The 57,671-nt window shown below is 56.6% G+C and carries 48 protein-coding genes and 1 tRNA gene (2 of these 49 cut by a window edge); 22 read left to right on the top strand and 27 right to left on the bottom strand.

The window, feature by feature from the left end:
• From G5332_RS05460 to G5332_RS05445, 4 genes are all read right to left on the bottom strand, one after another.
• Positions 1–557: the 5' portion of a DNA repair protein gene (locus G5332_RS05460; RefSeq protein ID WP_216953387.1), read on the bottom strand. The gene continues 208 nt to the left of window position 1, outside the view; 557 of the gene's 765 nt are visible here — the first part of the coding sequence; the start codon lies at positions 555–557; the stop codon falls past the left edge of the window.
• Between the two features lie 192 nt (positions 558–749).
• Positions 750–1,475: an oxygen-insensitive NADPH nitroreductase gene (nfsA, locus tag G5332_RS05455; protein WP_216978983.1), complete on the bottom strand. Its 726-nt coding sequence runs from the start codon at positions 1,473–1,475 to the stop codon at positions 750–752.
• Between the two features lie 71 nt (positions 1,476–1,546).
• Positions 1,547–3,112: an AbgT family transporter gene (locus G5332_RS05450; RefSeq protein ID WP_216978984.1), complete on the bottom strand. Its 1,566-nt coding sequence runs from the start codon at positions 3,110–3,112 to the stop codon at positions 1,547–1,549.
• Positions 3,113–3,255: 143 nt separating this feature from the next.
• On the bottom strand, positions 3,256–5,208 hold the full coding sequence (locus tag G5332_RS05445) for a putative bifunctional diguanylate cyclase/phosphodiesterase (RefSeq protein WP_216978985.1): 1,953 nt from the start codon (positions 5,206–5,208) through the stop codon (positions 3,256–3,258).
• Between the two features lie 833 nt (positions 5,209–6,041).
• Between G5332_RS05445 and G5332_RS05440 the strand changes: the two genes are divergently transcribed.
• Genes G5332_RS05440 through G5332_RS05430 form a run of 3 tightly spaced genes read left to right on the top strand, consistent with a single transcriptional unit; the run spans position 6,042 to position 8,497 of the window.
• Positions 6,042–6,980: a LysR family transcriptional regulator gene (locus tag G5332_RS05440; protein ID WP_216978986.1), complete on the top strand. Its 939-nt coding sequence runs from the start codon at positions 6,042–6,044 to the stop codon at positions 6,978–6,980.
• A 54-nt stretch (positions 6,981–7,034) separates the two neighbouring features.
• Positions 7,035–8,057 carry a response regulator gene (locus tag G5332_RS05435; RefSeq protein WP_043823589.1) on the top strand — a complete coding sequence of 341 codons (1,023 nt, stop codon included), beginning with the start codon at positions 7,035–7,037 and terminating at the stop codon, positions 8,055–8,057.
• A gap of 8 nt (positions 8,058–8,065) precedes the next feature.
• The gene (locus tag G5332_RS05430; protein ID WP_005337175.1) at positions 8,066–8,497 is read left to right on the top strand and encodes a PAS domain-containing protein; all 432 of its coding nucleotides are present in this window, start codon (positions 8,066–8,068) and stop codon (positions 8,495–8,497) included.
• Positions 8,498–8,586: 89 nt separating this feature from the next.
• Here the strand turns inward: G5332_RS05430 and ltaE are convergent, their stop codons facing one another.
• The 3 genes from ltaE to G5332_RS05415 form a co-directional block, all read right to left on the bottom strand.
• Positions 8,587–9,606 (bottom strand): low-specificity L-threonine aldolase, encoded by a 1,020-nt coding sequence (ltaE, locus tag G5332_RS05425; RefSeq protein ID WP_216953383.1) that lies wholly within the window; start codon positions 9,604–9,606, stop codon positions 8,587–8,589.
• Positions 9,607–9,718: 112 nt separating this feature from the next.
• Positions 9,719–10,420: a short-chain dehydrogenase gene (locus G5332_RS05420; protein WP_216953382.1), complete on the bottom strand. Its 702-nt coding sequence runs from the start codon at positions 10,418–10,420 to the stop codon at positions 9,719–9,721.
• Between the two features lie 87 nt (positions 10,421–10,507).
• Complete coding sequence (locus G5332_RS05415; protein WP_033137628.1) at positions 10,508–10,915, bottom strand: helix-turn-helix domain-containing protein; 408 nt, start codon at positions 10,913–10,915, stop codon at positions 10,508–10,510.
• 149 nt (positions 10,916–11,064) lie between these two features.
• Here G5332_RS05415 and G5332_RS05410 point away from each other — a divergent pair, with 149 nt between their 5' ends.
• Positions 11,065–11,964 (top strand): aldo/keto reductase, encoded by a 900-nt coding sequence (locus tag G5332_RS05410; RefSeq protein WP_227342566.1) that lies wholly within the window; start codon positions 11,065–11,067, stop codon positions 11,962–11,964.
• Positions 11,965–12,035: 71 nt separating this feature from the next.
• Here the strand turns inward: G5332_RS05410 and G5332_RS05405 are convergent, their stop codons facing one another.
• Positions 12,036–12,317, bottom strand: a complete 282-nt coding sequence (locus tag G5332_RS05405; protein ID WP_005337180.1) for an RNA recognition motif domain-containing protein — start codon at positions 12,315–12,317, stop codon at positions 12,036–12,038.
• A gap of 216 nt (positions 12,318–12,533) precedes the next feature.
• Positions 12,534–13,076 carry a hypothetical protein gene (locus G5332_RS05400; RefSeq protein ID WP_227342565.1) on the bottom strand — a complete coding sequence of 181 codons (543 nt, stop codon included), beginning with the start codon at positions 13,074–13,076 and terminating at the stop codon, positions 12,534–12,536.
• A 106-nt stretch (positions 13,077–13,182) separates the two neighbouring features.
• Here G5332_RS05400 and G5332_RS05395 point away from each other — a divergent pair, with 106 nt between their 5' ends.
• The 10 genes from G5332_RS05395 (at position 13,183) to G5332_RS05350 (ending at position 21,137) form a co-directional block, all read left to right on the top strand.
• Positions 13,183–13,953 carry an amino acid ABC transporter ATP-binding protein gene (locus G5332_RS05395; RefSeq protein ID WP_266135538.1) on the top strand — a complete coding sequence of 257 codons (771 nt, stop codon included), beginning with the start codon at positions 13,183–13,185 and terminating at the stop codon, positions 13,951–13,953.
• Positions 13,946–14,743: an amino acid ABC transporter permease gene (locus G5332_RS05390; protein WP_159157068.1), complete on the top strand. Its 798-nt coding sequence runs from the start codon at positions 13,946–13,948 to the stop codon at positions 14,741–14,743. The genes G5332_RS05395 and G5332_RS05390 overlap by 8 nt, the downstream gene beginning before the upstream one ends.
• 2 nt (positions 14,744–14,745) lie before the next feature.
• Positions 14,746–15,567: a transporter substrate-binding domain-containing protein gene (locus tag G5332_RS05385; RefSeq protein WP_159157069.1), complete on the top strand. Its 822-nt coding sequence runs from the start codon at positions 14,746–14,748 to the stop codon at positions 15,565–15,567.
• Entirely contained in the window at positions 15,567–16,472 is a 906-nt protein-coding gene (locus G5332_RS05380) for an amino acid ABC transporter permease (protein ID WP_158110721.1), read from the top strand. The genes G5332_RS05385 and G5332_RS05380 overlap by 1 nt, the downstream gene beginning before the upstream one ends.
• Positions 16,466–17,203: a penicillin-insensitive murein endopeptidase gene (gene mepA, locus G5332_RS05375; protein ID WP_005359850.1), complete on the top strand. Its 738-nt coding sequence runs from the start codon at positions 16,466–16,468 to the stop codon at positions 17,201–17,203. The genes G5332_RS05380 and mepA overlap by 7 nt, the downstream gene beginning before the upstream one ends.
• Before the next feature lie 85 nt (positions 17,204–17,288).
• Positions 17,289–17,879 (top strand): LemA family protein, encoded by a 591-nt coding sequence (locus tag G5332_RS05370; protein ID WP_005346564.1) that lies wholly within the window; start codon positions 17,289–17,291, stop codon positions 17,877–17,879.
• A complete protein-coding gene (locus G5332_RS05365) occupies positions 17,876–18,601 on the top strand; it encodes a TPM domain-containing protein (RefSeq protein ID WP_005346567.1) in 726 nt (241 codons plus the stop codon). The genes G5332_RS05370 and G5332_RS05365 overlap by 4 nt, the downstream gene beginning before the upstream one ends.
• A 20-nt stretch (positions 18,602–18,621) precedes the next feature.
• On the top strand, positions 18,622–19,239 hold the full coding sequence (locus tag G5332_RS05360; protein WP_005337196.1) for a TPM domain-containing protein: 618 nt from the start codon (positions 18,622–18,624) through the stop codon (positions 19,237–19,239).
• A gap of 145 nt (positions 19,240–19,384) precedes the next feature.
• A tRNA-Ser gene (locus tag G5332_RS05355) sits at positions 19,385–19,472 on the top strand.
• Between the two features lie 451 nt (positions 19,473–19,923).
• Positions 19,924–21,137 (top strand): IS3 family transposase gene (locus tag G5332_RS05350; RefSeq protein WP_421259272.1). Its coding sequence is split into 2 segments (ribosomal slippage): positions 19,924–20,272 and positions 20,272–21,137, totalling 1,215 coding nucleotides; the frame shifts between segments, so codons are not numbered across the junction.
• Positions 21,138–21,241: 104 nt separating this feature from the next.
• Here G5332_RS05350 and G5332_RS05345 read toward each other — a convergent pair.
• The 4 genes from G5332_RS05345 to G5332_RS05330 form a co-directional block, all read right to left on the bottom strand.
• Positions 21,242–23,137, bottom strand: coding sequence for a DEAD/DEAH box helicase (locus tag G5332_RS05345; protein ID WP_199258754.1), 1,896 nt, complete (start codon positions 23,135–23,137; stop codon positions 21,242–21,244).
• Positions 23,138–23,317: 180 nt separating this feature from the next.
• Complete coding sequence (locus G5332_RS05340) at positions 23,318–23,779, bottom strand: hotdog fold thioesterase (RefSeq protein WP_064336666.1); 462 nt, start codon at positions 23,777–23,779, stop codon at positions 23,318–23,320.
• Between the two features lie 167 nt (positions 23,780–23,946).
• Positions 23,947–24,435 (bottom strand): hypothetical protein, encoded by a 489-nt coding sequence (locus tag G5332_RS05335; RefSeq protein ID WP_368208376.1) that lies wholly within the window; start codon positions 24,433–24,435, stop codon positions 23,947–23,949.
• Complete coding sequence (locus G5332_RS05330) at positions 24,435–27,506, bottom strand: FAD-binding and (Fe-S)-binding domain-containing protein (protein WP_421231784.1); 3,072 nt, start codon at positions 27,504–27,506, stop codon at positions 24,435–24,437. Before G5332_RS05330 ends, G5332_RS05335 begins: the two co-directional genes overlap by 1 nt.
• Before the next feature lie 167 nt (positions 27,507–27,673).
• On the opposite strand from G5332_RS05330, the gene G5332_RS05325 reads away from it, so the two are divergent.
• The 4 genes from G5332_RS05325 to G5332_RS05310 all read left to right on the top strand — a co-directional run bounded on the left by G5332_RS05325 (position 27,674) and on the right by G5332_RS05310 (position 32,898).
• Positions 27,674–28,600: a cation diffusion facilitator family transporter gene (locus G5332_RS05325; protein ID WP_005361338.1), complete on the top strand. Its 927-nt coding sequence runs from the start codon at positions 27,674–27,676 to the stop codon at positions 28,598–28,600.
• Between the two features lie 299 nt (positions 28,601–28,899).
• A complete protein-coding gene (locus G5332_RS05320; protein ID WP_421255213.1) occupies positions 28,900–30,435 on the top strand; it encodes a TerC family protein in 1,536 nt (511 codons plus the stop codon).
• 207 nt (positions 30,436–30,642) lie between these two features.
• Entirely contained in the window at positions 30,643–31,764 is a 1,122-nt protein-coding gene (locus G5332_RS05315; protein WP_421209150.1) for an alkene reductase, read from the top strand.
• Between the two features lie 147 nt (positions 31,765–31,911).
• Complete coding sequence (locus tag G5332_RS05310; RefSeq protein WP_421209149.1) at positions 31,912–32,898, top strand: zinc-binding dehydrogenase; 987 nt, start codon at positions 31,912–31,914, stop codon at positions 32,896–32,898.
• Between the two features lie 111 nt (positions 32,899–33,009).
• On the opposite strand, the gene G5332_RS05305 is transcribed toward G5332_RS05310, so the two are convergent.
• Complete coding sequence (locus G5332_RS05305; protein ID WP_421255212.1) at positions 33,010–34,074, bottom strand: adenosine deaminase; 1,065 nt, start codon at positions 34,072–34,074, stop codon at positions 33,010–33,012.
• Between the two features lie 197 nt (positions 34,075–34,271).
• Between G5332_RS05305 and G5332_RS05300 the strand changes: the two genes are divergently transcribed.
• The 4 genes from G5332_RS05300 (at position 34,272) to asnB (ending at position 39,019) form a co-directional block, all read left to right on the top strand.
• On the top strand, positions 34,272–35,021 hold the full coding sequence (locus G5332_RS05300; RefSeq protein ID WP_005337281.1) for an HAD-IIA family hydrolase: 750 nt from the start codon (positions 34,272–34,274) through the stop codon (positions 35,019–35,021).
• Positions 35,022–35,075: 54 nt separating this feature from the next.
• Complete coding sequence (locus tag G5332_RS05295; protein ID WP_041209381.1) at positions 35,076–36,650, top strand: cation:proton antiporter family protein; 1,575 nt, start codon at positions 35,076–35,078, stop codon at positions 36,648–36,650.
• Between the two features lie 143 nt (positions 36,651–36,793).
• Positions 36,794–37,162 (top strand): cupin domain-containing protein, encoded by a 369-nt coding sequence (locus G5332_RS05290; protein ID WP_213387010.1) that lies wholly within the window; start codon positions 36,794–36,796, stop codon positions 37,160–37,162.
• A 192-nt stretch (positions 37,163–37,354) separates the two neighbouring features.
• Positions 37,355–39,019, top strand: a complete 1,665-nt coding sequence (gene asnB / locus G5332_RS05285) for an asparagine synthase B (RefSeq protein WP_421311166.1) — start codon at positions 37,355–37,357, stop codon at positions 39,017–39,019.
• 316 nt (positions 39,020–39,335) lie between these two features.
• On the opposite strand, the gene G5332_RS05280 is transcribed toward asnB, so the two are convergent.
• The 13 genes from G5332_RS05280 to G5332_RS05220 form a co-directional block, all read right to left on the bottom strand.
• Positions 39,336–39,842 carry a hypothetical protein gene (locus G5332_RS05280; protein ID WP_227342501.1) on the bottom strand — a complete coding sequence of 169 codons (507 nt, stop codon included), beginning with the start codon at positions 39,840–39,842 and terminating at the stop codon, positions 39,336–39,338.
• Between the two features lie 60 nt (positions 39,843–39,902).
• The gene (locus G5332_RS05275; protein WP_216953368.1) at positions 39,903–41,237 is read right to left on the bottom strand and encodes a capsule biosynthesis protein; all 1,335 of its coding nucleotides are present in this window, start codon (positions 41,235–41,237) and stop codon (positions 39,903–39,905) included.
• A gap of 7 nt (positions 41,238–41,244) precedes the next feature.
• Entirely contained in the window at positions 41,245–43,335 is a 2,091-nt protein-coding gene (locus G5332_RS05270) for a capsular polysaccharide biosynthesis protein (protein ID WP_421311165.1), read from the bottom strand.
• A gap of 22 nt (positions 43,336–43,357) precedes the next feature.
• Positions 43,358–44,398, bottom strand: coding sequence for a galactosyltransferase-related protein (locus G5332_RS05265; protein WP_421254608.1), 1,041 nt, complete (start codon positions 44,396–44,398; stop codon positions 43,358–43,360).
• Positions 44,399–45,406, bottom strand: coding sequence for a DUF6270 domain-containing protein (locus tag G5332_RS05260; RefSeq protein ID WP_421254609.1), 1,008 nt, complete (start codon positions 45,404–45,406; stop codon positions 44,399–44,401).
• Positions 45,407–45,421: 15 nt separating this feature from the next.
• Complete coding sequence (locus G5332_RS05255; protein ID WP_421254610.1) at positions 45,422–49,387, bottom strand: glycosyltransferase family protein; 3,966 nt, start codon at positions 49,385–49,387, stop codon at positions 45,422–45,424.
• A gap of 22 nt (positions 49,388–49,409) precedes the next feature.
• Entirely contained in the window at positions 49,410–50,666 is a 1,257-nt protein-coding gene (wecC, locus tag G5332_RS05250; protein ID WP_421254611.1) for a UDP-N-acetyl-D-mannosamine dehydrogenase, read from the bottom strand.
• 68 nt (positions 50,667–50,734) lie between these two features.
• The gene (wecB, locus tag G5332_RS05245; RefSeq protein WP_227342487.1) at positions 50,735–51,910 is read right to left on the bottom strand and encodes a non-hydrolyzing UDP-N-acetylglucosamine 2-epimerase; all 1,176 of its coding nucleotides are present in this window, start codon (positions 51,908–51,910) and stop codon (positions 50,735–50,737) included.
• Between the two features lie 48 nt (positions 51,911–51,958).
• A complete protein-coding gene (locus G5332_RS05240) occupies positions 51,959–52,951 on the bottom strand; it encodes a CgeB family protein (protein ID WP_421297211.1) in 993 nt (330 codons plus the stop codon).
• A gap of 226 nt (positions 52,952–53,177) precedes the next feature.
• A complete protein-coding gene (locus G5332_RS05235) occupies positions 53,178–54,404 on the bottom strand; it encodes a sugar transporter (protein WP_421311164.1) in 1,227 nt (408 codons plus the stop codon).
• Positions 54,405–54,419: 15 nt separating this feature from the next.
• A complete protein-coding gene (locus G5332_RS05230; protein ID WP_201989227.1) occupies positions 54,420–55,070 on the bottom strand; it encodes an ABC transporter ATP-binding protein in 651 nt (216 codons plus the stop codon).
• An 11-nt stretch (positions 55,071–55,081) separates the two neighbouring features.
• Positions 55,082–55,882 (bottom strand): ABC transporter permease, encoded by an 801-nt coding sequence (locus G5332_RS05225; RefSeq protein ID WP_216953358.1) that lies wholly within the window; start codon positions 55,880–55,882, stop codon positions 55,082–55,084.
• Positions 55,883–55,947: 65 nt separating this feature from the next.
• Positions 55,948–57,671: the 3' portion of a polysaccharide biosynthesis/export family protein gene (locus G5332_RS05220; protein WP_421311163.1), read on the bottom strand. 70 nt of this gene lie beyond the right edge of the window; only the last 1,724 of its 1,794 coding nucleotides appear in the window; its start codon lies off the right edge, out of view; the stop codon is at positions 55,948–55,950.

Raw genomic sequence — 57,671 nt, 5'->3', positions numbered from 1 at the left:
CAAGTACCATATTGGCCCTGAATGCGGGCATCCATCGCCCGCTTGACCAGATTCGAGATGTTGATTTTGAGCTGCATCAGCTCGAGACGACGATCTTCCTGAGCAAACCCCTGCGGATCAATTTTGCCCTTGTTGTGCTCGACACGCAGTACGGCACGTAGCTTTTTTACCAGCTGCAACATCTGGATCGCCTGACGATCAGACTCGGGGGTTTTGAAGTGCCCCTCATCCTGCGCACTGTAATTTTCCTGCACGTTCTTGATCTGGATCTGCACATCGGCGATGCGCTGCTTGATCTGGTTGTTGGGCATCACCTGGGCGATGGCGCGATAGGCATCAAGGATCCGGTGCTGCAACAGCAACACCATGTTTTTGGAGAAAGGCACCAGATTGACGTTCAGCAGTACCTCTTCGGTCTCGTCGGCTACCGTCTTGTGTCTGGCAACGGCGTGACGCTTTTCAGCCTCCGCCTTCTGCTTATATTGCTGTACCACGTTATAGGCGATAACCAAAAACAGGAGCGCGCCGATAGACAGCAATACCAAAGTTAAAATCATAGGATGTCCAAACCCCTGTCCCAATCCAATTGCGTGATCCTACAACAGCTTATCTACTTAAGGTAGCCTGTAGATCCCCCCTTGCCCACGATTTGTCGCCAAGCTGTATACCCGGTCTCAGGGAAAGATTTCAGGATCACGGGAAAATGACCATGGTGGTCATCACTCCCATAGTATCGCCCATCAGCGCCATTACTTGAGGTTAAAGCCCTGCGATTGCAGGAATCCCAGCATGAAAGGGCGGGACTCCTTGCCCAGAATGGCGCGGATCTGGCTACTCCAGGTCTGCTGTTTGTTGTTGCTGCTGCGGGCCTGATAGTAGTCCGCGATCTGCTGATCGTACCGGGCCAGCAGGTCGCGATCCAGCTCGTGCTGGTAGCGCTCCTGATGCACCACCAATCCCCTGGGCAGGCGGGGTTTCTGCTCCGGCTGCTGAGCAGGGTGGCCAAGGCAGAGGCCAAACAGCGGGATCACCTGATGGGGCAAGCCCAGTAGCTCGCTCACCTCGGCAGGATGGTTGCGAATGCCGCCGATATAGACCCCGCCCAGTCCCAACGACTGCGCCGCCAGCAGGGCATTTTGCGCCATCAGGGCGCCGTCAATGGCACCGATCAACAACTGCTCCGCATAACCGGTCTGGGCCTCGGGCACGATCTGGCTGTGACGATGGTAATCGGCGCAGAACACCAGAAACTCGGCCGCCTGCACCACATAGGGTTGATTGCCCGCCAGCATGGCCAGCTGCTGACGCGCCTCGGGTTCACTGACTCGCACAATACTGGTCACCTGCAAAAAGCTCGAGGTCGAGGCGGACTGGGCGGCGGCGAGAATGACATCCAGCTGCTGCGGGGCGATCGGCTCGGCAGTGAACTGACGAATGGAGCGATGGGAAAGGATAAGATCGATGGTCTGATTCATGGCACCTCCAAAATGAGGTAACACCATAGCGAAAAAAACGAGGGAGCCCAAGGCTCCCTCGCACACCCAGCTTAAGGGGCCGGATAGACGTAAGGGGCTTGCAACCCGAGCGGGAAGCCGAGCGCCCAGTAGAGCAGCAGGAAAATCGTCCAGCTCACCAGGAAGGCCAGCGAGTAGGGCAGCATCATGGAGACCAGAGTGCCAATCCCGGTGCTCTTCACATACTGCTGGCAATAGACCACCACCAGCGGGAAGAAGACCATCAGCGGGGTGATGATATTGGAAGCAGAATCCCCGACCCGATAGGCCGCCTGGGTCAGCTCGGGGGAGATCCCCACCGCCATCAACATGGGTACCAAGATCGGGCTGATCAGCGCCCACTTGGCGGAGGCCGAGCCGACTACCAGATTGACGCTGGCTGTGAGCAGGATCATCCCGACGATAGTCACCTCACCGGGCAGCGCCAGCGCATGGAGCACTTCGGCACCGGAAAGGGCCAGCAGGGTGCCCAGATTGGAGTCACCAAACGCCTTGATGAAGAGCGCGCAGAAGAAAGCCATCACCATGTAGGAGCCCATCTTGTTCATGGTGGCCGACATGGCATCGATCACATCCTTGCCGCTCTTGAAGCTGCCTGCGACAAAGCCGTAGACAATCCCGGGCAGGATAAAGAGCAGGAAGATGAGCGGCACTATGGACTTCATCACGGGGGCAGCGAAGGTGGTCAGGGAGCCATCGGCAGCACGCAGCGGGGAATCGTTCGGGGAGAGCGCCAGCGCCAGCAGCACGATAGCCGCCAGCATGGCAAACCCGGCCCAGTTGAAGGCTCGGCTCTCTTGCGCGCTGTAGCGCCCCATCTCGTCGGCACTCTCCAGATCCTCGTTAAGCGCCACATGCTTGAGGCGCGGCTCCACCACCTTTTCGGTAATGAACCAGCCGACGCAGATGATCAGCAGCGAAGAGGCTCCGGTAAAGATGATGTTGCAAAGGGTGTTGACCATGTAGTCAGGATCGAGCAACTGAGCGGCGGACTGGGTAAAGCCCTGCAGCAAGGCATCACCACCGGATGGCAGGAAGTTGGCGGCAAAACCGCCTGAAACACCGGCAAACGCGGCAGCGATACCCGCCAGCGGATGGCGCCCCGCGGCGTGGAAGATGATGCCGCCAATCGGGATCACCAGCACATACCCCGCATCTGCTGCGGTATGACTGACGATGGCCACCAGGATCAACATGGGGGTGAGGAAACGGGCCGGGGTCACTTTCAGCAGCTTTTTCAGGCCGGTATTGATGAAACCGGACTGCTCGGCCACCCCTACCCCCAGCATGGCCACCAGCACGATGCCTAACGGGGCAAAGCCGGTAAAGGTCGTGACCATGGTGGAGAGAAACTCGGCAAGACCGGCGCCGGTCAGCAGGTTGTTCACCACTACCGCTTCGCCAGTACGGGGATTGACCAGATCAAACTGGAATTGGGACAACACCCAGGAGCCGACCCAGACGATCAGCAAGGCGTAGAGGAACAGCATGGCGGGGTCGGGTAATTTGTTCCCGGCTTTCTCGACGCCATTGAGGAAACGGTTCAGCCAACCTTTGGGAGGGCTGGCCGGACGGTCATTGACAGCAGCATGACTCATTATTGCGATACTCCTTTCCCTAGAAACGAGGTCGCATGCTAGCAATTCCAGCCAATCCGTCTCATGACCGATCGCAAAAGAATGATTAATTTTGATTAAATATTGCGGAATAAAATTCCAAGTTGTGGCCTAACGCACACTTGTTACTCTGCCATCACGGCATCTAACAGTGGATAACGCCCAACCTGACACTCCACCACGAAACCGCTTGCCTCGACTTGTGCCACCGTCAGCGGCTTGCTGAACAGATATCCCTGGAACACATGGCACCCCTGGGTCTGCAGTGCGGCCAGTTCGTGAGGCTCCTCCACCCCTTCCGCCATGATCCCCAACCCCAGATTGGTGGCCATGGCGGCGGTCGCCCGGATCACCGGCAGGTTGAGGCCGACCACGAAAGAGCGATCCAGCTTGATCGTATCGATGGGCAGGCGATTGAGATAGGCAAGGGATGAGTAGCCGGTACCAAAATCGTCGATGGCAATCTTGATCCCCAGTTCACTCAAGTCATCGAGAATATCGAGGCACCCCTTCATATCCAGCATAAGCACGGTTTCGGTCAGTTCCAGCGTCAACAGGGAAGCATCCACTCCGTGCAGAGCCAGCTGCTGGCGCACTTGCCCGGGCAGTGCCGACGAGAGCTGGAAACCGGAGAGGTTGACGGAGACTGGCACCCGGTGATGGAGGCGCTTCTTCCAACTGGCCATCTGGGCAAGTGCGGTAGAGAGCACCCAGCTGCCGATCTCGCGGATCAGCCCCATCTCTTCGGCCAATGGGATAAATTCCACTGGCGAGACATGGCCAAGCACCGGGTTATACCAACGCAGCAGCGCCTCGTAACCGATCAGACGCCGTTTGGCGACATCGACCTGTGGCTGGTAACAGAGGCTCAGCTCCTGACGACCGATAGCCTTGGCCAGAAACTGCTTGAGATTGAGCTTGCGCTGCAGGGTCTGCTGCATGCTGGGGGTAAAACGCTGCCAGCGCAGCCGCCCCATCTGCTTGGCCTGATACATGGCCATATCGGCGCGGGTGATGAGGTTATCACCATCGTCCGCATCATCGGGATAGATGGCAATGCCGATACTGCCGCCGATGGTTACCTCCGGCAGACCGCTCAGTTGCAGCGGCTTGGTCATCTGGGAGAGCATCTGATCGGCCACATCCTGGGCTCGTTCGCTCTGGTTTCCCAAGGGAACCAACGCGGTAAACTCGTCCCCGCCAAGACGGGCCAGCTCAACATCGCGGGGGCAAATCTGTTTGAGGCGACCGGCAACCCGCTCCAGCAGGCGATCTCCCGCCTTATGGCCGTAGTTGTCGTTGACCAGCTTGAAGTTGTCCAGATCCATGAATACCAGCGCGAAACGCTCCCCCAACCCGCAATAGGCCTCGAGAGATTTCATCAAGCCATAACGGTTGAGCAGGCCGGTGAGGGAGTCATGCCAGGCGAGGTGGCGATGCTCCAGCTCCTCGAGTTTGCGATCGGTAATATCGCGCATGGTGAGCAGGATCCGTGCTCCTTGCTGGATATAGCGGAACTGATACTGGAACCAGCGCATCCCCTTGAGGGTTCGGCACTCCCCTTCGGTCACTACTTCATCGAGTCGGGAGAGCTTCTGGTAAAAACTGTCGTCACTACCGGAAAAAACTTGGGAGAGCGTGGCGATCCGATGACCGAAACACATCTCGAAGTGATAGTTGCCGCTTTCGAACGCGCCATTGCTATCGAACAGGCAGGCCAGGGTATCACCGGTTGCCAGCGAGGACTCCTGATAGAGGGTATCGGAGTCGAGCACCGCCTCGGTCATCATCATCAGACGGCCAGCCAGCTGAATGCCGGAGAGGCGTAGATAGATCTGCTTCTTGACCCCCTTTGGGGAGATAGTCCACCACTCGTTGTAACTTCGCCCCTGCTGAAAATCACCGAGGTAGCGTTGCAACAACAGCGCTATGGCTGTGGCCATATCAGCCGAAAAATCCCTGGAACAGAGCTCGTCAAGGGAGGTGGCCTCCCAGAGAGGAAGTGCTGCGCGGTTTGCCCAGAAAATATGGTGATGTTCGATGTCATAGACCCAGATAGGGGTATGCAGAACATCCATTGTCTTCAGTAACCGTTCGTCAAGCGTATTCATCTGGTTAAAGTCATTCATGCTGGATGGTCACTGGTGAACCGGAAAACAAATGGGCAAACCGCCGTATGCAGAATGCAAGGTGAAAACACCTCTCGGCCACTATTTCTCGCGATGGCCAAAAGCAGATAACTGATTTCAGAAATCAACAACAGGAGAGCCAATCCAGCCACAGAAAAAAGGACTCAGCCAATACTCCTGTCAATCAGAACAAATCCCTCGTTCGTTTTTAACTTTTTTTCCCAGCAAAAACAAGCACTAAGAATTGCACTCTGGATACTTCAAAAAACATTTTTACGATTCACAACAAACACTTATTTACTGACAAAAAAGTCAACTAAAAAAAGTGCCGGCATTTCCCTCGTAAAACTTTCATTTATTAACCAGCGCGTTGAATAAACAGACAAAAAAGAGCAAAACCGGCCCCAAATAGCGACTTAACAAGGAACTTAAATACCTCAAAACCGAATATCTACCTTCACCAGACCGGCATGATGAATATGCGACTGTCATCACATTCACATCGCCGAAAAAAAGAACTGCTCTTGACCAGCGCGATCCTCTTTTTTCCTGAGGATGGGTCGTATTGTAGTCATACCATGTCGCCTCTCTCTCTTGAGCTAACGGGTGACATCTCGCAACAATGACTGTGGCGCAGAAAATAATCCTCATTCGAGAATAATTGAAAATTTAAACTGGTATCAGTAGAAATCGAATCCAGATCAATTAAACGCTGAATTACCCTTGCCAAGCGATAAGGCTCTTTTTATGGTTGCCCCCTTGTTACACCCAGAACAGCGTTTATGAAGCACATCGAAGAGTTCTACCTGTTCGTCAAGGTGGTGCAAGAGGGAGGATTCTCCCATGCTGCAGCCGCACTGGGCATGCCAACAGGCACCATCAGTCGACGCATTTCCCAGCTGGAAGAGCAACTGGGTTGCTCCCTGCTACATCGCTCTACCCGTAAACTCCGTCTTACCGATGAAGGGCTCAGATACTACGAGCGTCTCTGCACACCGCTTGCACAAATCGAGCAGGCCACCAGCGAGATCCGGGGTAAAGAAGCAGACATCACCGGGCTTATCCGGATAGCCGCGCCGATCGCGCTCTCCAACACCATCCTCATCGATATGCTGGCCGAATTCGGGCTGCACTATCCCGAGGTACAGTTCGATATCACCCAGACCAATGATCACCAGCACCTGTTCGACAATGATCGGGATCTGGTGTTCTTCAACGGTGAGCTGCCCCAGTCGCTGCCCAATGCGATCTGTCTCGGTCATATCGAGTACGGCCTGTTTGCCTCGCCACTCTATCTGACCAAGAAGGGAACCCCCTCCCACCCCAGCCAGCTGGAAGAACATGATCTAATCTACTGCTGGCCACACCAGCACTGGCAACTGACCGACAAGGATGGCCAGAACATCTGCATCAAACGCAGCGCCAAACTGACCGTCAACCAGACTCAGGCCGCCGTGCGCGCAGCCCGGCGTCATCTGGGGATAGTCAACGCCCCGCTGCACTATCTGAGCAGCTTCCTCCATGACGAGCAGCTGGTACCGGTACTGACCGACTGGCAGACCGGCAATCGCCCCTTCTACATGTTGTGTTGCCAGCACCAGTTCGCCCCGTTGCGTGTTAAGATGTTCGCTGAATTTGTTGAGAAATACTCCGCACGCTATCGTAACCGGCAATGGGATAACCAATTTTCACAGGGTGACAACCTCCCACATTGCATCTGACTGTTAGCGGGCCACACTTATAGCAATCCTTGCCAACAGAGCCTGCCTAACGCCATGAATGTATTGATATGTGATGACTCCGGGTTCGCCCGCAAACAGCTGGCACGAGCGCTACCGGCTGACTGGAAAGTCGATTTGCACTATGCGGCGAATGGCCTTGAAGGGATCGAACAGGTGCTGATGGGCCATGGGGATCTCATCTTTCTCGATCTGACCATGCCGGAAATGGACGGTTACGGCGTGCTGGAGACCCTCCAACGGGAGGGTCTACGCAACAAGGTGATCGTGGTCTCCGGGGATATCCAACCAGAGGCCTATCAACGGGTCATGGGGCTAGGGGCGCTCGATTTCATCAAGAAACCTGCCGCCCCAGAAACCCTGCTCGCCCTGCTCAAAAAGCATGATTTCTGGAGTGCCACCCCGAGCGGTCAACCAAGCGCCCCCGAGCAGCAGCCAAACGGAGTGGTAGCCGATGCAGGCGTCAAGATCACCCCCGAAATCCGCGATGTCTATCAGGAGCTGGCCAACGTCTCCATGGGTCAGGCCGCCGACTTGCTGGCTCGTCTGCTCAACGCCTTCGTGGTACTGCCCATCCCCAACGTCAACGTGCTGGAAGTATCAGAGTTGCATATGGCCCTCTCGGCCGCTGCGGATTCAGATACCCTCTCCGCCGTCTGTCAGGGGTTTATCGGAGCTGGGATCGCCGGTGAAGCGCTGATCCTGTTCCATGACTCCAGCTTCAAAGATTTGGCCAAGCTGATGAACCATCAGGGGACGCTGGATCGCACCGCCGAACTGGAGCTGTTGATGGATACCGCCAACGTGCTGATCGGCGCCTTCCTACGCGGCTACGCCAACCAGCTCGACACCCCCTTCAGTCAGGGGCACCCGGTGGTGCTCGGCCAGCACAGACCCATCAACGAGCTGATCAACACCAACAAGAGTCGCTGGCGCCGCACGCTCGCCATCGAGATCAACTACCGGATCCAGGATTACGCGGTGCAGTGTGATCTGCTGCTGCTGTTTACCGAAGATTCCATCGCCACCATGAACAACAAAATCATGCACATGCTCTAGGAGTGACTATGGAAATCCGTGAATTTCATTGGCTGATGAACATAGTCCAGAACCTGGACGTAGGCCTGGTAGTGCTCGACAAGGAGTACAAGGTACAGGTGTGGAACGGCTTTATGGAGAGCCACAGCGGCCGACTGGCCAGTGACGTGCGCGATGGCGTACTGTTCGAGCTCTTCCCCGATGTGGACAGAGCCTGGTTCGAGCGCAAGGCCAACATGGTCTTCAAGCTCAACAACCGCGCCTTCAGCACCTGGGAGCAGAAGCCCTATCTGCTACGTTTCTCCAACTATCGCCCCATTACCGGCTCGGCCCCCCATATGTTCCAGAACCTGACGCTGGTGCCACTGGCCGATTTCGGCGGTCAGGTGACCCATATCGCGGTGATGATCTACGACGCTACCGATGAGGCCATGCTGATGAGCGGCCAGCGGCAGGCTTGAGCTTGCAGCAAATAACAGAGGGCGCCGCGGCGCCCTCTTTTATTTCGGTATGAACAGGTCTCGGTATAACCTCTACCTCACCAGCCGTCTCAACGCGCCCCGAGATACTCGGTGAAGGCGTCGATCACCTCTTCAATATCGTCATCGTTGATTTGCAGATGGGTCACCAACCGCAGCTCGCCGTAACCGGAGAAGAGGATCCCCCTCTCCTTCATAAAAGCGAGCAGAGGGGCTGATTCCCCCTCACGCAGCCGCAGGAACACCATATTGCTCTGCACCAGCGAGAGGTCGAGCTCGATGCCCGGCAGTGCAGCCAACCCTTCGGCCAGCCGTTTGGCACGGCGGTGATCATCGGCCAGGCGGGTCACGTGCTGCTCGAGGGCAAACAGACCGGCTTGCGCCAGAATCCCCGCCTGACGCATGCCGCCCCCCAGCATCTTGCGCAGTCGGCGCGCACGGGCGATGAAGTCGTGTCTGCCCACCAGCAGCGAGCCCACCGGTGCGCCCAACCCCTTGGAGAGACAAATCGAGATGCTATCAAATGGAGCGGCGATCACCTCGACCGGGGTCTCGCTGGCCACGGCGGCGTTAAAAAGCCGGGCGCCATCGAGATGAAGCTTCAAGCCGCGCTCGGCAACGAATGCCCCCATCTCCTGCAGATAGGAGAGCGGCAGCACCTTGCCGTTGTGGGTGTTCTCAAGGCAGATCAGGCGAGTCTGGACGAAGTGGGCATCATCAGGGGCCAGCGCAGCCCTGATATCATCGAATGCCAGTGTGCCATCGCGCTGCATCGGCAAGGGTTGCAGGGCTACGGAGCCCAGCACGGCACTCCCCTGCGCTTCATAGCGATAGATGTGAGCGGCGTTGCCGAGGATGGCCCCCTCACCGCGCTGACAGTGGCTCATCACCGCCAACAGATTGGACATGGTGCCGGACGGCACAAACAGCGCCGCCTGTTTGCCCAGCAATCTGGCCCCAAAGGCCTCCAGCGCGTTGACGCCCGGATCTTCACCATAGACATCGTCACCGACTTCGGCGTGGAGCATGGCTTGACGCATGGCGTCAGTAGGCTGGGTGACGGTGTCACTTCGTAAATCGATATAGCGCATGAGATCCCTCCTGAAACAGGAGAGTGACGTTAGCCATGCGCCCCTCGCTTGGCAAGGGGCGCATGAGCAGAATGTGAAGCCAATAGACGTCCGTAGAACCCGCAGGCGGGATTTACCAAGGCAGCGGCTGACCGTTCAGATCCAGTAGCTGGCCCGATTGAGTCAATGATAACCCCTTGATGAGATTGAGCAGTTTCACCGCCACCTCGGCAGGATCCAGCAATTGATCCGCGGGCAACTCGCTCAGAAAGGGGGTATTCATCGGGGAGTCCATCAAGCCGGGCGCAACGGCCACCACCCCTGCTTGCGGGAAACGCTGCGTCCACTCAAGGGCCAGGGTTTTCACCCCCATGTCGAGGGCCGCTTTGCTCATCCGGTAGCTGTAACGTCCCCCCTCCAGATTGGCGGTGATGGAGCCCGCCAGATCGGAGATGGCGCAGAGCCACAGCGGATGGTCATTGCCCATCAACCGGCTGAAACGGGCAGCCAGCGCCAGTGTTGGCCAGGCATTGGCCAGCAGGCTGTCGCACAGCCACTTGGGGTGCACCTCTTCGACCCGCCGCTCCGGCATAAAGCTGACATCGTGCAACACGCCGATGGTATTGATCACAACGGTGGGAAGCGGATCGCAATCGTAGAGGGTAAACAAGGCATCGAACGAGATGGCATCGACATCTGGCAGCGGGAAGAAGTCCTCCATCTCGATCCCTTTGGGATAGTTGCGCCCGGCCAGCAGGAATGACTCCCCCCTTGCCATCAGCTCTCTTGCCAGCGCCGAGCCCAGCGCACCACTTCCGAGGATCAAGTAGCTCATCGCCCATTCCATGGAGACTTATCTTGCTTAGAGCGTATCAGAATAATCAACCGGCCGTGACACGACCAAAGGGTAATATGCTCCTCATCACGCTTCCCCCAGATGGCGGCCAAACTCCCGCGCCAGCGCCAAGTCGAGAAAACCGTCCGCTTTCTTGTGGGTGCGCAAAAACTGGTAGTAGGCGAGCAGGGTGACCAGCGCCTCCTCATCGGGCAGCCCCACCCCGGGTTGCTGCTCGCCCAGCAGTTGCTGCGCCGCAGCCAGCGCCTCCCTGTCCACCACTTCCGCCTGACGGTAGAGATAACCGCATCCGGTCGCCAGCCACTCCAGCGAGCAGTTGGCCCCCATGGCGATCTGGTTGGCCCGCGCCAGGCCAGGCTCGGCCCCCTTCAAATATTTGCGGATCAGCGCTTCACTGAGCCCCACCTTGCGGGCAAAGGCGCTCACGCTCATCTCCCCGATCAGGCTCTGCAAGCGCTCGGCAAATCCTTCCATCCAATTATCTCCCCAACTCTCTTCGGTCAGAACCAAAGTTCGAATCATGCCACTGTCCATTATTGCTTTGCCAGCCACATGGGGCCAAGATGCCCGCAGTCATCCATGTTGCACATCGTTTTCGCATCGCGTTTTTAAAGGAGTCAACCATGTCTGTATCCCGTGTCGCCCTGCATCCGCAAGGCCCCACCTTCTCTCGCCTCATCATGGGTTACTGGCGCCTGATGGAGTGGCAGCTCTCTCCGGCCGCTCTGCTCGATCTGATGAAATATCATCTGGATCTGGGGGTCACCACCATCGATCACGCCGATATCTATGGTGGCTACCAGTGCGAAGAGGCCTTTGGTCACGCCCTACGCCTCGAGCCTTCCCTGCGCAGCCGGATGGAGATCGTCACCAAGTGCGGTATCGCCCTCACCGCCAAGCCGGAGCATGCTCTCAACCACTACAACACCGGCAAGGACCATATCATCGCCAGCGCCGAGGCCTCGCTGCGCAAGCTCGGCACCGACCATCTGGACCTGCTGCTGATCCACCGCCCGGATCCCCTGATGAACGCCGATGATGTGGCCGACGCCTTTATCACCCTGAAACAGGCGGGTAAGATCAAGCACGCCGGGGTATCCAACTTCACCGCCCGTCAGTTCGAGCTACTGCAATCGCGCCTCCCCTTCCCGCTAGTCACCAACCAGCTGGAGATCTCGCCGCTTCATCAGGAAGGGACCCTCGATGGTACCCTGGATCAGTGCCAGCAGCTTGGCATCAAGCCGATGGCCTGGTCATGTCTCGGCGGCGGCCGACTGTTCAGCGATGAGGCCTATGCCCCGCTGCGTGCCGAACTGGAGCAGATCCGTCAGGAAGTGGGCGCCCAGACTATCGAGCAGGTGGTCTACGCTTGGGTAATGATGCTGCCAAGCCAGCCGCTGCCATTGATTGGCTCCGGCAAGCGGGAGCGGATTGCCGCCGCCGTGGCCGCCGAATCCATCGAGCTTAACCGCCAGCAGTGGTTCCGCATCCGCAAGGCGGCACTCGGTTACGACGTCCCCTGATCACAGCAAAACATTCAGAAACAAAAACGGCATGGGGGAAACCCATGCCGTTTTTTTATTGCCGAGGTACCTTAGCGGTGGCGCTGTTGCGGGCGACCACGGGGAGCATCTGTCTTCGGTTTGGCCTGGTTGACGGTGATGGTACGGCCACCGACTTCTGTGCCATGCAGACCAGCGATGGCCTTTTCGGCATCACCATTGACCGGCATTTCAATAAAACCAAACCCCTTTGACTGGCCGGTATCGCGGTCGATGATGATATCAACCTTGTCGACCTGTCCAAACTGGCTGAACAGGGTTTTCAGTTCGTCGGCCGTCATCCGGTACGACAGATTTCCTACGTAAATCTTCATGCCATCCACTCTCGATTCAAGGTGCCTTCTCTATGCAATTCCCAGCATAACGGTAAGGGCACAACCCCTATGCCGGACCTGCCATGGCTTCATGCCGTGGCCTTCTCCACACTGTCGTCAAGTGATTGATCTCTTGGGTTAACAGTGCAGACAAGATCAATTCGAGTCACTGGCAGTATCTGAGCTTTGCCGGGAATTGTCGAGAAAATAGTCGACTCAGGCCGATTGCAGATCTGACAACCGTTGCGCCAGCCTCCGGCGACCGTGCCAGGCCCGTTTAAAGCCGAAGCGATAGACAGACGGGCTCACCAGATGGAGCTCCCCCGCCTTGAGATCCAGTAAGGCCATGGCCGCCGCCAGCTCCTCTTCACTCAGTTGCAGATCGAGGCTGAAGTCGAGCCACTGGCCGTCGTGGCCCACTCGCCGCTCCCGTTCAAGCGCCACCAGCGTGCTGCGGGGCAGTGCCAGCGCCTCATCCTTGTTGCCATTGAGCAGATAGATATGCTGTTCATCCCACCCCAGCTCCGCCAGGCGCCAGGGCTGCCAGCTGCGGGGCAGCGACACCATGATCCCGGTGATGCCACCAAAGACCACACCCACCCAGTTGAGCAGCGCCATGGCGCCCCAGCCATCCCACAAGGAGGCCACCACCACGCTCCAACTCACCAGCAACAGCAGAAAAATGACGCAGCGATAGCGAACCGCTGGCGGCATCAACAGCTGCACCTGCGAACCGGCAAGCAAGGATGTAATACGCATGAAAAGCTCCTGTCATCACGAAATGGCGCCATTGTGAATAGCCATCAGGATGCTGACAAGGGGGTTTTCTTTGTCATCCCCCTATAAAATCAATACCATGGCGTAAATGATTCTCAGTGGAACCCGCTTCTTGACCAGCTCGCAATCCTGTGTGCGCTTTTGTGGCGTCGACAAATTCTATGGCGATTTTCAGGCGCTTCATCACATCGATCTCACCATTGAACGGGGAGAGAAGTGGGTCATCTGTGGCCCGTCAGGCTCGGGAAAATCGACCCTGATCCGCACCATCAACGGGCTGGAGGGGATCGACGACGGCCAGCTGTTCCTGTTTGGCGAGCCGGTGACCCCTTCCTACCTGCGCCGCCTGCAAGGTCGGGTTGGCATGGTGTTTCAGCAGTTCAACCTCTTCCCCCATATGACGGTGCTGGAAAACCTGATGGTGGCGCCGGTGCATACCCTGGGGTTACGCCCTCAGGAGGCCAAAGCCCGGGCGCTCGGGCTGCTCGAGCGGGTGCGCATTCAGGCGCAGGCCGACAAGTACCCCCACCAGCTCTCCGGCGGCCAGCAGCAGCGGGTCGCCATCGCCCGCTCCCTCTGCATGCAACCCGAGCTAATGCTGTTTGACGAGCCCACCTCCGCCCTCGACCCCGAGATGATCCGCGAAGTGCTCGATGTGATCCGCGAGCTGGCTGACGAGGGGATGACCCTGATCTGCGTCACTCACGAGATGGGCTTTGCCCGTCAGGTGGCGGATCGGGTGCTCTTTATGGACGAGGGCAAGATCATCGAGTCGGCCCCGCCCGCCCAGCTGTTCAACGCCCCCCGGCACCCGCGCACCCGGGCCTTCCTCGAACAGGTGCTCAGCTATCATGGCTAGGCTCAATCTTCCCCGCCTGCTCGGCTGGTTGTCGGGCACTGTGATGCTCTCTGTGTTGCTCGGCTGGGCGCTCTATAGCGGCGCTCGCCAGATGGGCTATGAGTGGCAGTGGCCGCGAGTGTTGCCCTTTCTCGGCGAGTGGGATGAGGGAACCTTTTATGCCGGCCCCTTACTAAACGGCCTGCTGGTCACTTTGCAGGTGGCGCTGCTCAGTCTGTTGGGCACGATGGCGGTCGGGGTGTGCGTGGTCAGCCTGCGGCTGCTTCCCTCCCGGCTCGGCCCCTGGCTCGCTATCACCTATCTGGCGCTGGTGCGCACCACGCCCCAGTTGGTGCAGCTCTATATTCTCTATTTCTTGCTGGGCCCCATGCTGGGATTGGCCCCCCTTGCCTGCGCCGTGTTGAGCCTCTCCCTCTATCAGGGGGCCTTCACCGCCGAAGTGCTGCGTGCAGGTGTACAGGCCATTCCCAAAGGACAGTGGGAGGCAGCCCAGTCGCTTGGCTTGTCACGGGCCATCACCCTGCGCAAGGTGATCCTGCCCCAGCTGGTGCGCATCACCTTGCCGCCGCTGACCAACGAGCTGGTCTCCCTTATCAAACATTCGGCTCTGGTGAGTGTGATCGCCATCTTCGATCTGACCAACGAAGGGCGTACTCTGGTTGCCGATACGTTTCTGACCTTTGAGGTGTGGTTTACCGTAGCTGCCCTCTATTTGCTGTTAACCCTGACGCTGTCAGCCTGTTCGCGGGCACTGGCCCGTAACCTGAATCCGGATCAACAAGGACGCTAACCATGAATCTGTCATTCAAGACCACCCTGTCGGGCGCAGCCCTGCTGCTGGCAAGCCTGCTCACTCCGGCACTGGCACAAACTGCCCCCTCCGACACCCAGGCGCAGATCGAGCAGAGCGGTACCCTGCGGGTCGGCATGTCCACCTTCGCCCCATGGGCTATGCGCGACAAGCAGGGGGCCCTGATCGGTTTCGAGATTGACGTGGCCCGTCGCCTCGCCACAGATAACGGCTGGCAGGTAGAGTTCGTGCCTACCGCCTGGGATGGCATCATCCCCTCCCTGTTGGCGAAAAAGTATGACGTCATCATCGGCGGCCTCACCATCACCCCCGAGCGGGAGAAGAGCGTGCGTTTCACCCAGGCCTACTCCCACTCGGGGGTGCAGCTGGCCGCCTCCAGCGCCATGGCCAAAGAGAAGAAAACCGTGGCGGACTTCAACCAGCGCGGGGTGATCCTGGCGGTACGTCGTGGCGCCTCACCGGTACAGGTGGCAAAAGAACACTTCCCCAAGGCCACCCTGCGCCAGTTTGATGACGAGTCACAGGTATTTCAGGAGGTGCTGAACGGCCGCGCCCACGGCGCCCTCTCCTCTTCCCCGAAACCCGAGCAAGAGGCGCTGCGCCACCCGGATGCCCTCTTTATGCCGTTTGCCAAACCGCTGGCAGAAGGGAGTGAAGGCTTTGCCCTGCGCAAGGGGGATGATGCCCTGGCTGAGCAGTTCAACGAGTGGATCGCCGCACGTCAGGCCGATGGCTGGCTCAAGGCGCGCCATGACTACTGGTTCAAGTCCCTGGCCTGGGAAGCGCAGGTCGCCAACCCCTGATGCTGATTGCTCTAAAAGAGACCATCCGGCGCATCGTCCGTGGGGCATGTCGGAACATCAACTGGCTGGATGGGGCGATCGCCCTGATCCTGCTGCTGGCTGGCCTCTGGCTGGCCAGCCGCTTGCACATCGGGGTAGCCTATCAGTGGCGCTGGCATGAGGCCTTCGATCTGCTGTTCACCCCTGGCCCTCACGGCGAGTTGCCCTACTTTTTCAGCGGTCTGCTCACCACCTGGCGCATCGCCCTGCTCGGCATGGTGCTGGCGCTACTGCTCGGCACTGCGCTGGGGGTAGCCGCCTTCAGCCGCCGCCCCTGGCTGGTGATGCCCGCGACCCTGTTTATCCAGCTGATCCGCAATCTGCCGCCGCTGGTCTTTATCTTCATCTTCTACTTCTTTATCGCCAACCAGCTGCTGCCTGCGAGCGGCCTCTCCCGCTGGCTCGGCACCGTATCACTCTCCCCGTGGCAAGAGGCGCTGTTTGGCCCACCAGCCCGCTGGGAAAACCTCATCTCAGGCACCCTCTGCGTTGGCATGATCAGCGCAGCCTTCGTCGCCGAGATCGTCCGTGCCGGGCTTGCCGCCATCCCCCGTGGCCAGTGGGAGGCGGCGCAGAGCCTCGGACTCTCCCCCTGGGTGCGGCTGCGCCATGTGATCCTGCCGCAGGGCATGCTGCTGATGTTGCCCCCCCTCACCGGTCAGCTCATCGCGCTGGTGAAGGATACCGCCATTGTTTCCCTTATCTCGGTGCAGGAGCTCACCTTCGTCGGTACCGAGATGGCCAACTCCAGCGGACTGGTCTACGAGATCTGGCTGCTGGTAGCCGCGGCCTATTTATTTATATGTTTGAGTCTGTTCGTATTGCTGAGCCGACTCGAAGCAAGACAAGGAGCACGCACATGCTGACGTCCCTGTTGCTGGCGACTGTATTGCAAGCGGAAGCCATCGGTGGTTATGCCGCCGGTTGCCTGAAAAACGGCGTATCCCTGCCCCTCGAAGGGCCGGGTTATCAGGTGATCCGCACCAAACGGCTGCGCTACTACGGCCACCCCGACCTCATCCACTATCTGCAAGCGCTGGCCAACCAGACCCGCATGGCCGGGCTGCCGGATCTCTATATCGCCGATCTGGCGATGGCCCGTGGCGGCCCCTTTACCTCCGGTCATCGCAGCCACCAGACTGGCCTTGATGCCGATATCTGGTTTCGCATGGCCAACCGCCCCATCAGCAAATGGGAGCAGGATGCCCCCAAGGAGTGGGCACTGATCGACGAACCCAGCTACAAAATGTTACCGGGCCGCTTTGGCCCACAGCAGCTCACCCTGCTGCGGCTGGCGGCCAGCAAACCCGAGGTGGCCCGCATCTTCGTCAATCCGGTGATCAAATCCGCGGTCTGCCAACAAGCTGGTAACGAACCCTGGGTCGCCAAGCTACGCCCCTGGGTGGGCCACTTCAGCCACTTCCACGTGCGGCTGCGCTGCCCGGTGGGCAGCCCCGATTGTGAACCCCAGGCTCCCATTCCGCCCGGCAATGGCTGCGGGGAAGAGCTGGCATCCTGGCTAAAAGACAAGCCCCAGCTGCCCAAGGTCTCCGGCATCAACAAGCGACCCGAACTACCTGCGCGTTGTGGCAACTGACCCCAAGCTGGTATGGTGATGCACGCTTGGTCGTACACCATCCATGGCGCACTATCGACTTGAAATATCAAAGGAGAACAACAAGATGGCCACATCACTCTGGCGCAGAACCACGCAGAGCCTGTTGACCCTGACCCTGCTGCTCGGCCTGACCGGCTGCGGCATGAACAACATTCCGACCCTGGATGAGCAGGTTAAAGCAAGCTGGGGGCAGGTGGAGAACCAGTATCAGCGCCGCGCCGACCTCATTCCCAATCTGGTCGCCACCGTCAAGGGCTACGCCAGCCATGAGCAGGAGACCCTAAAGGCGGTCACCGATGCCCGTGCCCGGGTCGGCAGCGTGCAGGTGAGCGATCCTGCCCAGCTCAAGGAGTTTGAAGCGGCGCAGAACCAGCTCTCCAGCGCCCTCTCCCGCCTGATGGTGGTGGTAGAACGCTACCCCGAGCTGAAAGCGGATCAGCAGTTCCTTGCCCTGCAGGCCCAACTGGAAGGAACCGAGAACCGCATCTCGGTGGCTCGCCGCGACTATATCGAGGCGGTGCGCCAGTTCAATACCGAGATCCGCACTTTCCCCGGCGTTATCTGGTCCAAGTTGCTCTACTCGGATCTGGAGGCCAAACCCAGTTTCAGTGCCAAACCCGGTGCCGATGAGGCGCCCAAGGTCAGCTTCCAATGAAGATGATGCTGCGCTGGTTTCTTCCCTGTCTGCTGCTCTGGGCCAGTGCCCTGCAAGCAGCACCGGACTTCCCGACGCTGAGCGGACGGGTGGTGGATGAAGCCAGTCTGATGTCCCGCAAACAGGCCCATCAACTGACCCAACAGCTGGCCGCCTTTGAAAAGCGCAGTGGTATCCAGCTGGTGGTGGTCTCCGTCGACAGCCTCGATGGGGAGACTATCGAGGAGTACGGCTACCAGCTCGGTCGCCACTGGGGGATCGGCCAGAAAGGTAAAAACAATGGCGTGCTGTTGCTGATCGCCCAGGATGAGCGCAAGGTGCGGATCGAGGTAGGCTATGGATTGGAAGGCGCCCTGCCCGACGCCATCGCAGCCAACATCATCCATGGCCGCATCCTGCCCGCCTTCAAGCGCGGCGATATGGTGGCCGGGATCATGGCGGGCAGCCAGAGCATCATGAAGGCACTCGCCGGGGAATATCAGCCGGTCGAGCAGCCGAAGAGTGACAACGGTGGCGGCCCCTGGCTGTTTATTCTGGTGGTGATTGCGATGATCGTGCTCCACAACCTGCGCGGCGGTGGTGGCGGTGGGCCAGGAGGACGACGTCGGTCGGCCTACATGGCTGGTGGATTGGGTGCCGGCTCCTTTGGTGGTCGCTCCGGCGGCGGATTCAGCGGTGGCGGCGGCAGCTTTGGCGGCGGCGGAGCCTCCGGTGGCTGGTAACAGGAGTAAAGAGACAAATCATGATTTCTAAACAGTTCTTCCACACGCTTCAGGCCAAGGTGCGCGAAGCGGAGCTAGAGACTGATGCTGAACTGGTCACCGTGCTGGCCCCGGCCAGCGATGGCTATCGCTACATTCCCACCCTCTGGGCGGCGCTACTGGCGATGCTCACCCCGCTGCTGGTGTTCCAGCTCGGCTTCTGGCTCGGCTGGTACGAAATCCTGCTGGTGCAGTGGTCGGTCTGGCTGCTGCTGAGCCTGCTGTTCCACTGGACCCCAATAAAAATGCGGCTCATCCCGAAGAAGGTTCGCCAGCACCGGGCGGCCCTGATGGCTCGCCTGCAATTTGTCGAGCAGGGGCTGCACCGCACCCGCGACCGGCTCGGGGTGCTGATCTTCGTCTCGGCCGCCGAGCACTATGTAGAAATACTGGTGGATGACGGCATCGCCCAGCATATCGACAACGGCCAGTGGCAGGAGATCATCGACGACTTCGTGGCGCGAGTGCGCAACAAGGAGATCGAACAAGGTTTTCTGGAGTGCGTTGAGCGCGTTAGCGCCATTCTGACCGATGCCTTCCCGGCCACCCGGGATCAAAACGAGCTGCCGGACAGCCTGATCATCCTCGACAAGCCCTGATCCGGTTTAAAAAACCAGCATTCTGCACAAGGGTTAGGCATTCGGAAAAGATTATGAAAAATAAGGGGAAAAGAGGTTGACCCACACAGCCCTTTCCCCTAAATTACGCCCCGTTCCAGCGCAACAGCGCAGCGAACGAAAAATTGGTGAGGTGTCCGAGTGGCTGAAGGAGCACGCCTGGAAAGTGTGTATACGGCAACGTATCGAGGGTTCGAATCCCTCCCTCACCGCCAAATTAAAAAAACCGACCTCAGGGTCGGTTTTTTGCTTTCCGGAAAACACAAACATCGGTGCCGACAACGGCAACAACGACAAAAACAGGTGAGCACTCTCGCCAGACCATCGCCTGTATGAGCAACACCTCCCCGGCACTTCCCATGGAGCAGCTGGTTGGGCATGGGCTTGCTCATCGCCGTTGTGTCATTAGCCGGCATGCCCCCCTTTTCTAACGCTCAGCGACGGGTACCCAGCAAACCACCCTCAGGGCGATGGTGAGGCATGCCACGTCGGCGTCATCTATCTCCTCAGCATGACAGCTTTATGGCAGCCTGAGCGCTCACCACAAGGCTCTGAGCACAGTTTTCCTGTTATCCTCGGCGCACCAGCACCTTACCGCCTCGCGAGAGGCTGTGTCCCGTCCTGAATATGGTTTACACCTTTCCCCCCCAATAAATGGAGAACCCGATGGGACAAGGTGTGAAACGGACACAGCGCGATTACTCACTGACTTTTAAACTGGCACTGGTCGAGCAGATTGAAAAAGGCGAGCTCAGTTGCCAGCAAGCACAAGCCCGATATGGCATTCAGGGCAATTCGACCATTCTGGTATGGTTACGTAAACATGGTCGGCAAGATTGGAGCCAGGGGGCTTCTGTACGTGCCGGCAGGAGCATCACCATGCCTGACCCCGACAACCAGACGCCCGAACAGCGTATCAAGGAGCTCGAGCAACAGCTGGCGCTGATGAGTCAGAAAGCCCAGTTCTTCGAGGCCGTCGTCGATGTACTGAAGAATGACTACGGCGTCTCCATCGTAAAAAAGCGACCCGGCAAGTCCTCTCGCAGCGGCAAGTCGAGAGGCTGACCATTGTCAGGGCTTGCCTGTTTCTGGGAATAAGCCGGCAGGCTTACTACAAGCGCAATCGGGTCGCCGACGAGCGCCATGCACAGGGCTTGCAGGTGGCGCGCTTTGTGCGTCAGGTTCGACTGCGACAACCGCGGGTGGGCACTCGCAAGCTGCATTATCTGCTCCAGGGTCAGGATGATGGCGGGCTCAAGGTCGGGCGGGACAGGCTGTTTCGGATATTGGCCGAGCACCGCCTGCTGGTGCTGCCTAAGCGGGCGTATCACAAGACCATCCACAGTTTTCACCGTTTCTACCGTCATCCCAACTTGCTCAAGGCGGGGCCAGGGCAGGTCACACTGGTGGCCCCGGAGCAGGTCTGGGTCGCTGATATCACCTATCTGCCAGCCAGGACGCTGTACCTGAGCCTGGTGACGGATGCCTACTCACGCAAGATAGTGGGCCATCACGTGCACGAAGGGATGCACGCGGAGTCGGTGGCGATGGCGTTCAAGAAAGCACTGAAGCAACGACGTGGCGGCGGTGAACTTATCCATCACTCGGACCGCGGCGTGCAGTATTGCTCGGGGCTGTATCAGTCATTACATGAACGGTACGGGGTGAAATGCTCGATGACGGATGGGTATGACTGTTACCAGAATGCGTTGGCGGAGCGGGTGAACGGGATTTTGAAAGGAGAGTTATTGTTGCAAAGCCCGCAGGATTTGACGCAAGCGCGGGAAATGGTGCGTGAAGCTGTGAATATTTACAACGTGGAGCGGCCGCATCATGCGTTGAAATACAGAACCCCCGATGCGGTACATAGAGGGTTTTGAGTAGAAAAATGCTAGTTGAAAATGTGTAAACCTATTTCAGGACTAGACACTGGCACAAAAAAAGGCCGCTCAATGAGCGGCCTTCTTCATAACGGGATCAGCAATCAGCTTTCGCGGCGCTTGCCACCGAATTTGCGATCTTTGTTGAAACCACCTTCGCGGCGATCCTTGTTGAACGGACGGTCACCCTGCGGACGGCGATCCTTGTTGAAAGGACGGTCGCCACGGAACGGACGATCACCGCGCGGCGGACGGCTGCTGGTGTTGCCACCGGCCGGCACCTCGGTGTAGCGAGTGATCTGCAGCGGACGCTGGCAAACACGGGCTTTCTTGATCACTTCCAGCACATCGGCGCTAATGCCCTTGGGCAGGTCAACGGTGGAGAAGTCGTCAGCGATGTCGATGTTGCCGATGAAGCGGCTCTCGATGTTCGCTTCGTTGGCGATGGCGCCCACGATCTGGCCCGGCTTGACACCGTGATGGGCACCCACGTCTACGCGGTAACGCTCCATCTCCACATCTGGGTTGTCTTTCAGCGGACGCGGCTCCAGGGACGGCATGCGACGGGCCGGACGATCGCCACGGTCACCGAAGTCACGACCGCCGCGATCGTTGAAGTCACGACGCTCGAAGCCACCACGATCGTTGCTGTTGTTGAACAGCGGATCCGGGATGGAGTCATCCAGCAGCAGCGGTTGGTCGCCCTGTACCAGCTTGGCCAGTGCAGCAGCCAGCTCCAGCGGATCGGCAGAATCTTCTTCGATCAGCTCGTTTACCAGGTTGTGGTAGATCTCGAGCTCTTCGCCCATCATGGTTTCGCGGATGCGCTCTTTGAACTTGGCCAGACGGTGCTGGTTGATGTCCTCGGTGCTCGGCATCTTCATCGGCTCGATGGCCTGACGGGTTGCGTGCTCGATGGCGCGCAGCATGCGGCGCTCGCGCGGAGCCACGAACAGGATGGCCTCGCCCTTGCGACCGGCACGACCGGTACGACCGATACGGTGAACGTAAGATTCGGTGTCGTACGGAATGTCGTAGTTCACTACGTGAGTGATGCGCTCAACGTCCAGACCACGGGCAACCACGTCGGTGGCGATCAGGATGTCCAGCTGGCCCTGACGCAGTTTGTCGACGGTACGCTCACGCAGTTTCTGCGGGATGTCGCCGTGCAGCGCTTCACAGGCGTGACCACGGGCGGCCAGCTTGCCAGCCAGCTCTTCAGCAGCGTTCTTGGTACGTACGAATACCAGCAGGGCTTCGTAGGATTCCACTTCCAGCAGGCGGGTCATGGCGTCCAGCTTGTGCAGACCGGTTACCTGCCAGTAACGCTGGCGAATAGTGGTAGCGGTAGCAGTCTTGGAGGCGATCTTGATCTCTTTGGGCTGCTTCAGGTGCTTCTGGGCCACGCGACGGATCTGCTCCGGCATGGTGGCAGAGAACAGAGCAACCTGACGAGAGCTCGGGCACTGCTCCATGATCCAGTCCACGTCGTCGATGAAGCCCATACGCAGCATTTCATCAGCTTCGTCCAGTACCAGAGCTTTCAGGCCGGAGAGATCCAGGTTCTTGCGACGGATCAGATCCATCACGCGGCCCGGAGTACCGACGACAACCTGGGCACCGCGACGCAGGGCGCGGGTCTGGGTTTCGTAGGAGGCACCACCGTAGATCGGCAGCACGTGGAAATCAGGCATGTGGTGGGCATAGCGTTGGCACGCTTCAGCCACCTGCAGCGCCAGTTCGCGGGTAGGCGCCAGCACCAAGATCTGGGTGTTGCGGTTACCAGCTTCCAGACGAGACAACAGAGGCAAGGCAAAAGCAGCGGTCTTCCCTGTACCGGTTTGCGCCTGCCCCAGCAGATCGTGTCCCGCCATCAGGTGGGGAATTGCTGCGGCCTGGATCGGTGACGGGCGCTCATAGCCCACGTCCTGCAGCGCTTTCAATACAGGCGCGGCCAGTCCAAGCTCACTAAAAAGGGGCAGTTGTTCGGTATCAGACATAGATTCTTCCAGATTAAGGCAGGCGGCTAACACCGCGGAATAGCAAAAAGGCGGCGATTATAGCGCCACTTTGTTCTGCTGTCTTGAAAAATGTGATAAGCCTCTCAAGACGTTGGCAATTATAGAGGGATCTGGCGAGTATGGCTTGCTTATTTTGCACTCATAGTGCGTTATTGCAGATCACTCCTCGCTGGAGTCCTTGCCCCGCTTGTGTTTGAGCACCGCCATGGTCAGTCGGCTGGTGCACAATAAACGCTCACGTTCGTCCCGAATTTCAATCTGCCACACCTGGGTTGTTGCTCCCAGATGGAGCGGCGTGCAACGCCCGGTCACCACCCCTTCCCGCTTGGCTCGCAGATGGTTGGCATTCACCTCCAGCCCCACACAGTAGCTATCTGGCCCGACAGCCATATTGGCGGCAATCGATCCCAAGGTTTCCGCCAGCACCACGGATGCGCCGCCATGCAGCATGCCCAGGGGCTGGTGAGTGCGATGATCCACCGGCATGGTCGCTTCAAGCCAATCGGTGCCAAAAGCCGTGTAGACGATATCGAGATGGGCCATCAGGGTGTTGCGAGAGGTGGCGTTGAGCCCCTCCAGACTCATGGGTTTACGCCAGATGGGCGCAATATCGTGACTCATTGCGAGCAGACTCCTTATGTAAGCGATGAATGCGTACCGATATGAGTGAAACGCCCTCCATCGGCAACATGGTTCTGTTATATGAGTTGTTGGTTATCAGGTGACGTGGTAACAACGCAGCCCCGCCCGGCGCTGCGTGTTACACAATCATGCCCTTAAGCGGGATGTCACCAGGGGTAGGTAACGCCGGGCCATTCGGACCAAGGCACTTCTCGCCCCGGCAAGCGGGGGTCTGGCCACTGCCACACCCTGGCGAGCCACTCGCGCAGCTGAATCTCCAGCTCCTCATCCGTGATGGACGCCTCGGCCACCTTCCAGAAGAAGAGCTCCACCGCTACCTCTGGCAACACCGAGGGGTAGAGATAAACCCCACCCCAAAATTGCGGCTCCCGATCCGGGCTCCAGAGGCCATAGGCAAAGGAGCGCTTGGCCAGAAACTCCGACTGCTGCCACTCCAGATCCCTTTCGTGCTGGCTCAGGCTGAAATTGGCCGAGGGCCAGAGATCGTTCGGGCGAAACAGCTGATGGAGCTGCTCGCGCTCGCGCAACATGGCGACAAACTCCACCACCGCCTGAGAGGGAGTGGCGGGTAACAGCAAGAAACGTGGATGCCGATAGGCCTTCGGCACCCGAAACCGCTTGGGGAACGTCAGCATCAGAGCAGCTCCAGCAGGGCTTGCAATGGATGTTTGAGCTTTTCCCCCTCCATCCGTTTGACCTGACTGCGGCACGAATAGCCGGTCGCCAGACAGCGCGCTTTGGGCAGGTGCGCGAGTGGCTCAGCCCAGCTCAGTCCATAGATCCCCTTGGAGTTCTCCACCTGTTTGACGTCGTGACCATAGGTGCCCGCCATACCGCAGCAACCCACAGAGACCGGCTGCAAGCTGGCCCCGAAGCGGCCAAACAGGGTGCTCCAGTCACCGTGAGTGGAGGGCTTGGCGGTCTTCTCGGTGCAGTGGGCAAAGAGATACCAGGGCTCACTCCCCTCCTCGATCTTGGTCTTGTTGGCGCTAGCAGGCAGTTGATCTGCCGGCAGCGAGAGCAGCCACTCCTGCGGCAACAACACCTGAAAATCACCGCGGGCCGACCCCAGCGCCTTGGCATACTCGTCGCGATAGCAAAGCACCATGGCCGGATCCACCCCCACCATGGGAATGCCAAGCGCCGCCACCTTGTTGAGGAACTGGGCGCTGTTGGCGGCGGTGCGGGCAAAGGCGCGCAGGAACCCCTTGATATGCTGGGGCTTGCCGTTGGGTTTAAAGGGCAGCAGATAGGGCTGGAAACCGAGCTTGCTGGCGAGTTTCACCAGGTCGCGTACCACGGGGGCATCGTAATAACTGGTGAAGGGATCCTGCACGATGAGCACAACCTGCTTACGCTGCTCGACGCTCATCCGCTCCAGTCCAGGCAGATCAAAATAGCGGGCGCGGTTGTCATGCAGGCTCTCGGCCAGGGTCGGCACCGAGAGCAGCGGCACATCCACCATGCCGATGCTCTTCTCGGTCGCCTTCTGGGCCCACTCTTTTTCGAGGAAGAAGTTGACCAGCTTCGGCGCCTTGGCAAGCAACGGAGCATAGCTTTCAACGGTGCCGACGAAGTAATCCTTCGGCGCGCGCAGGTAGCGGCCGTGATAGAGCTGCATAAAGCGGGCGCGAAAATCGGGCACATCCACCTTGATCGGGCACTGGCTGGTGCACGCCTTGCAGGCCAGACAGCCCGCCATCGCCTCCATCACCTCATGGGAGAAATCATACTCGCCGCGCTGTTTGGCCCAGCTGTTGCGCACCTTGTCCACCAGCTGTTTGAAGCGCACACCACCGGATTGCAGTGCCACCTCTTCCGCCAACGGATCGAAACCCTGCTCCGCCAACTGACGCAACCATTCACGCATCAGGCCCGCCCGCCCCTTGGGGGAGTGGCGGCGATCGCGGCTGATCTTGACCGAGGGGCACATGGGGGAGTCGGTCTCGAAGGTGAAGCAGAGACCATTGCCGTTGCAATCCATGGCGCGGGTGTAGCTGGTGCGCACCGCGAGCGGGATCTGGCGGTCATACTTGCCGCGCTTGGGGCCATCCACCGACACCAGCTCGGCGCCGCTACCGTAGGGGATACATATCTTGCCCGGGTTGATGCGGTTGGCCGGGTCGAACGCCCCCTTGACCCGCTGCAACTCTTCCCACAGCTCGCCAAAGAAGGCGGGGCTGTATTCGGAGCGAAAGCCCTTGCCGTGCTCCCCCCACATCAGGCCGCCATATTTGGCGGTGAGCGCCACCACCTGATCGGAGATGCGGCGCAGCAGCACCTCCTGCTCGGGATCGCACAAATCCAGCGCCGGACGCACATGCAGCACACCGGCATCGACGTGGCCAAACATGCCGTAGTCGAGGCCGTGGGCATCCAGCAGGGCACGAAACTCCATGATGAAATCGGCCAATGACTCTGGCGGCACGGCGGTGTCTTCAGTGAAGGCCACCGGCTTCTTGCGCCCTTCGGCGTTGCCCAGCAGCCCCACCGACTTCTTGCGCATGGTGTAGATGGTTTCGATGCTCGGCAGGTGGTCACATACCTGATAGCCGATAATCCCGGCTTCACTCTTGGCCAGCAGCTCGTCGATACGGCGGCAGAGCTCAGCCACCTTGGCCTTGTGTTCTGCCTCGTCGGTATCGGCAAACTCGACGATGTTGAGCCCCTGCAGATCCTTGCCGGGCACATCCTGAATAAGTTCTTTCACCGAATGCCAGATGATGTCGGCGCGGGCCAGCCCGAGCACCCGGGAGTCCACCGTTTCCACCGAGAGGGCCTGCGCCTGCACCATAAAGGGGGCATTGCGCAGGGCGGAGGGGAAGCTGTCGTACTTGACGTTGACCAGGGTGCGGTAGCGCGGGATTGGCGTGATATTGAGTTTGGCTTCGGTGATAAAGCCCAAGGATCCTTCAGATCCGCACAGCACCCGGCTGACATCCAGCGTGTCGGTATCGGGTTGATAGAGGTGCTTGAGATCGTAACCGGTCAGAAAGCGGTTGAGCTTGGGGAAGGTCGCCTCAATGTCGGCGCGGCGCTCCTTGCCGATGCGATAGAGGGTTCGATAGATCTCCCCTTCCCGACTCTCCAGCGCCAGCTTGTCGGCCAGTCGCTCACCGGTCAGCGGCTCGGTCGCCATGATGTCACCGTTCTCCAGCACCGCCTTGAGACCCAGCACGTGATCCGAGGTTTTACCGTAAACGAGGGACCCCTGCCCCGAGGCATCTGTGTTGATCATGCCCCCTAAGGTGGCGCGGTTGGAGGTGGAGAGATCCGGCGAGAAGAAGTAGCCATGGGGCTTGAGATAGGCGTTGAGCTGGTCTTTCACCACCCCGGCCTGGGCGCGCACCCACCCCTCTTCCAGATTAATTTCCATGATCTGGTTCATATAACGGGAGAGATCGACGATAATGCCGCCGCCCAATGACTGACCATTGGTGCCGGTACCGCCACCGCGAGGGAAAAAACTCAGAGTGTGGTACGCCGGCTCTGCGGCCAGCTTGAGCATTGCTGCTATGTCGTCCGCACTGCGCGGATAGAGAACCGCCTGAGGTACTACCTGATAGACGCTGTTATCCGTCGCCATCGCCAACCGGCTTGCATAAGACTTTTCGATATCACCACGAAATGCGCTGCGCTCTAGCAACTCAAGAAACTGCAGGGTTGCGGGTGACAAACTGTCCTGGTAATCGAGTCTCGGGATCATGAATCCTTGTTCCCATCCTTTGCTTGATGCCGGCACGCCGGCGACAACGACTGGCCAGCCGCCTGTCAATGGCAGTCAGGCCAGTCCGCTCACATGTGAGCGGGCAGTATATCAGCTAGAAAACCGCTTGCGCTTGGCAATATTCACCATTTGAAAGGAGGACTTTTATGGCTCACCACAGCCATGTTATCAGTACGCTGGTCACCACCGAAAAACAGGCGCTTACCCTGTCGCTGTTCGGTTGTATCACCTTTGCCATCTTCGGCATCGGCTACGGCCTCTTCGTCGGTTCCAACGCCATCATGCTCGATGGTATCTTCACCCTGTTCAGCATGGGCATGACAGGCCTCGGTCTTGTTACCGCCTATCTCGTTACCCGCCCTTCCGATGCGCGCTTCCAGTATGGCTACGCCCACTTCGAGCCCATCACCAACGTCATCAATGGCACCATTATTCTGCTGCTCTGCCTTGGCGCTCTCTATAGCGGCATCACCACCCTGCTGGATGGCGGACGGGAGATCGATCTCGGCCACGCCCTCATCTATGCCGCCGTCTCCACCTTCTTCTGCGCCATCATCTATCGCATCGAAGCCCAGGTCGCCGAGCAGGTAGACTCCGAGCTGGTGCGGGTCGACTCCAAAGAGTGGCTGGTGGATACCCTGCTCAGCGCCACCCTGCTTATCGGTTTCGTGGTCGCCATCGGCCTCGATGCCATCGGCTACGGCCAATACAACCGCTACATAGACCCGGTGCTGGTCTCGCTACTGGCCCTCTGTGCCACCCTCATTCCCATCAAGGTGCTCGGTCGCAACCTGCGGGAAGTGTTGAAGATCGCCCCCAAGGGGGATGTGCCACGGCAAGTCGAACAGGAGATCGAAGCGCTGCGCCAGCGCCACGGCATAGAGTGCTACAGCCATCTGGCCAAAAGCGGTCGCCGCTTCGATCTGGAATTGAACATTCTGGTGGCGCCGGGTCAGGAGTGGCCCGTCGAACGTCAGGATGCCCTGCGTCAGGAGCTCTGGTCTCGCCTTGGCGACACCCTGGGGGATGCCTGGCTGTCGGTCTGTTTCACCCGCGAAAAGCGCTGGTTGTAACGACCGCACGGGGAGCGCGGCACCGCTGCCTCCCCCTGTCGCATCACAACCCCATCACGCCTCGCTGACGCTGCTCTTGCCAAATTGGCGCCAGCCGCTATCATCAGGGCTCATTTTTCACCCGAGGTTTTATTGCCCATCATGGACAATCCCCGAAGTTGCCCTTCGTCTCTCTCTGTCAAAGCCTATCTTTTTCTGCTTAATCAGCGCCTCTGAATAACACCTTTGCCTTGCTGTTACTGCGGCCATCGCGCGCCGTGATCACTCTCTGCTCTGTCTGTTTTTATTGAGGTCATACAATGGAATTGCTGCTGGATCCCCATATCTGGATCGGTCTGTTTACCCTGATCATTCTGGAAATCGTGCTGGGGATCGACAACCTGGTCTTTATCGCCATTCTGGTGAAAAAACTGCCTCCCGCCCAGCGGGACAAGGCACGCGTCATCGGCCTGTCGCTGGCCCTGCTGATGCGACTTGGACTTCTGAGCGTCATGTCATGGCTGGTCACCCTGACCACCCCGATTTTGCACCTGTGGGATCACCCCTTCTCCGGTCGGGACCTGATCCTGATGGGGGGCGGCCTGTTCCTGCTGTTCAAGGCCACCTCCGAGCTACATGAGCGGCTGGAAGCCAAACCCCAGGATGACGGCCCGGTCGGCGCCTACGCCAGCTTCGGTGTGGTGATCGCCCAAATTCTGGTGCTCGATGCGGTCTTCTCGCTCGACTCCATCATCACTGCCGTCGGCATGGTGGAACACCTGGGCGTCATGATGGCCGCCGTGACCATCGCCATGGTGGTGATGGTGCTCGCCTCCAAGCCGCTGACCCGCTTCGTCAACGCCCACCCCACCGTGGTGGTGCTCTGTCTGAGCTTCCTGCTGATGATCGGCTTCAGCCTGGTGGCGGAAGGGTTCGGCTTCCATATTCCGAAGGGCTACCTCTACGCAGCCATCGGCTTCTCGGTGCTGATCGAGTTTTTCAACCAGCTTGCCCAGCGCAGTGCCATGCGTCACGAATCCAAGCTGCCCCTGCGTGAGCGCACCACCGCCGCCATCTTCAAGCTGATGGGGAGCAAGGCCTATCAGGATCAGCCGGATGACGATCTGGATGCACCGGCGCCTGCGCCGCTCAGCTTTGGCGAGGAGGAGCGCTATATGGTGACCGGCGTGCTGTCGCTGGCCGAGCGCTCCATTCGCACCATCATGACCCCGCGCTCCGAGATGGCCTGGATCGATATCAACGACTCCAGCGACGAGATCCGCGCCCTGCTGCAGCACGAGCCCCACAGCCTGTTCCCTATCTGTGACGGGGATCTGGACGAGGTGATCGGGGTGGTCAAGGCGCGCGACCTGCTGTTTGCCTTGAACGAAGGGCAATCCTTGAGCGAACTGGCCAAGCAGAACGACCCCATTATCGTGCCGCAGACCATCAACGTGATCCGCCTGCTGGCGGAGCTGCGCAAAGCCAAGGGGAGCCTTATTCTGGTCTCCGACGAGTTTGGCGTGATCCAGGGGCTGGTCACCACCCACGATCTGCTGGAGGCCATCGTCGGCGAGCTGCCGGACGAGGACGAAACCCCGGATATCGTGCGCGATGGTGAAGGGTGGCTGATCAACGGCAGCACCAACATCCATCATGTGGAGCAGGTGCTGGAGCATGAGGGGCTGGTGAGCGAGAGCGATGAATACGTGACCCTGGCGGGCATGCTGCTCTCCCACTTCGGCACCCTGCCCACCCCGGGCCAGCAGTTGCAACTGCAGCAACTCAACTTCGAGGTGATCGAGGTGAGCGAGCGGCGCATCGAGCGGGTGAAAGTGATGCCCACCACCGCTTGAGCCTGCCACCAGCAGAATACAGAAGAGGGCCAGACGGCCCTCTTTTTTATGCTTCAACTTTATGCCTCAACGCCTCTTTCCCGACGGTTTGCACTGATTGCTGCATCGATTGCTGCATCAAGCACAATTCTCTTGTGCAATTACCCCCCTTTTTCACAACAAGATGGCGGCATAAAGTGGCCTCACTTCCACCATGAGGAACTCAAGATGAGCCACGATCACCTGTTCTGCCCGCTGCGCCTCGGCCAGCTGCACCTTGCCAACCGCATCGTCATGCCCCCCATGACCCGCTCCCGTGCCAGTCAGCAGGGTGATGTGGCCAACGCCATGATGGCGAGCTACTACGCCCAGCGCGCCGAGGCGGGCCTGATCATCAGCGAAGGCACCCAAATCGACCCCATGGGCAAGGGCTATGCCTGGACGCCGGGGATCTACAGTGCCGAGCAGATCGCTGGCTGGAAGCTTGTGACCGATGCCGTGCACGCCAAGGGGGGCACCATCTTCGCCCAGCTCTGGCACGTGGGCCGGGTCACCCATCCGGACAACATCGGCGGCGCCCAGCCCATCTCCGCTTCAGCCCTGCCCGCAGTGGGCGTCAAGGTGTTCGTCGATAACGGCAGCGATGCGCCGGGCTTTGTCGAGACCGTCACTCCGCGCGCCATGACTCAGGCCGATATCGATGCGGTGGTGGGCCAGTTCCGTCAGGCAGCACGCAACGCCATCAGCGCCGGTTTTGACGGCATCGAGCTTCACGCCGCCAACGGCTACCTCATCAACCAGTTCCTCGACTCCGAGTCCAACGCCCGCACCGATGGCTACGGCGGCTCGCTGGAAAACCGGCTGCGCTTCCTCAAAGAGGTGACCGAGGCAGTCAGTAGCGAAATCGGCGCCGATCGGGTCGGGGTGCGTCTTGCGCCGCTCACCACCCTCAACGGCACAGTCGATGCCAATCCGCAGGAGACCTATCTGGCGGCCGCCCGTCTGCTGGGCCAGCTCAACGTGGTCTACCTGCACATTGCCGAGGCGGACTGGGACGATGCCCCCCTGATGCCGGAGAATTTCAAGCTGGGTCTGCGGGATGCCTTCCCCAACACCCTGATCTACGCCGGTAAATATGATGGTGATCGCGCACGCGCCGCCCTCGAAGCGGGCTGGGCCGACATGATTGGTTTTGGTCGCCCCTTCGTTGCCAACCCGGATCTGCCGAACCGGCTGCGCCACGGCTATCCGCTGGCCCCCCACGATCCGGCCACCCTGTTTGGCGGCGGCGAGAAGGGGTTGACCGACTACCCCGTCTATCAGGCCGATGACGCAGCTACCAGCCGCTGATTGCCGATGGCCAACCGGCCACGTAACGCAGGCCCCACAGGTTGGGGCCTGCTGTATTGTTGCGCATTAGCAACAGTGATATGACTGACCGAATCACTGTTGCAATGATCTCGTTGTTCTCTCCCCTCGCTTTCACAAGGAGTCATCATGAATCACACCCAAGCCTGGTGCTGGCATGCCCCCGGTGAACCGACCCAGCTTACCCTCGCCGATCTGCCCCTGGCACCGCTCGCCCCTGACGAGGTACTGGTAGCCAACCGGGTTATCGCTTTCAACCCGGTGGACTGGAAGCTGATCGAATATGGCCACTCCAACTGGCAGGAGGGTCAGGTGCCCGGCGTCGATGGCATGGGCACTATCGTGGCGCTCGGCGCCAACGTCAGCCATCTGCGCCTCGGTGCCCGGGTCGCCTATCACACCGACCTGCGCCACCACGGCAGCTTTGCCCGCCACACCCGGGTACCAGCCCGCGCCCTGCTGCCAGTGCCCGATGCCCTGAGTGACGAGGCGGCCGCCGCCCTGCCCTGTCCCGGCCTCACTGCGTGGCAGGCGCTGGCCAAGCTGCCGCGCCTGCACGGGGAAGCGCTGCTCATCACAGGTGCTGGCAGCAGTGTCGGCCGCTTTGCGGTGCAGCTCGCCCTCCAGCAAGGAGCGCGAGTCTTTGCCAGCGCCAGCCCACGCCACCATCACTGGCTCAAACAGATCGGCGTGCAGGGGGTGGCCGATTATCGGGATCCCGAGTGGCTCGCCACTTTGCAGGCGGCCAACGGCAACGAGCCGTTTGAGGGGATCATCGATCTGGTCTCCAGCCAACAGGCAGAGAGCTTGCTGCCCGCGCTGGGCTACTACGGCCATATGGTGACTGTGCTGGGGCGCATCCCGCACAATCCGCTACCCGCCTTTGCCCATTGCCACTCATTGCACGAGATTGCGCTCGGTGCCCAGCACGCCTTTGGCACCGACAAGCAGTGGAGCCGACTGGTGGCCGCCGGTGTCGCCATGATGGAGCAGATGACGAGCGGCAAGCTGACCCTGCCGCCGCTGGTGGTGGGCAATTTCGAGGCACTGCCCACCCTGCTCGAGCGCTTCAAGCGTGAAGGACAGGGTGAGAAGTTTCTGGTGCGAGTGGCATAACGCTGACCTGCCCCGATAACCACACCGACCATTGAAACGAAAGAGGCACGCCAGTGATGGCGGGCCTCTCTTTATATAGTGCATGTCATCTCGACTTCATTGGCGCCTGACTCAATGCAGGATCACCCCGTGAGTCTCGGCATAACTGCGGATCTCCCGGGTCAGCCGCGCCTTGTCGGCCAAGCTTAGCCAGCTCGCCTCAACGGCATTGAGCGACAAGCGGCAGAGCTGACTCATGGTCGCGCCAAGGCCATCGGCCAGCGCCACAAAGTTGGCATTCATATAGCCGCCAAAGTAGGCGGGGTCGTCCGAGTTGATGGTGACGCAGAGCCCCTGCTCCAGCAGCCGCAACACATTGTGCTGGGCCATATTGCCGAACACCTTGAGCCGGGTGTTGGAGAGGGGGCATACGGTGAGCGGCAGCCGGGTATCCGCCAGATAGCGCAGCAGCTCGGGATCGTCTGCCGAACGCACTCCGTGATCGATGCGGCATACCTGCAGCTCGTTGATCGCCTGCCAGATGTAGTCGGCAGGGCCCTCTTCACCTGCGTGGGCCACCACCGGCAGCCCCAGCTCGCGGCATTTGGCAAAAATACGGGCAAATTTGCTGGGCGGATTGCCCTTCTCCCCCGAGTCGAGGCCGATGCCATGAATGCGTGACAGGAAGGGCATAGCCTCTTCCAACGTCGCAAAGGCATCCTCTTCGCTGAGGTGGCGCAAAAAGCTCATGATAAGGCGCCAGCTGATGCCAAACTCCTGCTCTCCGATCTGCAGCGCCCGCTCGATGCCGCCCAGCACAGTAGCAAAAGGGACACCGCGGGCGGTGTGGGTCTGCGGGTCAAAGAAGATCTCCACATGCACCACCTTGTCGGCAGCACAACGTTCAAGATAGGCCCAGGTGAGGTCGAAAAAATCCTGCTCGGTCACCAGCACGCTGGCGCCGCGATAGTAGAGGTCGAGAAAGGATTGCAGGCAGTCAAAGTCATAGGCGGCGCGCACGCTGGCCACATCGGGCCAGGGCAGTGGCACATTATTGCGGCGGCCCAGCTCAAACATCAGCTCGGGTTCGAGGCTGCCCTCGATATGCAGGTGCAGCTCCAGTTTCGGCAGTCCGGCGATAAATTGCGCGGCGGTGAGGTGTTCGGGGGTGACTGGCTTGGGAATCGGGGTGTCCATGGCAACGGCTCCATCAGCAAAGTGATCCGGCGTCAGCCCCTCCACCAGACTGACCCGACGGCAGCTTTATTGTGCACCGAAGTGGCGAGACAGGGGAGACTTGTCATCAAACAGACTTATAATGGCGTCACAAAAATCATAAATGATTGAACATCTTAACGATTGGCGGCTCGCCTGCGCCCTGACAAGGAGTTTTCATGAAGAAGAACGTCATCTGCGATATCGACGGTGTCATCCTGCACAACAACGATCTCATCCCCGGTGCCGACCGTTTCGTCCATCGCCTGCTGGAGCAGGGCAGCAAGCTCTTGTTCCTCACCAACTACCCGGCCCAGACCCAGAAAGATCTGCAAAACCGCTTCCGCTCCGCCGGGATCGAAGTGCCGGAGGAGTGCTTCTATACCTCCGCCATGGGCACCGCCGACTTCCTCAAGCGTCAGGATGGCAAGAAGGCCTATGTGATCGGTGAAGGGGCGCTGACCCACGAGCTCTACAAGGCCGGTTTCACCATCACCGACATAGACCCCGACTTCGTGGTGGTGGGGGAGACCCGCAACTACAACTGGACCATGATGCAACAGGGGGCCAAGTTCGTCGATCAGGGGGCCCGCTTTATCGCCACCAACCCCGATACCCACGGCCCCATGATGCACCCGGCCTGCGGCGCCCTGTGCGCCCCCATCGAGCGGATGACCGGCAAGAAGCCGTTTTATGTCGGCAAGCCAAGCGCCTGGATCATCCGTGCGGCGCTCAACCGGATGGAGGCCCACTCAGACGACACCATCATCATCGGCGACAACCTGCGCACCGACATTCTGGCGGGCTTTCAGGCCGGTCTCGAGACGGTGCTGGTGCTCTCCGGGGTGAGCAAGGTAGCGGATATCGACCGTATGCCGTTTCGCCCGAACCATATTTTCGACTCCGTGGTCGACATCGATATCGTCTAATCACCACCCAAGCGTTAAACAGGGCGGGTCTCTCCTGCCCTTGCAGGATCTGTTATGGAACCCATTCTGATCGCCGTGGCCTTTGGCTGCGGCATGCTGGTCAATCTGATTGGCCTGCCCCCTCTGCTCGGCTTTCTGGCCGCCGGTTTTATCCTCAATGGCATGGGCTATCACAACACCCCAGCCCTCAACGAGATCGCCGATCTCGGCGTCACCCTGCTGCTGTTCACCATCGGGCTCAAGCTCAATATCAAGACCCTGATGCGGCGCGATGTGTGGGGCACCACCAGCCTGCATCTGCTGCTCTCCACCCTGCTCTTTACCGTGGTACTGCTGGTCTGCAAGGGGCTAGGACTGGTACTGGCCCTGTCGCTGGACTGGAAGCTGGCACTACTTCTGGGCTTTGCCCTCTCCTTCTCCAGCACCGTTTTTGCGGTCAAGGTGCTGGAAGATCGCAGTGACATGAATGCCCTCTACGCCCGCATCGCCATCGGCGTGCTGGTGATGCAGGATGTGTTCGCGGTGGCATTTCTGGCCTTCTCCAGCGGCAAGTGGCCCAGTATCTGGGCGCTCTGGGTGCTGGGACTGCCGCTGCTGCGCCCGCTGCTGTTCAAGCTCTTGGAGCGGGCCGGTCACGGCGAGTTGCAGGTGCTGTTCGGGGTCTTTCTGGCACTGGTGGTGGGTGCAGCCGGGTTTGAAGTGGTCGGCCTCAAGCCGGATCTGGGGGCCCTTATCATCGGCATGATGCTCGCCTCCCATCCTGCCGCAGCAGGCCTTGCCAAGGCGCTCTTCAACCTCAAAGACCTGTTTCTTATCTGCTTCTTCCTCACCATCGGACTCAACGGTCTGCCGACCCACGACACCATGTTGCTGGCGCTGGCACTGGTGCTGGCCCTGCCGCTCAAAAGCGCGCTCTACTATCTGGTCTACAGCGGCGCTCACCTGCGGGTGCGTACCGCGCTGCTCTCCACCCTGGCGCTCACCAACTTCTCGGAGTTTGGCCTGATCGTCGCGGCCATCGCCGCCAAGGCGGGCTGGCTCTCCTACGAGTGGCTGGTGGCGGTCTCGCTGGCGCTGGCGGCAAGCTTCATGATCTCCGCCCCGCTCAATGCCCAGAGCGAGCGGATCTACCACCGTATCGGTCACTGGCTCAAGGGGCTGCAGGCGAGCAACCTCCATCCGGAAGACAGGCCCATCGAGCTTGGCGATGCGGAGGTGATCATCCTCGGTATGGGACGGATCGGTCAGGGGGCCTACTTCGAGCTGGAGAACAAGTACGGCAACGTCATCCTCGGGGTGGAGAACGACAGCGAGAAGCTGCCGACCCTGCGCGCCCAGGGGATGAACGTCATCGAGGGGGATGCCACCGATACCGACTTCTGGGACAAAGTGCTGCTCTCCAATCAGGTCAATCTGGTACTGCTGGCGATGCCCCACCACTCGGGGAATCTCTACGCCATCGAGAAACTGCGCAGCCACGGCTTTGCCGGCAAGATCGCCGCCATCGTCCGCTTCGAGGATGATATCGCCTCCCTCAAGGAGCAGGGGGTGGATGCTGTGTTCAACGTCTACAACGAAGCGGGCAGCGGCTTTGCCCGCCATGTGATCCGCCGCTTGCAGCCACTTTGAGTCGTCGACCAGCAGCCCTTGGCAAGGGCTCTTGGCAAGCAGGAACGCATCGTTTAAGTTATGCATAACCTCGTTTAATAAAACGAACAAACGTGGGGCCGGGATGGCCCCGCGTTCCTATCTGCCGCAGCCAAGGAGGCACCATGAAGACCCTCAACGACTGGATTTTGCTCGACCGCCATGAGGCGGCCCCTACCCCGCTGATGCCAGCCCCCGAGCGCATTAAAGCAGGCCATCCGAGTCAGACGGTGTGGAACCACTACTCCGACCCCAGCCAGCAGTTTCACATCGGCTTCTGGGCTTGCGAGCCTGGCCGCTGGGCCATCCACTACACCGAGCACGAGTATTGCCAACTGCTGGAGGGGGATGTGGTGATCCACGACAATCTGGGCGGCCAGCTAGCCCTCAAACCCGGCGATCAATTCGTGATTCCGGCAGGCTTTGTCGGAGAGTGGGAGACCCTTACCCCCTGTCGCAAGGTCTATGTGATCTTCGAACCCGCCTCAGCTTGACGTTCACGTCACCCGGCCCCGTTGCAGCAACCCTTATCCTGTTGATCTGCTTGACGCTTACGGCATGATTTTCTGCGGTTTTCCCGCTTGCAAAAGGTTTTTCCGCTAGGCATTGTGTCTGACGAGGAATGTAAATGGAATTTCGAGCCCAAACGTGGGGGGCTCATATAAAAATCAAGAGGATTACCGCCAATGTGTTCAATTTTCGGCATTCTGGATATCAAGTCCGATGCAGTAGCCCTGCGCAAATCGGCGCTGGAGATGTCCAAGCGACTGCGTCACCGCGGGCCTGACTGGTCCGGCGTCTACAGCTCAGACAAAGCCATTCTGGTGCATGAGCGTCTGGCCATCGTCGACCCGGGCAATGGCGCCCAGCCGCTCTACAACCCCGAGCGCACCCATGTGCTGGCGGTCAATGGCGAGATCTACAACCACAAAGAGCTGGAAAAGACCCTCAAGGTCGACTTCCAGTTCCAGACCAAATCTGACTGTGAAGTGCTGCTGGCCCTCTACAAGGAGAAGGGCCCGGCGTTTCTCGACGATCTCAACGGCATCTTTGCCTTCATTCTTTATGACGCCGAACAGGATGCCTACCTGATTGGTCGCGACCACATGGGGATCATCCCCCTCTATACCGGTCGCGACGAGCACGGCAACTTCTATGTCGCATCCGAAATGAAGGCGCTGGTGCCGGTCTGCAAGAGCGTCGAAACCTTCCCGCCGGGACACTACCTGTGGAGCAAGGATGGCGGGCTCAAACAGTGGTACAAGCGCGACTGGATGGAGTACGCCGCAGTCGAGCATAACGTCAGCGACAAAGCGGAGCTGAAAGCCGCGCTGGAAGCGGCGGTCAAACGCCAGCTGATGTGCGACGTGCCCTATGGCGTGCTGCTCTCCGGCGGGCTTGATTCGTCCGTTATCTCCGCCATTACCAAGCTCTATGCGGCGCGCCGCATCGAGGACGATGGCAAGAGCGAAGCCTGGTGGCCGCAACTGCACTCCTTCGCCGTCGGTCTGGAAGGGTCTCCGGATCTCGCCGCCGCCCGCAAGGTGGCCGACCATCTGGGCACCATCCACCACCAGATCCACTTCACCGTGCAGGAGGGTCTGGATGCCCTGCGCGACGTCATCTATCACCTCGAGACCTATGACGTCACCACCATCCGCGCCTCCACGCCGATGTATCTGATGGCACGCTACATCAAGGCGATGGGGATCAAGATGGTGCTCTCCGGCGAAGGCTCCGACGAGCTGTTCGGCGGCTACCTCTACTTCCACAAGGCGCCCAACGCCCGCGAATTTCACGAAGAGAACGTGCGCAAGCTTGCCTCTTTGCACCTCTATGACTGCCTGCGCGCCAACAAGTCGATGGCAGCCTGGGGTGTGGAGGGTCGCGTGCCCTTCCTCGACAAGGAGTTCATGGATGTGGCGATGCGCCTGCAGCCCGCCGACAAAATGTGTGGCAAGGGCAAGATCGAGAAGCACATCCTGCGCGAAGCGTTTGAAGATCTGCTGCCCCACGAAGTGGCATGGCGCCAGAAGGAACAGTTCTCCGACGGCGTAGGTTATTCGTGGATCGACAGCCTGAAAGCCATGGTGGAGCAGGAAGTGACGGATCAGATGTTCGAAGCGGCCGCCTTCCGCTTCCCCATCAACACCCCGCTCACCAAGGAGGCCTACTTCTACCGCGCCATCTTCGACGAGCACTTCCCGCTGGAAGCTGCCGCCCGTACCGTGCCCTACGGCAAGTCGGTCGCCTGCTCCACCCCCACCGCGCTGGAGTGGGATGCCAAGTTCAAGGAGATGGCCGACCCGTCCGGCCGCGCCGTGATGGACGTGCACCAGCAGGGCTACTAAGCCAGAGCGGGGCGACCCCATCGGCTAACGCCAGATAGCAAAAAGCCCTTCACCATGGTGAAGGGCTTTTTATTTTTAAATGTTCCAGATGCAATCAATATTGATAAATGAATATGCCACTTAGCTCATCTTGAAATAAATCCACAATAATTGTTGCTCAGATAAAATGGGGCACCATTTTATGACTCACAAGTCAAAATCTGGCCTGAAATATATTTCACACAGCTTGCCAGATTATATCCACCACAAATGTGTATTAAAAAACGTGACAAAATGACAAAGTACAATGCGTAATGGCGATCATATTTCGCTAATATTACAGCGTCCATCGCAATGAGAAGGTGGTGACCGCGACATGGTCTCCCCCAGGTACCCAATCAACCTTGGGTGCATAACCGACTTCCAATGCAACTGACTTGTAACCCAGTATCACTATCGGCAAAGCGGCAAAACCATCAATACCCGAACCGTTGAGATAACCAGCCTGCGCCCCTACCCCAGCAAAAACATGTTCGGTGAGATACCACTCTTTCCGATAAGAGAAACCCGCATAACCAGCTGTATTTTCTAGAGAATCCCGATAAAGCCCGCCGCGCAGCGCAAGTTTTCCCGTGTCGTTGTCACCCAAGAACACCCACGCCAATCCCAATCCCGGGTTAAAACCATTAAAGTCACAGGTTTTGCTTTTTTTTCCTGTTCCCTGCGAACAATCACTGTGTATTGATGCCCCGTGAATAATGAGTGAAAGATCATGTTCAGCTGCCATGGAAAAAGTCGGCAGCCCCAAGAGTCCAATGGATAACAAGCAACCGTGAATGTTCATGTTAACCTTCCTGGTTTTATTTACCTCTCACTAACACACTAAATCAAAAATAGGCAGACATCAAACGAGTAACATCAGAGCGGTTGAACCGATAGATGTAAACGGGTCGCTAATACCATCGAGAGTGGCCAGCCAGGGTAATGTAAGGCACATGGTATTATTCACCCTCATACGGCGTTCCGGCGATACAAGCTCATCACGCATATTCGGCGCTGAAAGCTTCATTTTTTCCATGACCGCCAGCGCACTCATTTTCAGATGACGGTAAAAACTGGCATTGAGCTGGGTCAGATGGAGCAAGGAGTGGCGCACCCGTTTGAATGTCTCGGCACATACAGGGCTCTGCGAGTGCCAGAAGGAGGCCAGCGAACCTTTGGTGGTCAGACCGTCAATATCATAGAGTGCCCGCCCCATGCAGAAGGTGGGTACATCATGGAGCAAAGCAGAGAGACCGACCGTGCTGTTGATGGTGATCACCCCTTTGAGCAAGGGATACAGGGTTGGCAGCGGCAGTTCATAACCGTAAAAGACCCTCCCCTCCAGGCCAAGCACCGCGATGAGCCTGTTTATCTGGGCACGATAACTGACATAGCCCCGATCCATGGGGTGGTGCTTGAACAGCAACACATCTTCGGGTTTGGCATGCTCCGCAAAGGAGTTGATCACCTGCGCAACCATCTCCTCTACCCCGCTCAGGTCAGAGTGCTCCCGGATCTGAAAATCCTCGGTCACTTGCAGTGGCACAAAGAAGATCCGCCCGGCGTGCTGCGGCAACGCCTTGAGCAGGGCGCGATCCTGGCGCAAGTTGCCGTATTTCACCATGGCGCCACAGACCCACCCCATCGCCTCCTGCACCAGACTCCAGGGACGGTGATTCACAAAGTGGGGATAACGCCAACGGAACAGCGACTTGTTGATGTGGTAGCGACTGGCATACCAGGCGCGCACCGCAAAGGTCTTGCCCACCTTGAGCGAGCTGTCATAAGGCACAGGCCAATCCAGTTGGGCAAGTTGATCGCGCCGCTCATACCAGGGGCTGAAGGCATTGACCCCACCCTGCTCCAGCGTGACGAAATCGGGTCTGAGATAGCCCTCCTCCATCGCCCAGAATGGCACTCGCTTCAACTTGCAGATACGGCCAGCCTCCAGATGGTAATAACGGCAGTCCCCGTAACAGATCACCGTATCGATACCCTGCTGCTTGAGCACCCGGCGGAAAAAGGCGTTCCAGCTTTCCGGTTTCCCGCGAAAACGCAGATTTTTTCCGGCACAGGGCCAGCACTCATCCCCGCCATTGAAATGGATCTTCACCACCTGATGTCCCGCCTCGGTCAACTGGCGACTCAGGGTCTGAAAGAAAGGGCCAAGCGGGCCTTGCAGTAACAAAATCTTCATTGACGACTTATCTCAAAAACGGGGAGAGAGAGGGGCGCTGCATGAGCGTCTGGAACAAGTAACCGAGCTTGAGCTGCCAGCGTTGCCAGCGGCTCACTTTTTGGGCCGATGAGTGTCCCTGCTTCGCCAGTTGGTGGATCAACTGCTCCGGACTTATCCAGAGCCCGGTCTGCCAATCGAGATAGAGCGGATAGGCAACCAGCGTCAGATAGACCAGCGCCGCCAGCGGCAGACTACGTTGACGACGAGCAGGCGGATTGGCATCCGTGGTCAACCCCCAGCCACTGTAGAAGGGTTGGCCCCAGGTCGTCACCTTGACCCCCTGCACCAGCGCCTCGAAGCCACTGAGCGAGGTCATGGTATGCAGCTCATCCACATGGGGATAGAGGCTGGTGAGCCCAATATCCAGCACCTGGCTATCGACACACTCCGCCAGACAGGCCGCAGAAATCGCCCCACCACGATTGCCCGCCACCACATCAGGGTGTGGCTTGTAGAGAATATGAGCATCGGGTTTGGCCGCTCGCACCGCCCACAGCAACTGCTCATTGCTGCGAATATGGGGGCTCCCGGTCAGAATGGAGGCATCGCCATCTACCTGACCCACCACCAGCACCAGCTCACGACCATCATCGGGCCTGGTGTAGTGCTGCGGCTCGCCCACATTGTATTTGCTGACCCTGTGTTCCCGTAGCAAGGCGAGCAGCGCATCCCCGCGCTTGACCTCCGCCTCTGTCAACTCCTGATAGTTGAGCAACTGTTCCAGCCCGCTGGGAGTGCGACTGTCGAAATAGATCCCGACCGGGTCCAGTGACAAGGAGGAGGGACGACAGAGATTGGAGCCCAGCCCCCTCGAGCGAATAAAACCATCCTCGACCCGGATTGCAGAGGCGAGATCAGGGTGGCGGCTACCCCACACCAATATCTGCTCGTCACCGGTCAACCGCTTGGGTGGCTTGCGCACAAAGCGCAACTCATCGGCCAAATGCTGGCAAAACGCCTGCATAAATGCCCGCTTCCACAGCGAGAAACCGACCAGATAAAGCCTGCGCCAGCGCGGCGCGGGGCGGCGCTGATTGGCAATAATGGCGATCACCTCCTCTACCTCGCAACGCTGGCCCAGCACAGGGTCGAGATAGCGGGGATAGCGGATCAAGGCTGCCGCGACCAGCTGGGCGAGCGACACTTTTACGTTGCGCCTTTCACACTGCTTGCTGTCATGGGTCAGCCCCCAACCCGCATAAAACGGCATACCGAAGCAATAGACCGGCTTGCCAAGCAACAGGCCCTCAAAACCAAGCTGGGATGACACCGTATAGACAGCATCCACCACATTGAGCAGTGCATGGGGATGGCAGTGATCGGCCACAATCTCCACATCATCCAGGTTCAGACGGGCCAACACCCCGCGCTTCTTGCCAAGGCGAGTATCGGGATGGGTGCGCAGCAGCAGGCGCGCATCGGGATGATTGCGGCGCGCCGCCTCCACCATCGCCACAAAATCAGCTTCACTGGCCAGCGCCCCCGGAATGGAGAGATCCCCCGCCACCTGATCGACCAGTAGGACCCTGGGTTTGGCGCTCTGCTGCAGACGTGTGGCAAGCCCTGATGGCAAGCCGCCATAGTCCCCGACAGCAGAGAGGGCGGTCACGCTGCCGCTGGCAATCGACTGATCGGGGGCAGTGGCATAACAGTTGTATTTGGTGACCCCGAGGCGTACCAGCTCATCGATCAGTCGCTCGGCCCGTGCCAACATCTGTGGCTCGCACGGGGTGGCAATCAATTGTTCAAGCTGGCTGGGCTGGCGGGCATCGTAATAGATCCCCACCGGATCGGCGATCAGCGAGACCGCCTTGCCCCCCCTGGCGGGGTGGCCGATATAACCGATAAAGCCATCTTCAAGCTGCCAATAGGGCAAACTCAGGGTCTTGGCCTGCTCCTTGATCTGGTGGGTATTAGCCTTCTGGCCCCAGCCGACCAGCACATCCCCCGGCTGTACGGCATCAGGGGAAGCAAAGCGCGCCAAGGGTTGTCCCAGACAGGCGCTGATTTGAGTGCTGCGGGCCAGTATGCCGCTGGATTGTGTCCATAGAGTCATGCAAATTGCTCAGATAAAAAGTTCAGCGAGATGTGGGCTTAAACATATCTCTGAAAAAGGCCCGAGGGTTGAGGTAGAGCTTGCGCAGCTTGCGCCACAGTGGCCGCTTGCGCTGCACCCCCTCTTGCCAGCGCAACAGCCCCGGATATTCGCTCACCGGATAGCCCGCCTCCTCCTGCAAACGGATCATCCACTCGCGAAAATCCGGCAGCTCCCCGCCAAGGTCGTTACAGGGCACCACGGGCCCTTTCAACGGGCCTCGCTCTGCTTCACTGCGAGCCAGCATCTGCTCAAGCAACTGATCATTGTTAGCCCGCCGCTTGTGGTAAGGGTGAGTCAGTGGGCGCGGATGCCACTGGTGAACCAGAAACCGGCCGGCAAACAGATGGGGCAGCGCATAATAACTGAAATAGCGGCGAAACCCCTGATAATCTCCCGGATGCTGTGCCTTGATATTGAGGGCATAGTCATCAGGTCGTGGCCCGATGGGGTAATGACGGGTGAGCCTGTCAATCAGTTCGAGATCTTCGCCGCCATGGCCGACAAACTGCTCGTCAAAGCCCCCCAGCTGCAAAAACCACTCGCGATTCATCAGCAAGCAACTGCTGGCCAGGGCGATTCCCTCCACCCGGTGATTTTCTCCCCGCAAAAAAGACTCCAGGCAGCCCTGAAAATCCCCATCAAAGCGCTCAGTCTCTTCCTTGGTTAGATAGAGACAGGGGTACATTTCAAATGCTATAGGGGCTGTAGTCCTATCACTTTCTTTTACATTGAAATGTGCCAGTAATTGAGAGTTAACTATTAAGTCCGCATCTAGAAAGAAAATTTTTTCACTATTGCTCTTGTTAACAGCAATGTTTCTGGCGCTAGCATTAGTAATATCGTTTGTCGCTATACAATGAAAGCTGATATTCTTGTATCTTTGCGAACCTGCTTCATTTGCGACAATACAGATATTCTCCCCATCAACGCTTTCCAAGCAAGAGGTCAGTCTGTCATCGCAATCCTTTTTACTACCTCGGTGCGAGGAATAGAAGTAAGGAATTATGAAATCAATCGACATTTATTCCTCAACATTGAGCCTCAATGATGCTCTATTATCATACGAATCTCTTAGGAAATAGATGACTTCAATCGTGTCAACCCCTTTGGTGAATTCGTCAGGGACGTTTATCTGAAAACTGTGGGTGTTACTATAATGTTTGATATCCCATCGGTTGTTATTAATTAAAAAATAACATGCTGATACAATAGAGTCAGGAAGATTCCCATCATAAGACACGTCAATATTATTTCCATTAAACCTTACTGAAATAAAATCACTAGATAGTGCATTAGATAAAATATCGGCGCGCTCTTTTTTGTAAAGGAAGTTTATTATTTTTTTATAGTAGTCATCTATATAATGGAATGGGCTGACGCCCCACTGATGATCGTTCTTAGCTATTAGTTCACATTGGGAAAATCTTATGAAAGCTGAGTCGGGAAGATCTTTTCTTATAATTTCGTATAGTTTAGCTAATACTTCATTTGAGCGTTTAATAAGAGTGTTTGGATAATTTGGAATTGTATTACACCCAGATGCCATGTATTCAGACCAATAGGATTCACTTATTATTATTTTGTTTTGTAATCCATTCCCCTTCATGAGTTCATAAAATGAACTCCAGGCCATTTCCCAATACCTGAGCCACTCAATACTGCCAGATTGAATGAGTTTGCCACCATTTAGTTCATGCTTTGAGGACATAAATTCATTTGACAGAGTAAGGAGACCCCCTTCAGGGGATCTCCAGATATTAAATCGCTCATCAATGAAATCCATAAGCAGATAATCGAAGTCTAACGCAGTGATATCTCGTCTAAACGTCTTGTTGATGTCATAATCAACTATTCTTCGTTGAAATTGAGACTTAATAACACTTGTGTCAACAGGGGTGTCTTTGGGTTCATTTCCAAATGCACTGGCCATTGAACTTCTTGCAAAATAGGCAAGAAGTTCAATTTTATCTTCTTCATCAAAGCCAATGGAGTCTCTACTTACACAGCTACCAAAAATGGCTAGTCTCATAATTTAGTCTTGTGTTTAAATATTTTTATTTGTGATTTGATTCAATTCTAACTCAATTGTTGCTTTGTTTGAACAATTCATTCTAACTCTATTCTTTGCATTGGTACTCATTCGCATAAACTCTTCAGGGGAAGAGTAGATAGCTATAATCCCTTTCACAAGAGATGAATAATGTTCTGCATAGTCTAAGATTGCAGAGTCTCTATCCACAAATTCGGGCACTGCCGCTACAGCATTAGTGAGCGGTATTAATCCTGAGGCCATTGCCTCATCCCGTGATACGCCTTGTGTATCCATACGGGTGGGACACATAAAGAGCCCATATTGCTGATGGAGCGCCTTGATCTCATGACGATTGACAAAGCGCCGTTCGATAATGACGTTGTCCAGTCCGGCGATGGGAGCGAGGATCTCGTCAAATAGTGGGCCGTCACCAATGATTCTGAATTCCAGCTCTTTAAAGAACTCGTATTGCTGCAACTCCAAAATGGCTTTGACCATCAGGTCATTAGCATAAACGCGGGAGGCATAAGGTCGGATAGAAAGAATTTTCTTTCTCTGTTCAACACTTTTTGGTTTGTATTCAAAGAAGTCAGTGTCAATCGGATTATGGATGATTGCATATTGCTGCGGTGGGATCTGGATTCCCAGATCCTCCATAGAGGTTTCTGCCAAATACCGTGACACAAAGACTATTTTCAGATTTGGGTGCATGGGGCTGAGCATCTCTCGCCACAGAGAAAGACGGGCATCACTCAAGGTCTGTGCTTTGGCGTGTTGCTCAGGTGTGTCATAGAGGAAGGCTCGGCGCTCGTAGGACTGAATATCAGCGCCATGGGTCCAGACAGTCACCTGCACCTGGTCCAGATGCTGCTTGATAACGTCCCATATTCCACGATCGATAAAGTGGATCACGATGTGCTTGTAACGACCGTGCCGTAGTTGTACCTCGAGAGCTTCGGATCCCCCTGTGGTGACATCTATGTCTTCGAACTCATGATAAGAGAGCGCTGTATCGGCCTTGAAGCGGAAGACATCGCAGACTACACCAGCCTCTTTGTAAGCCTTGACGCGACTGTGAACGAAGGCATTTTTATAAAGGTCGTTGTAGCTGGGATAGTTGTTGGTAATCACCAGGTACGGGTTGCACGCCAGTTGCTGGCAGGGTGTCTGAGGCTTGAAGTCGAGAATGAGCGATGACAGCGACGCCGAGCCAGCAGCATAGATCCGCAGGCCAAACTTGACCGATGCCGTCCCGCTGGGAAGTGGAATCTCCACATTGCGATTGGCAGGTTTCACCACATGAGAGAGCCGCTCCTTGTTAGTGTCCATAAAGAAGAGGACAAATTGCAGGTTCAGCCCCGGTGTGGTTTCCATGTGCAGGCGAAGCTTGCCATCTTGTACATTGAGCTCCGACAGGTGGTGTTCGCGCTTGGCATACCAGTATTCGTGTTTTCCGTCCGGAAGAGAGGAACTCAGGGTCAGCAGGCCATTTTCCATCACGGCTGAAACTTGCGTATTTTTGGCCGGTACCAGCAACTCATTCAGGGTTGTTGCGTGCAGAGCGGGCAGTTCATCAACACTACGCTCAAATGGCTGACAATTTTCTGCGATCTGGTTGAGCTCGGACAGGCCATAACCAGTTTCCAGTGTGGGGGCATTGAACGCATCGAAGCGTTCAGCAACCTCAGCACCATTCATGCAGTAGTTGAATTCATCCACCGAGAAGGCGAGAACATTTTCATAGTGATAGGTATAGAGACTGGTGACCCATTCTCGAAGGTTATTCTCGGGGATCACTGAACCAAACGCCAGGCTGCTTCGCGCCGGCAGGCTAGCCACCTCTTGATAAATTCGCTCACCATAATTTAATTGCAGTTCATCACTCTTGACCTTATAGAGGGCTCCTTTACCGATGACCTGTGCGTCGGTATAGCGAGTCGCAATGATGATGTCAGTCAGATAATGGGGGCCATAGTAATCTTCAGCGACCATGACCGACAGCCAAGCGCCACCGCACACCTCGCGTAGTCGCAACTGCTCTGCGTCGGAAGCACTGAGCAAGGTGATCGCGTCCTGAGGCGCGAGACCAGAGGTGTCCAATCCATTGCTTGTGACAATAACCATACGCTTGTTGTCATACTGCTGACGATTGAAGTGCTGCATCAGGAGAACACACTCTTCGATGCTTCTGGCGTAGCCCGTGACGCAGATAGCGGGCAGCATGTTTTCAAGCTGAGTGTCGCTGACTTTGGAGTAGATATAGGCAAGACGATCTTGGTAGGTATGTTCCAGCATGATCTTGCGTAGGGCCATCAGTCGTAGCTGCTTCACCTTTAGCGGATTGCCGGCGACATTCTGCAACCGCCTGACCAACTCACTCCCGGAATCCCCTGTGAAGACCAAATCGCCAAACATGGCGCGAACTCCACGAGAGAAGTTACTGACGGTGATCGTGTTGGAAGCAAGCAACTCGAAAACTCGGCGCGCAAACATCGATTGCGACTGTTTGATCGAGTTCAAATTGATAGAGTAGTAATAACCCTTGTAGGCCTTGTCGATCTCGCTATAAGGGAGCGTACCGACAATAAAAGGTTGATACTCTTCTGGGAATTGATAATCAGGAATATTTTTTCCAAAATTACGATCATATATTTCAACTGGTTTAAAATTGGGCAGACTTAACAAAAAATCCCCGAGGTCACGGGTACGCTCAGGATATTTCGTATAGTAGGCACCGGCAAAGCAGAATGCATCCTTACGCTGATACTTCTCAATCGGGTTATTAACCTTTGGTTGGGCAGCAAATGGCAGAAAATAAACACGACCGTGCCCAAGAGCTGTCTTATATCGACTAATACAATCGATGTCTGTGGTAAAGACATAATCAAAGAGCTTTGCTGTATTAAGAAAGGTTTCAAAGTGAACCGGATCTTCTTTATTCCAGAAGACTGTGGGTACACTGTTATTGCGGCACCATTCGACAATATCGACGACTTCCTGGCTCATATGGCCGACTTTACTACCCCAGAGGTCATTTTTACCGCGCCAGGCAGACTCGATCATGAGCAACTCTGGCCGGAATGACTCAAGCTCGGTCAACCAATTCTGCGGGGTAAGCTGAAGCAGGTTGCACTCAGGCTCGTAGGATAGATAGGTGAATTCATCCATAATACTGGCGACTTTTAGACGTCTTAACGCGTTGGAGATACCATCGCCCGTATCCAAAACCAGTTTCTCGATAGCACGTTCAAGATGAATCAGATCGGCACGACTGGTAGCACCTGTCGTGTCAAGCAGTAACTTGGGCAAGATGTTTGGGGATGAGGTAATTCCACGACGTTCTTTAGCTGTCTTCTTCAGTGCCAATAATTTGAGTGGTAAAGAGAAGAAGCCCTTCCAGCTCTTGGTCGAGAAAATAAGTGCGTGGCCGAGTTGATAAGAGAGGGTATTTTTAAGTTTGGCAGCTTTCATCCGCTGCTCTTCCAGTTCATGATGAACACGCGCCAACTCTTGCCTCATCTCATGAAGGGCAAGCCTTGAACGCAAGAAGTCCATTTTCATGTGTTCTTGATCAGACTGAATAGATTGTGTTATCGCCGTATTGACAGACAGGATGCTGTCTTTTTTCAATAGGTGTTCATTGAGTTGCTCAACCTGATTATTAAGCTGGTGAAGCTGTGCCTCAAGAGCATCCCTCTGTACACGAACTTCATCATACTCCTTTTCTAGGAGTGAGACTTTCCCCTTATAATTGGCGACCTGCTGGGTAATGTTTCTATATTTAACCCTGGCTTCATGCAATTGGGTTTTAGATAGAGAAACCTCACCTTCAAGAAGATCTATCTTTTCTGCAGACGTATTGGTCGCAATATCCAGTTGCTTTATCAGATCAGCTTTTGACGTTGCAGCTGTCTTTCTCTTTTTAATTCTATTATTTATTTGTTTTTTCATGTTTTTTATATATGTGAACGGGGCCATGTTGACATGGCCCCGTAGTTAATTACTGAATGGCGTTAACGTAGTCGAGTATCTCGCTGGACCTTGCATCGTGCAGGGTCATGCCCAGGAATTGCTTGTGCTTGACCAAAATCACGATGACATCAGCCTGTTGCAGGGCATTGGATAGTGTGGAAAGAACGACGTTGTTACGGTTTTCCAGTACCGGCGGCAGTGCTTCGATATTGGGCTCAACCGCCAGAATTTTATAAGCCGGGTTATTTGCCAGGGTCTTGGTGATATCCAGCGCCGGGCTCTCACGCAGATCGTCGATATCCGGTTTGAAGGCCAGACCCAGACAGGCAATTTTCGGATTGCTCAGACCGGCAACCGCTTTTTCTACCTGCGCCACCACATAGTGCGGCTTGTAGTCGTTGACCAGGCGAGCCTGGTGGATGATTTTGGCAGTGTCAGGATTCTGGTTGACGATAAACCAGGGATCAACTGCGATGCAGTGGCCACCCACGCCGCAACCCGGTTGCAGAATATTGACTCGCGGGTGACGGTTGGCAAGGGAGATCAGCTCCCACACATTGATGCCCTGCTGGTCACAGATCAGCGACAGTTCGTTGGCAAAGGCGATATTGACATCACGGAAAGCGTTCTCGGTCAGCTTGCTCATCTCGGCGGTGCGCGCTTCGGTGGCAATGCACTCACCCTTCTTGACAAACATCTTGTAGACCTGAGTGGCGGCTTCGGTACTGGCCTTGTCCATGCCACCGATGATGCGATCGTTCTCCACCAGCTCGCGGATCACCTGACCGGGCAACACGCGCTCCGGGCAGTGGGCAACAAAGATGTCAGGGGTCTGGCCTTCTGCCACTGTGTGCGGGAAGGTCAGATCGCTGCGCTCTTCGGCCAGCCATTTGGCCATCTGTTCGGTGGCCCCCACCGGAGAAGTGGACTCCAGTACCACCAGATTGCCTTTCTCCAGCATGGGCGCCAGGGCACGGGAAGCACTCTCGATATATTTCAGATCCGGTTCGTGATCTTCACCCTTGAACGGGGTCGGCACAGCAATCAGGAAGGCATCCGCCTTCTGCGGGCTGGTGTGTGCGCTCAGGTGGCCATCCTGCACCGCTTGCTTGACCAGATCTTCCAGGCCCGGTTCCACGATATGGATCTTGCCCTGATTGATGGTGTCTACCGCATGCTGGTTGACATCGACACCGATAACCCGAATGCCGTTGCTGGCGATGACTGCTGCTGTTGGCAAACCGATATAGCCCAGACCAACGACGGAGATGGTTTCGAATTTCATTATCTTGTGCTCTCAAAAGTAAAACAGGGGGCAAATATGCCCCCAAGGACAGTTATGTAATCTGTAAATCAGGCCACTTGCAGGCTGCTGTCAATCTGCTGGCCGAGGGCGCCGCTCAGGCCAATGACAGCCTCAACGATGCGTTGACTGGTTCTGCCATCCCCATAGGGGTTGTTGGCATGGCTCATCACCTGGTAGGCCAGCTCGTCATCCAGCAGGCGAACGGTTTCTGCAACGATAGTCTCGTCACAGGTCCCCACCAGACGAACTGTTCCGGCCTTGACGGCAGCAGGACGCTCTGTGGTATCTCGCATGCACAGCACCGGTTTGCCCAAGGTGGGCGCCTCTTCCTGAATACCGCCCGAGTCGGTCAGGATCAGGTAGCTCTGCTTCATCAGATAGACGAACGGCAGGTAATCTTGCGGCTCGATCAGATGTACATTGTCGAGACCCTTGAGGTTGCGGTTGACCGGCTCTTGTACATTGGGGTTGAGGTGCACCGGATAGACGATTTGCACATCATCACGCTGGGCTAGTACGGAGAGCGCCTTGCAGATCCGCTCAAAGCCATCGCCATGGTTTTCGCGGCGATGGCCGGTGACCAGGATCAGCTTCTTGCTCTTGTCGAGGAAAGGGAAGCGCGCGGCCAGTTCAGCCTTCATGCCAAGGTTTTTATCAATGCGTTGGGAAACCTCAATCAAGGCGTCGATCACCGAGTTACCGGTGACGAAGATGGTCTCCGGAGCGATGTTCTCCATGATGAGGTTTTTCAGCGAGCTGATCGTCGGGGTGTAGTGTTGATCGGCGATGCCGCCAGTCAAACGACGCATCCCCTCTTCCGGCCAGGGAGAGTAGATGTTGCCGGTGCGCAGCCCTGCTTCAACATGGCCAACCGCGATACGGTGGTAGTAGGCGGCCAGTGTCGCCGCAAACGACGTAGCCGTGTCACCATGCACCAGAATGCGGTCCGGTTTGAACTCGGCAAAAACGGGTTTGAGCCCCTGCAAGATGGCGGTCGTGACATCGGTCAGATCCTGGCCCGGCTTCATGATGTTGAGATCATATTCCGGTTCAATTTCGAACAGGTTGAGAACCTGATCCAGCATCTCCCGGTGTTGCCCGGTCACACAGACCCGCACGTCAACCTTGCGATTGGCCTGGAAAGCCTTGACGATAGGGGCCATCTTGATGGCTTCCGGTCTGGTACCAAAAACGATCAATACTCGCTGCGCCTTAATTGGCATAATAATCACTCCCGTGTGAGCTAATTGGTTTTATCTATCCGAAATTAACTAATAAAGACTGAGTTCACTGTTGAGCTGTGTCAGCCTGTGTTGCCAGGTGTGTTGGGCCAGCACGATTTCCATCGCGTTTTGACCCAATTCGTCTCTTAGTCGAACGTTTTTTTGTAATTGTTCACACCATTCGCGCGCCGCAGCACCATCCTGCACTGCGACAATGCTCTTGCCAAAAATGTTATCCATGGCGATCGAAGGGGTGCTGATAATAGGGCAGCCAGCAGCGGCCAATTCAAACACCCGACGGGATAGCATGGTTGAAGATTGACTAATCGTATTGAAGTTTAAATATATTTGATATTGCTGATATGCCTTGGCAACCGACATTTGAGTGATCGCAGGTTTACAGTAGGGTTGTAGTTGCTCAGGATAGCTGCAGCCATTTCCCTTCTGCCAAAACCGGTCAAAAATAATCAGATTCTTATCTCGCAATGCCAGAAGAATATCCTCCTGAACCCTGCTTCGCTCAGCCAGCTCGTTACCATAATAGCCCCCCAGAAATGCGACCTCCTGACCGCGCACTCCCTTCTCTGCAGGTTGATACCAGCGTGGCTGGGCAGCAAACATCAGCACACCGACATGCTGAAAACGCTGATGGGGGAGCGCATGATAGCGCTCCAGTGAGCCGGAGTCCGTGGTGTAGACTACATCAAACAACGCGGCCGCATCAGCAAAGCGTTCGAAGTGAAACGGATCTTCTTTGTTCCAGAAGATTGTTGTGATTTTCCGCTTTTGGCAGAATTCCAGCAACCTCCGCAGCTCTGGTTTATTGGGCGAACTATGGGCATAACTGGCTATTTTCCCTTTCCAGCTATCCTTATAACCACGCCAGGCTGATTCGACAAATAAAAAGTCAGGTTTGTAAAATCTTAACTTCCATTGCCAATCTATCGGTGTTATTTGAATTAAATCTGCGTCTGGAGCCAAACTGAATGTAGTAAACTGGTCGGCCACTAAAGCAATACATGGTCGTTGATTATTGCCCAAAGAAATTGATCCACATATATAATCCAGTAAAAATCACAACCACCTATTGTCTATATAGTGTGGAATATGAACAGCATGCTGGTTTTTATAAAAAACCAATAAATTTTTATAAAATAGTCACTTGGCTATATTCTGACAGGCAGACCTCATTCCTCAACATATCTCTTTGGCAGATGATATTCTCATCTGCCAAGAATACAGATCTGACCTATCTTGCATCACCTTATCAATCCTGGTGTTCACGCAAGGTCGCCAGCCCCATAACAATCAGGCCATAGAAGAGGCAAAGCAGAACACCAATCGTGACCAGGTTATACAAGCGGCGTGGGTATTCGGCTTCTTCCGCCAAGGTTGGCTGCGTCACGACCAGCAGGTGTTTCAGCTTGCGATATGCCTCAACGCGGGCTTGCTCCAGACTGATAAGGCCCGTCTTGTAGAGATCAGCAGCCAGAGTGGCCTGGGTTTTCAGATCCATATATTGGGCAGTGATTTCGTTCATTGCCTCAGGTGCCAACTGAGTGCCAGCACCGGCATCATTGGTGGTCAATTTCGCCTTTTCCTGTTTCAGTTGCTTGCTTAATGCATCAACACGACTTTGCACCGATACCACCCCTGGTGCGCTCTCTTTCATATAACTGCGCAATTGCTTCAATTCTGCCTGCTGGCGCACCAGCTCGGCTTCAATTTCACTGACCACACCAAGGCGTGCAGTGCTGGTCGATTCCGGGCTGATTAGCTGATGGCTATTTTGAAACGCCAGTACCTTGGCTTTCTCTGCCTGCAAGCGTTGATGGGAACGGTTAACCTCTTGCTCGACAAACGCAAGCTGATCCATGGCGACCTGGTGGCCCAGCTTGTTGATAAAACCTTCCGCCTCTTTCAGCATCATGCTCACTACCTGCTGGCCATATACGGGATCAAAAGCCTGCAATTCGATAGTTAATACCCCGGAGAGTTCATCAAGACGCAAGGTCAGGTGATCACGGTAATATTCAAGAAACTCTTCGCGGGTCGCCTCCCCCGATAAACGGGAGAAGAAGTCGGCATCATGGCTTTGGTAGTGCGCTTTGAGCGCCAATTCGCGATCCAGCTTGGCCAGCAGATCCCAAGAGCGCAGGTACTCTTGTACCAGCAATACGTCCTGATGATTGCTACCACCCAGCCCCAGCATAGACAGGGCATCGGGCAACATTTTGATTTGATCTGCCTGCTTGATAATGATGTCACTTCGGCTGACATAACGGTCTGAAGCAATCCCGCCAAAATAGATCGATGCCATGGTAAAGCAGGCTACAACCCACAAAAAGCTGCCCAGTTTCAGACTCTGTTGCCAAGACCTGTGGGCGATTTTATAACCGTTGGAATCAATGAAGAAACGCTTCGGCTCTTTGCCAAGTTTGCGAAGCTTCCGCACGAAGCGTGATGGCTTTTCAATTCTGATAGGTTGTGTCATGTTTAATTGTGCTTATTATAGATTTTGATAAATACGGATCGCATCGTCGATATTGTCAAATACCTCCAATCTGCTATTTCGTAATAAAATGCCCATATCACACTGCTGACGCAGGTTTTTCATATCGTGCGACACCATAATCAGGCTGGCAGTTTCACGTTTCTGGTTAAAAACATCGATACACTTCTGCTTAAAACGAGCGTCCCCCACCGAAGTGATTTCGTCAGTCAGATAGATATCGAAATCAAAGGCCATGCTAACCGCAAAGGAAAATTTGGAACGCATACCACTGGAGTATCCCTTGATTGGCAGCTCGAAATGCTGACCGATTTCCGAGAACTCCTTGACCCACTCCTCAACAGCAGCCGTCTCGCGCACCCCATGAATACGGCAAACAAAACGGGTATTTTCACGCCCCGTCATGCTGCCCTGAAAGCCCCCCCCCAATGCCAGTGGCCAGGAGACCCGGCAATGCCGGCTCACCTTGCCACGGTTGGGCATATCCATGCCCCCGAGCAGTCGTAGCAGGGTCGATTTGCCCGCCCCGTTGACCCCCAGAATGCCGATATTGCGATCCTGGGGCAAAGTGAGCGAGACATCGCGCAGCACATAATTACGGCCAAATTTGGTCGGGTAGTACTTGGTAACAGAATCAAGAACGATCATCTGGTTTCACTTTAACTTGCAATCAAGCGACGGTGGCTTAACCGATAGCAACTCATGGCAAAGGTGAGCAGTATCAGGGTGACAGCCGCTAGATACTCCCAACTGACATATGGGCTGCTATAGCCGGCAATCCAGCCACTGCGAATCAGCTCGAGGGCATGCACCAGCGGATTCCATAAAAACCAATGCCTATATTGGGCCGGAATAGTGGCCAGCGGGTACATGACACAAGAGATAAACATCAATGGCATCATCAGCAGACCGAGAAACTTGTCGGCCTCTTGCATCAGGTTGCAGATCACACAAAAAACAATACCGAGAGAAAACGAGAATATCATCAGCAGCAGATAGATAAGTATCACCTGCAGCGGATCGGCGGGGATGGCATCAAAGCCCAGCCAGAGTAACCCTAGGACCAGTATTACTCCCACCATCATCCCCACCATGCTTTCGAGCATAAAACGAGCGATGAAGGTTGAGAATGGGGTGACCTGACGGTAGCAAAACAGCCCCATATTGGAGCTAACTGCCGTTTGCAGTTTGCTCACCACATTTTTAAAAAAGAGAAAAGGCAGATACCCTGCGGTGATAAAGAGTGGTGCTGGCGCTCCGCCAAATCCGCTATGACCGCGCAAGCCAAAGATCAGGCTAAAGGCACCGATCATCAGCAGAGGGTCCAGTAGTGCCCAAGCATAACCCAACCGATAACTACCAAAGCGGGTTTTAAGCTCACGAATAAGCAGGCCAAAGACAACATCTCGCAACACCTGCAGGGATGTGCGCGGCGTTTGATTAAGAATCGGTTTATTCATTAGTTCGCTTTACCCATAGCAGACTCGCCCGTTGGCGAGTCTGCTTTTTCTCATCAAGAAGCGGCTTACTTAATTGCTACGTTAGCAGCCACGGCGATCTGATAGATGATTTGGGTAATATCCTTGACCGATTGCATGGTTTTGCTGTCGACCTTGGGCAACACCAGGATCTGATCACCGGGCTGGACACTCCCCTTATCTTTAAACTCCACCAACCCGTTGGCATGAACCACGGCAATCCGCTGGTCATTCGCACGCTCGGTAAATCCACCCGCCCAGGCCACATAGTCATCGAGAGTTGCATTGGCGTTATAGACCACAGCTTGCGGCATCAATACTTCCCCACCGACCTGGATCAGGTCCGTTCTGTTCGGTATGACAATCTGGTCACCCTGTTCCAACTGAATGTTCGCAACAATCCCCTTGTCTGCGACCACCACCTTGCCAAGAGGCTGGATTTTTCTGGCCTTTTCGACAAAGCGCATCACCAGTTCAGCCTCTTTGGCACGGATCGACGCTTCACCATCCGAGCTGGCAGGAGCAGTAAACACACTGCGTTCCAACCGGTTGAGCGACTCTTCCAACATCTCTTTTTGCCGCGCAGCGACACTCTTGCGCATCAGGTAGATGGATTGGTAATCGGCAAGCTGTGGGTCAATGGGAATATGGTTGAGCAGCTCATGCAGTTTGGTCTGCTTGCGCACAGTGAAATATGAGGGCCCCATATAGCTACCAGCGACCTGCACATCATAAACCTGTGCATGCATGTCATCATTGAACAAGACTTTGTCACCATCCTTAAGCTGGAGGCTGGCAAAATCCTTGTAAGGTAAATAGATGGAGAATGGACCACTTGGACGGTCACCTATCACCCCGACATGACTCACCTTGGCAAGCGGCAGTGCGTAGTTAACCAGCTCCGAGCCTAGCGTATTACGCTGAGTCAATTCGAAACGGAAGGGATTACGAACCTTGCCCGCGACATTTATCATCGGGCCCTGTGGCTCTACTAGGATGACATCCTGATCTTTAAAAGAGAGCTTGGGCATTTTGCCCTGCTGCATGAATTCATACAGATCGATTTTTTGGATGACCTGGTTCTGGCGTAATACCTTTATTTGACGATAGCTGCCGCGCTCCGAGTCGATCCCCCCAGCCCGCTTTAGAAAATAGAGCACACTGTCAGAGGATTGACCCGCATACTGGCCTGGCCGTATTACCGGGCCAGTGACAAACACACTCACGGGAGTTGTTGTCAGCAGGTTGACGTAGATATTGACATTATTTGTAAAAACATCGCCAATCCTGCTGGTCACCAGATTATTGACCTGGCTGGCAGGTACATTCTTGACATTTATCGGGCCGACATCAGGGATGAAAATATTGCCCTGATTATCTACCGTCACTACATTTGAAAAATTGACGGCACCCCAGATCCAGATATTAAGCTTGTCCCCTGGCGCTATCAGATAATTGTCATTCAAGCCATCGCTGCGTTCGGTCTCATAGCCACCGGCAAACAGATTGGCGCCATAGGGAGGAGGTAATCCAGCCTCTGCCAGGGGCAGTAATTTACGTACATCTGCCTCACCGGGTAACAACATCCCTTGACGATTCTGTTGAGTAAAACTCCCGGTCGTTGAACTTGTGTTGGCCTGCCCACTCAGTGCTGCTTGACCACCAAGCTGGGTGCCGGTGTTTTCAGCAGCCTTTCCTGAAAGGGTGTAACCAAATGATGATCCATTTGCTTGCGCTAAATCCGGGGCGGCAATGGCCATGGTTGCGCAGG

This window comes from Aeromonas sp. 603757 (genome assembly GCF_049171255.1).
GTDB classification, from domain to species: domain Bacteria; phylum Pseudomonadota; class Gammaproteobacteria; order Enterobacterales; family Aeromonadaceae; genus Aeromonas; species Aeromonas veronii_A.
The sequence above is the reverse complement of the archived record's forward strand: the minus strand, read 5'-3'. Positions and strand labels throughout refer to the sequence as shown.

Excerpts from the sequence above, each read along its gene's own strand:
- G5332_RS05365 (WP_005346567.1), top strand. The coding sequence starts at position 17,876 with ATGAAGATGATGCTGCGCTGGTTTCTTCCCTGTCTGCTGCTCTGGGCC.
- G5332_RS05435 (WP_043823589.1), top strand. The coding sequence starts at position 7,035 with ATGAATGTATTGATATGTGATGACTCCGGGTTCGCCCGCAAACAGCTG.
- G5332_RS05380 (WP_158110721.1), top strand. The coding sequence starts at position 15,567 with ATGCTGATTGCTCTAAAAGAGACCATCCGGCGCATCGTCCGTGGGGCA.
- G5332_RS05270 (WP_421311165.1), bottom strand. The coding sequence starts at position 43,335 with ATGACTCTATGGACACAATCCAGCGGCATACTGGCCCGCAGCACTCAA.
- nfsA (WP_216978983.1), bottom strand. The coding sequence starts at position 1,475 with ATGAATCAGACCATCGATCTTATCCTTTCCCATCGCTCCATTCGTCAG.
- G5332_RS05385 (WP_159157069.1), top strand. The coding sequence starts at position 14,746 with ATGAATCTGTCATTCAAGACCACCCTGTCGGGCGCAGCCCTGCTGCTG.
- G5332_RS05390 (WP_159157068.1), top strand. The coding sequence starts at position 13,946 with ATGGCTAGGCTCAATCTTCCCCGCCTGCTCGGCTGGTTGTCGGGCACT.
- G5332_RS05225 (WP_216953358.1), bottom strand. The coding sequence starts at position 55,882 with ATGAATAAACCGATTCTTAATCAAACGCCGCGCACATCCCTGCAGGTG.
- G5332_RS05445 (WP_216978985.1), bottom strand. The coding sequence starts at position 5,208 with ATGGATGTTCTGCATACCCCTATCTGGGTCTATGACATCGAACATCAC.
- G5332_RS05400 (WP_227342565.1), bottom strand. The coding sequence starts at position 13,076 with ATGCGTATTACATCCTTGCTTGCCGGTTCGCAGGTGCAGCTGTTGATG.
- G5332_RS05235 (WP_421311164.1), bottom strand. The coding sequence starts at position 54,404 with ATGACACAACCTATCAGAATTGAAAAGCCATCACGCTTCGTGCGGAAG.
- asnB (WP_421311166.1), top strand. The coding sequence starts at position 37,355 with ATGTGTTCAATTTTCGGCATTCTGGATATCAAGTCCGATGCAGTAGCC.
- G5332_RS05335 (WP_368208376.1), bottom strand. The coding sequence starts at position 24,435 with ATGCTGACGTTCCCCAAGCGGTTTCGGGTGCCGAAGGCCTATCGGCAT.
- G5332_RS05255 (WP_421254610.1), bottom strand. The coding sequence starts at position 49,387 with ATGGCCCCGTTCACATATATAAAAAACATGAAAAAACAAATAAATAAT.
- G5332_RS05415 (WP_033137628.1), bottom strand. The coding sequence starts at position 10,915 with ATGGAAGGATTTGCCGAGCGCTTGCAGAGCCTGATCGGGGAGATGAGC.
- mepA (WP_005359850.1), top strand. The coding sequence starts at position 16,466 with ATGCTGACGTCCCTGTTGCTGGCGACTGTATTGCAAGCGGAAGCCATC.
- G5332_RS05300 (WP_005337281.1), top strand. The coding sequence starts at position 34,272 with ATGAAGAAGAACGTCATCTGCGATATCGACGGTGTCATCCTGCACAAC.
- G5332_RS05430 (WP_005337175.1), top strand. The coding sequence starts at position 8,066 with ATGGAAATCCGTGAATTTCATTGGCTGATGAACATAGTCCAGAACCTG.
- G5332_RS05265 (WP_421254608.1), bottom strand. The coding sequence starts at position 44,398 with ATGTCGATTGATTTCATAATTCCTTACTTCTATTCCTCGCACCGAGGT.
- wecC (WP_421254611.1), bottom strand. The coding sequence starts at position 50,666 with ATGAAATTCGAAACCATCTCCGTCGTTGGTCTGGGCTATATCGGTTTG.
- G5332_RS05395 (WP_266135538.1), top strand. The coding sequence starts at position 13,183 with ATGATTCTCAGTGGAACCCGCTTCTTGACCAGCTCGCAATCCTGTGTG.
- G5332_RS05325 (WP_005361338.1), top strand. The coding sequence starts at position 27,674 with ATGGCTCACCACAGCCATGTTATCAGTACGCTGGTCACCACCGAAAAA.
- G5332_RS05410 (WP_227342566.1), top strand. The coding sequence starts at position 11,065 with ATGTCTGTATCCCGTGTCGCCCTGCATCCGCAAGGCCCCACCTTCTCT.
- G5332_RS05370 (WP_005346564.1), top strand. The coding sequence starts at position 17,289 with ATGGCCACATCACTCTGGCGCAGAACCACGCAGAGCCTGTTGACCCTG.
- ltaE (WP_216953383.1), bottom strand. The coding sequence starts at position 9,606 with ATGCGCTATATCGATTTACGAAGTGACACCGTCACCCAGCCTACTGAC.
- G5332_RS05405 (WP_005337180.1), bottom strand. The coding sequence starts at position 12,317 with ATGAAGATTTACGTAGGAAATCTGTCGTACCGGATGACGGCCGACGAA.
- G5332_RS05280 (WP_227342501.1), bottom strand. The coding sequence starts at position 39,842 with ATGAACATTCACGGTTGCTTGTTATCCATTGGACTCTTGGGGCTGCCG.
- G5332_RS05345 (WP_199258754.1), bottom strand. The coding sequence starts at position 23,137 with ATGTCTGATACCGAACAACTGCCCCTTTTTAGTGAGCTTGGACTGGCC.
- G5332_RS05230 (WP_201989227.1), bottom strand. The coding sequence starts at position 55,070 with ATGATCGTTCTTGATTCTGTTACCAAGTACTACCCGACCAAATTTGGC.
- G5332_RS05360 (WP_005337196.1), top strand. The coding sequence starts at position 18,622 with ATGATTTCTAAACAGTTCTTCCACACGCTTCAGGCCAAGGTGCGCGAA.
- G5332_RS05275 (WP_216953368.1), bottom strand. The coding sequence starts at position 41,237 with ATGAAGATTTTGTTACTGCAAGGCCCGCTTGGCCCTTTCTTTCAGACC.
- G5332_RS05260 (WP_421254609.1), bottom strand. The coding sequence starts at position 45,406 with ATGAGACTAGCCATTTTTGGTAGCTGTGTAAGTAGAGACTCCATTGGC.
- G5332_RS05320 (WP_421255213.1), top strand. The coding sequence starts at position 28,900 with ATGGAATTGCTGCTGGATCCCCATATCTGGATCGGTCTGTTTACCCTG.
- G5332_RS05305 (WP_421255212.1), bottom strand. The coding sequence starts at position 34,074 with ATGGACACCCCGATTCCCAAGCCAGTCACCCCCGAACACCTCACCGCC.
- wecB (WP_227342487.1), bottom strand. The coding sequence starts at position 51,910 with ATGCCAATTAAGGCGCAGCGAGTATTGATCGTTTTTGGTACCAGACCG.
- G5332_RS05440 (WP_216978986.1), top strand. The coding sequence starts at position 6,042 with ATGAAGCACATCGAAGAGTTCTACCTGTTCGTCAAGGTGGTGCAAGAG.
- G5332_RS05310 (WP_421209149.1), top strand. The coding sequence starts at position 31,912 with ATGAATCACACCCAAGCCTGGTGCTGGCATGCCCCCGGTGAACCGACC.
- G5332_RS05450 (WP_216978984.1), bottom strand. The coding sequence starts at position 3,112 with ATGAGTCATGCTGCTGTCAATGACCGTCCGGCCAGCCCTCCCAAAGGT.
- G5332_RS05295 (WP_041209381.1), top strand. The coding sequence starts at position 35,076 with ATGGAACCCATTCTGATCGCCGTGGCCTTTGGCTGCGGCATGCTGGTC.
- G5332_RS05330 (WP_421231784.1), bottom strand. The coding sequence starts at position 27,506 with ATGATCCCGAGACTCGATTACCAGGACAGTTTGTCACCCGCAACCCTG.
- G5332_RS05420 (WP_216953382.1), bottom strand. The coding sequence starts at position 10,420 with ATGAGCTACTTGATCCTCGGAAGTGGTGCGCTGGGCTCGGCGCTGGCA.
- G5332_RS05340 (WP_064336666.1), bottom strand. The coding sequence starts at position 23,779 with ATGAGTCACGATATTGCGCCCATCTGGCGTAAACCCATGAGTCTGGAG.
- G5332_RS05315 (WP_421209150.1), top strand. The coding sequence starts at position 30,643 with ATGAGCCACGATCACCTGTTCTGCCCGCTGCGCCTCGGCCAGCTGCAC.
- G5332_RS05290 (WP_213387010.1), top strand. The coding sequence starts at position 36,794 with ATGAAGACCCTCAACGACTGGATTTTGCTCGACCGCCATGAGGCGGCC.